The sequence below is a fragment of the Pandoraea bronchicola genome (assembly GCF_902459805.1).
GTDB classification, from domain to species: Bacteria; Pseudomonadota; Gammaproteobacteria; order Burkholderiales; family Burkholderiaceae; genus Pandoraea; species Pandoraea bronchicola.
The window spans coordinates 172,624-226,583 of sequence record NZ_CABPST010000008.1 but is presented as its reverse complement, the minus strand read 5'-3'; the positions used below and the strand labels follow the sequence as shown (position 1 = coordinate 226,583).

Below are 53,960 nucleotides of genomic sequence, written 5' to 3'. Positions count from 1 at the left end.
AATGTCGACACCACTCCCGTCGCTCTTCACGCGAACTTTTACGTTGTAATCCACTACCCGTTTGACCGGTACAAGGACCTTCATGCGGAACTCCCTTTCCCTAAACTCAGAAAATCCGGGGGGCAGGCCGTCTCGACGGCACTCGCCCCCTGGAAAAATACGAACTTACTCGATCTCGCGCCCCTTCGTCTCAGGCAACAAGAACGCGGTGATCAGTACGACAAGATAGGCACCACCGGCAAACATGCCGATGGCCGTTCCAAGACCGCTGGTCTTGGCCAGATAACCGACCAGACTCGGAAACAGCGCGCCGATGCCGCGCCCGAAGTTATACGCGAAGCCTTGCCCGTTGGCACGCACAGCCGAGGGAAACAGCTCGGTCAGATAAGCGCCCATCCCACTGAAAATGCCCGACGCCGCGAAACCCAGCGGGAAGCCGAGGATCAACATCTGATCATTGCTCAGTTGGAACTGCGTATAAGCGTAGATGCTCACCCCCGACAGCACGGCGAAGATCAGCAGGTTGGCGCGGCGCCCCAGACGGTCGGTCAGATACGCTCCCGTCAGATAGCCGATGAACGACCCCAGAATGATCACGAGCAAATATCCGCCCGTGCCAATGACCGAAAGATGACGCTCGGTCTTCAGGAACGTCGGCAGCCACGTCGTCACGGCGTAGTACCCGCCCTGAACGCCGGTGCACAGCAGCGCCGAGAGCGCCGTGGTCTTGATGAGCGACGGCGAGAAGATCGCCCACGCTGAAGTCCGCTTGGCCGCAGTCGCCTCCTGCTTGCGCGTGCGCTCGAACAGCTCTGGCTCGGGCACATTCTTACGAATGAAGAGCACGAACAGTGCCGGGATCACGCCAATCCAGAACAACGCGCGCCAGGCGTACTCCTCCGGCAACAGCGAAAACGACGCCGTGTAGCACAGCGCCGCCACCGCCCAGCCGATGGCCCAGCCGCTTTGCACCGTACCGACGGCGCGGCCGCGGTATTCGGTGCGCACGATCTCGCCCATGAGCACCGAGCCGACCGCCCATTCACCACCGAAGCCCAGCCCCTGCAACGCGCGCAGCACAAAGATCTGCTCGAAGTTCTGCGCAAAGCCGATCAGGACCGTGCAGACGGAGAACCAGAGAATCGTCGCTTGCAAGATGCGGACACGGCCGAAGCGGTCGGCCAGCACGCCGGCCACCCAGCCGCCGATGGCCGAGAACAATAGCGTAATGGTGGCCAGCATGCCGGCCTGCGCCTTGTCGATACTGAACACGGTGATCAGCGTCGTGATCACGAAGGTGAACACCATGAAGTCGAGCGCGTCGAGCGCCCAGCCGCCGAATGCCGCAATAAAGGTGCGCCGCTCGGTCTTGTTCATCTGGCGATACCAAATCATCTTGCCTCCTCCTCTTATAACTACTGAACTTCAAGAGCGCGATATGCGCCCGGAAAGGGTGAAAATCAGTGACGAAAACGCCAATGCCTCAGGGGGTTGCGCACCGGCCTGCAAAGCCGTGAACGCCAGTTCATCGTCAAACCGATGCAGGGAACCCATACAGACGCGCCGGGTTGTCCACCAGAATGCGGCGGCGCGTGTCGGCGTCGGGCGCCCACTGCGGCAGCAGGTTGCGCAGCGCGCCGGTATTCGGCATGCGCGTGAGCGACACATGCGGCCAATCGCTGCCCCAGACCATGCGATCGGGCGCGTCTTCGATCAGCGCTTGCGCAAAGGGCGTGACGTCGTCGAACGTCGGGAAACGCTCGCTGATGCGATAGGCTCCCGAGAGCTTGACCCAGTACCCGTGATCGCGAACGAGGGCGCGCAGCGCAGAGAAGCCCGGCGCTTCAAGCCCCTGCGCAACCGGCGTGTGTCCCATGTGATCGACGATGCCCGGCACCGGCAGCTTCGTCATGCGCGGCATGAGTTCGGGCAATGCATTCACGTCCATCAGAAACTGCATATGCCAGCCGAGATCCTTGATACGGTGCGCAAGCGATTCCATCGCCGCGAAACCGATACCGCCGCCGAACAGCACGTTGATGCGCAAGCCGCGAACGCCCGCCGCGTGCATCGCTTCGAGTTCGGCGTCGGTCACGTCAGGCGAGACCACCGCGATACCGCGCAGACGCTCGGGATGCCGGCGCAGTGTCTCGAGCATGTAGCGGTTGTCCGTGCCGTAGACGCTGATCTGCACGAGCACGCCATAGGTCATGCCCGTGGCGTCGAGCATCGCGAGATATTTGTCCTCTGGCGCGGGCGGCGGTGTGTAGCTTCGCTCGGGCACCATCGGGTAGGCATCGCTCGCGGCAACCACGTGCGCGTGCGTGTCGACGGCACCGAACGGCACGTCGAAGGCGGGTGGATCGATCTCCGGAAGCGGGCCCAAGCACAGCGGCGCTCCGGCGGCGGGGATTGCGGTCATGTCGACTCCTCAGGAGGCGCGAGGGCGACAGTCGCAACGTCGGGCTCACGCCAGGGTAAAACAGATCGGGCACCGCAACTGCCAGTGCCCGTCAGAAGGCAGGCGCTTACAGCAGCTTGCCCGGGTTCATGATGCCGGCCGGATCGAAGACGGCCTTGATCTCGCGCATCAGACGCAGCTCCAGCGGCGACTTGTACTTCGCAAAGTACGCGCGCTTGAGTTGCCCGATGCCATGCTCGGCGCTAATGCTGCCGCCAAAGCGCGCCACTTCATCGAGCACTTCGGCAGTGATCGCCTCGCCATGCGTCGTCATGAAGTCTGCCGCCTCACCGGCCGGGCGCGACAGGTTGTAATGCAGATTGCCGTCGCCGAAGTGCCCGAAGATGAACGGCCGCACCTCTGGGCATACGCGTCGCACGCGTGCCTCGGCGCTCGTCATGAATTCCGGAATGGCTTCGATGGGCAACGAGATGTCGTGTTTGAGATGCAAGCCGTCCGCCCGCTGCGCCTCGGAGATTTCCTCGCGCAACTTCCACATCGCTTCGACCTGACCGAGCGTGGACGACACCACGGCATCCGCACACAGATCGCGCTCAATGGCCGTTTCGATCACGCGTTCGAGCAACGCTGCCAGCGCCTGTTCGTCGGCGGTATCGGCCAGTTCGACCAGCACATAACCGGGGTGACGCTCGCCAAACGGCGCACGCACGCCGGGCACATGTGCCATCACGAGATCGACGCACTCGCCCGTGAAGAACTCGAACGCCTGCATGCGCGGGCCGCACTGCGCAAACAGCAGCTCATACAATTCCAGCGCCTGACGGGGCGACGTCACGGCGGCGATGACGACCTGACGCACGGGCGTCGGCGCATACAGACGCAGCGCCGCAGCGGTAATCACGCCCAGCGTGCCTTCCGAGCCGATCAACAACTGCTTGAGGTCATAGCCTGTGTTGTCTTTGCGCAGCGTGCGCAGGCCATGCAGGATTTCGCCGTTCGGCAGCACCGCTTCCACGCCGAGTACCAGTTCGCGCGTCATGCCGTAGCGAACGACGTTCACGCCACCGGCATTCGTCGCCAGATTGCCGCCGAGCTGACACGAACCTTCGGCGGCGAGACTGAGCGGCAACAGACGATTCGCGTCGCGTGCCGCGCGTTGCAGGTCTTCGAGAATGCAGCCGGCCTCGGCGACCAGCGTGTTGGCGATGGTATCCAGACTGCGCACGGCGTTCATGCGATCGAGACTGAGCACCACGTTCTGCGCGGCGCTATCGGGTGTCGCGCCGCCGCACAGGCCTGTATTGCCGCCGCGCGGCACGACCGGCGTCGCCGTGCTCTGGCACAGCGCGAGAATCTTGGCGACATCCTGCGTCGTACGCGGACGCACGACCGCCTGCGCGTTGCCGCGGTACATGCCGCGCCAGTCGGCCAGCCAGGGCGCCAGGTCGTCGGCAGACGTGAATACGCTGTCGGCACCAATGGCGTCGATGAGACGTTGAGCAAAAGCGGTAATAGTCATAAGGTCACGCGTCGGGGGTTACGGTGCGGAAGATGACATCTGACGATGCGTCAGGCGCGGGTCGGCGCAATGGCGCCTGTAATGACATCGCGCCCGGGCAGCGTCAGCCCGAGACGCGCCGAAGCACGCAACAGGTGCGAAAGCGACGCCGCGCGCGCGAGCAACGGGTCGCGCGCCTTGATGGCGTTGAACACCGCCACGTGCTCCTGATGCACCTGCGCGGCGAGTCCTTCATGACGCAGCGTGTTCGTGCGCGCCGCCTGCACGACCTGCCGGATTTGCAGGTTCAGATACTGCAGGAGGTCGGCGTAGTAGCGATTGTGCGTGGCACGGGCAATTGCGGCATGGAACGCGGTGTCGTACTCCACACCGTTTTCCGCGTGATACAGATTCGTTTCCAGTTTCTCCAGGATTTCGGCAAGCCGGCGAATGTCCTCGTCGGTATGTCGAACAGCAGCGAGCGCCGCAGCGGTGCTTTCCAGATCGAGGCGCAACTCATAGACGCTGGCCAGATCAGCCGCGTCCTGCCCGACCGGGACCTGAAAACCGCTCGATGGCGTGCGCGCCTTCACGGTCACGCCCGCGCCCTGCCGGCTGTCGATCAGCCCCTGCGAGCGCAGACGCTCCGTCACCTCGCGGATCACGGCCTGACTCACACCATACGTCTCGGATAGCTGCTTGCCGGTCGGCAACTTGGTGCCGACGGGGTAGATGCCCTGCCGGATCGCGTCTTGCAACTGTTGCGCGACCTGCTCGGTCAGGGTCTTGGGCTTGGTCGTCATCCTCTCGCGTCATCTCATGCTTTTCTGGTTTGCATGTTATATGAAAACTTTCGACGCGCATCACCGAGTTAACCCTTATCCTCCCATCCCATGAATGACAACGGCGGTGGGGAGACTGGCTCCGCCACCGCCGGCTTGGCTGCGTCGTTACGCGGTGCGCGTGGTGATCAGAAACCGATCAGCGCTTCCGTAACGTGGCTCACGTTCGGCGGTGCCGCGAAGCAATCGCTCACGAGCGCACGCCATTGCTGGAAGGCGTCGGAGTTGCGGAAGTGAACGGTGTGGTCTTCGAGCGTTTCCCACGTCACGACGAGGCTGTAGTGAGTCGGTTGCTCGATGGACTTGAGCAGACGCATGCCGTGGCAGCCCTTCGAGCCCTTGAACAGCGGTGCGGCCTTCGCCACCCCTTGTTCGAACGCGGCTTCAGTGCCGGGCTTCACTTCGATCTGGGCAATTTCAAAGATCATCGGATTTCCTCAGTGGTTTGTACGTGAAGGTGCTTATGTCGATCTTGTTGTCGTCGCACGATGACGCCGCCGGTTGAGCGGGATCGTCGACGCCGGACGTGTGAGTACGGTGCCGCGAGAACGCCCGATTCTATACCGCGCATTCGTGCGACGCATCGCCTGTGACGCCAGCCACCCTTTCAGCATTTTTCCAGCGACGGCCCTTCTCCCTATGCACGGGCTTTGATCATCCGGCAGCGTCACAGCACCATGAGCGTGCAATGCGGGGAGGCACTTCTCACTTCACCAGACAAAACATCGATAGAAATCAAATGCCTGAAAAAGTCTGGCATCGCTCTTGCTTATCTTCTTTCTTCTTCATGTTTGCACCAAAAGAGCACATTCATGCCCAATTCCAATACACCCGGCGACGTGCTGTTCCTTCTGCTCGGCGCAATCCTGGTGCTTGCCATGCACGCCGGCTTTGCGTTTCTCGAGCTCGGCACCGTTCGTAAAAAGAATCAGGTCAACGCCCTCGTCAAGATCTTGACCGACTTCGCCGTCTCGGGACTCGCTTACTTCTTCATCGGCTATCCACTCGCGTACGGCGTCGACTTCTGGTCGAGTGCCACGGTGTTATCCGAACATAACGGCTACGCGCTGATCCGCTTCTTCTTCCTTTTGACGTTCGCTGCCGCGATTCCTGCCATCGTCTCGGGCGGCATCGCCGAACGCGCGAAGTTTCACCCGCAGTCTGTGGCGACGTTCTTCCTCGTCGGCGTGATCTATCCGTTCTTCGAAGGCATTGCGTGGAACGGGCATCTTGGCATTCAGGACTGGCTCACGCGTGTATTCGGCGCCCCGTTCCACGATTTCGCGGGCTCGGTTGTCGTACACGCGGTCGGCGGGTGGATCGGACTGGCGGCGGTGCTGCATCTGGGCGCGCGCAGGGGACGGTACAACGGGCAGGGGCAAGTTGCTGCGCACCCGCCGTCGTCGATCCCCTTTCTTGCGCTTGGCGCCTGGATCCTGATCGTCGGCTGGTTCGGTTTCAACGTGATGAGCGCGCAGCGCGTGGGTGGCATCTCGGGACTGGTCGCCGTCAACTCGCTGATGGCGATGGTCGGGGGCACTCTCGTGGCGATGTGGGTCGGCAAGGACGATCCGGGCTTCATCCACAACGGCCCGCTCGCGGGACTGGTCGCCGTGTGTGCCGGTTCGGACGTCATGCATCCGCTCGGTGCGCTCGTCGTGGGTGCCGTCGCGGGCGGTCTTTTCGTGTGGCTCTTCACGGTGACGCAGAACCGCCTGCGCATCGACGACGTGCTCGGCGTCTGGCCGCTGCACGGGGTATGCGGCATTTGGGGGGGCCTGGCGGCAGGCATCTTCGGCCAGACAGCGCTCGGCGGATTGGGCGGCGTGAGCTTCGTCGCGCAAGTCGTCGGAACGGTGATGGGCGTGGCCATCGCCTTCGCCGGGGGCTACGTCGTGTATGGCGTTATCAAACGCAGCGTCGGTCTGCGGCTTGACGACGAACAGGAGTACTACGGCGCCGACCTCTCGATTCACAAGATCACGGCGACGCCGGAGCGCGAGACGAATTGGTGAGCGGTGAAAGCGAACCGTTGAAGTGTGCCGTGGTCAACCCATCCCGGACACTGCGTTAAGTTTTTCTTCCGCAACCGCGGGTGCCAGTCCGTCATTGAACTGATGCGGCCATATCCAGTTGTACCGTTGCATCGGGTAATGGCTGATATCGCAGTGAGCTTGTGGTGCCGTCATGTAACCCACGTTCGGCACCCATTCCGTTTTCAGGCTTCGGAACCGGCGCTCCATTGGCGAGTTGACGCTCAGCAGTTCCACGCCTGCTCATGCTTTGCTCTATCCGGTATCGCCACAGCCGCTGCCGGAATTTTCGACTGGCGTACTGGCCACCCTGGTCGGCGTGGAATTGCAGCCCTTATGAACGACCGCGCTGTTCATTGGCCATGTCCAGCGCCTGAACCAACAGATCAGCGTCGGGACGCGTCGAGAACGCCCAGCCGACGACGCGGCGCGTGAACAGGTCCAGGACTGCGGCCAGGTAATGCCATCGGCCCTGAGCCCGGACGTACGTGATGTCACCGCACCAGACTCGATCAGGCGCCCCCACAACGAACTGCCGATTCAGGCGATTCGAAATGTGCACGCGTTCGATGGTAGCTCGCTTGCAGGCATGGCTGCCTGGCTGCTTACAGATCAGCCCGAGCTCTGCCATTGAACGACTGACCTTAAACCGCCCGATAGCAATGCCTTGCTCACGCATCATTCCCATGATGCTGCGGCTACCCGCTGAACTACGGCTTTCGACGAACAATTCATGCACACGGCTATGTTGTGCCATCCGCATCGGATCGACACGCAGGCGCCGCTGCCGATAGGACACAAGCAAGATCGCGGATATCCAAAATGCGCGCCCTCCTATATAATTAGCCACCATACTATATGGCGGCTATTAAAATGAAACTGGAACAGAAGTATCTGGCGCTGATTCGAGAGGCTGAGCAGCGCAATGTGCCCGACGTGGAAGGCATCCGGCTGTGCTTTCAGACGCTTTCGCTGGCGGCAGGCATCGACCGCAACTGTGCCGCGCTGCTGGCACCTCACGGCCTGTCCGAAGGACGCTTCGTGTTGCTGTTTCTGCTTGATGCAGCCGCTGACGGACTGGCGCCGAACACGCTGGCCGAGAAGGCCGGCGTAACTCGCGCCACTGTGACCGGGCTGCTCGACGGTCTGGAGCGCGAAGCACTGATCGCCCGCCACGCCGACGCCAACGACCGCCGTGCCCTGCGCGTGAGGCTCACTCGCAAGGGCAAGCGGATTGCAAAAACCGTGGTCGAGCAGCATGGCCGCTGGATCGCGAGCCTGTTCGGCAATCTCGGCTCCACGGAACGCACGCAACTGGCAGCGCTGCTGAACAAGGTGGCGGGCAATCTTACAAGTCAAGCGTCATGAGTCATGCCGCTATCCGTAAAGGCGCGACCCGCGCCTCAGACATTCCCGCTGACGTGCTGCGTGCTTTGTCGCACGGCGAAATTCAGTGCGCCACGCTGGCCGAATGCATGGCACTCGATCAGGCCACGCTAGTGCGAGCGGTTTTCCCTGATCTGTCCGCCCCGACACGCCAAGCCGTCGACGCTGCCTGCAAGCTAGGCGTTCTCAAGCGCATGACCCATATCGGCGCGATACTGCTCGACGCGTTGGGTGAGACAGGCATCGCGCAATGTCAGGTGCATGACGCAGACATGGTGCGGGGCTGGGCCTGCTTCATGATCGGGGCGCTGCCCGCGCAGGATTTGTCGGCTCGTCTGGCCGCTATCCGTCCGCTTGCCGATGACTCGCACTTCGGTGTGCGCGAATGGGCATGGATGGCTGTGCGCCCGCATCTGACACAAACGCTCGATGCTGCCATCGCTCATTTGGCGCAATGGACGGCCGAGCCATCGGAGCGCCTGCGCCGTTTTGCCAGCGAGGCGCTGCGTCCGCGCGGCGTGTGGTGTGCCCACATCCCAGCCCTCAAGCGCCAGCCCGAGCAGGCGCTGCCCATCCTCTGCCCATTGCGCGCCGATCCATCCCCCTACGTGCAGGACTCCGTAGCCAACTGGCTCAACGATGCCGCCAAGGATCAGCCCGCCTGGGTGCGCAACCTCTGCGCGCAATGGTGCGCGGGCGACACCGCCGACGCCACCCGTCGCATCTGCCAACGAGCCCAGCGCAGTCTGATCTGACGGCATACCCCGGCTCTGGGTGAGTTTCAGCGGCAGCGCGTTGCGCCGCCGCACGTATTCAGACCGGTGTCGACTCCACATCGACATGCACCACGCCTGATCGGGTACGCGCCACACCCGCCGGATCGTTCTGCCGTGGCTCGGTGTTCTGTGCCGCGCCCATGCAGGACGACGACACCGCCCGCTCCAGCAATGCCGAACTCCAGTGCTGGTACAGCAGCAATAACCGGTACGACGCGCGCGCTGGCGTTGCGCTGCCCCACGTCCATGCGTCGCCCGTCCAGCGATGGCCCCACGGGCTCTCTGCCGGGTTCAGGCTCAGATAGCTTGTGCCCTCGACACATGACGCATGGCACGTCGTATCGAACTGCTCGCACGCGCGAGCAATCTCGCTTGCCGTCAACGACTCGCCCGATGCGAGTAAGTGCTCGCGTAACGCGTCATGCGATGCGATCTTCGCCAGTAGTGGCGTGTCGCAGTGCGTGGAGAGCTGCGTCATGCACGCGACGCGGCGCAGCACCGCTGCCTGATCATCGGCAGGCACGTCCGCGAGCCGCGTGCACAGTAACTGCCACCGATGCGTCAAGCCTTGCGCATCGATGGTGAACGCCGCGTTGCGCGCCCATGTGCCCAGCAGGCTCGTCACGGCACGGCAGGAATCGAGCATGAGACCCGCAACACGCAAGATGCCTCGATAGCCGTTGATCTCGCCCGGCGGATTCGCGAACCACGACGGTAACCAGAGCCCTAATCGCGCAGGTGGTATCGCCGTATTGGCAAATGTGAACAGCGTTGCCACGTCGCGAGCCCGCGTAAGCGAGCCCAACGCGCTACGCCACGACGTTGGCACCGCAGGCGCCGGCATCGTGACACACGCCTCCAACAGCCGGCATCCTGCATCCATGCGTTTGAGCACTTCGTCAACCGCGTGATGGCGAATCAGCGTCGGCGAACCAAGCGACTGCGTGATCACCCCCTTCGCCCCCTCGAACGCCAGCAACGTCCAGTCGGCCCACGGCACCCCGAAGGGGGTGTTCGCTACCGTGGCGCCGCGAATGGTGCCTTGTGGGCCATCGTCCTCAAGGGCTCGCTGCTGATGAAAGCAAGCGGCAATGATCGCCAGCAACGACAGATTGCCCACGAGCGACAGGGCGTCGCGCGCGCCGCGGAAGTACCAGCCGCGCGCCCCCGTTGCGGCGACCGTTTCGAGCCATTGCGCAATATCGTGGTGCACCTGCTCGACGGCGAAGCCGGTTGGCGAGTGAGCGTCCTCACCGGGAGTGGGCGCCAACATCGCTTCGACCTGCGCCAGATTGCTTGCCAGACGCGCATCTCGCTTGTGCGCCAGATCGAACTCCTTGCGGTAGAAGTGCTGGCACGGCCCGGTCGTCACCCACAATCCCGCCCACGCCCTGGCAAACGCGCGCGCAAGCTCAGGATCGACGCGATGCGATGCGTCGATCCCATTGCGTCTTGCATGGCGGGCTGCGTTGGCCGTGCGCTCGAGACCTTCGCCAAGCCCGTTTTGCCCGGCGCGATGCTGCGCCGGCGTCTCGTGCATCCTCGCCAACTCGATGTCCGGTGTCGTGCGCCTGTCGACGTTACCACCGCTTGCGCCTGCACATTGCTGGTACCACATCGCTTCCCCCCACATGGTCGTCGCCGGGCGCGCCGGCAAACCGTCGACTATAGGCAGACAACACCGAACGCGTGGCGCCCCGTCGAGCGGGCACGCACGCCAGCCCCGGCAATCCGGTCTCGACGATAACGGACGTGACGCGCAGCCGCTCCCCAGCGAGCGCCCACTTACGCAGTTTGCACAAGCCAAGGAATGCCCCCCCTCGCCAAGTGTCGATGCGGCGCGGTAGACTTTCGCCACACCGGACGTCTGCGGTCCTGCCCGCACGCTCTGGCGAGTACCCACTTCGCTGGCATTGCCGCGAAGCCGGTGTGCCGACGCCAACCGTGCCAGCCGGCCAATGGTCCACAACATTTCTACGCACAAACGCGAGCGCGCCTGCCGCGCGCACCAAGCCCCTATGTCCACTACCCCCTCTCAAGCGCCTGCGGCACCCGCCACCCCGCTTCCCCTCGTCCCGCTCACGCGGGACGAGATCCCGCTAGGTGAAGCCCTGCCCTGGGCCATCGTCGATCGAAACGGCGAACCGCTGCTTGCCGAAGGCGACATCGTCCCCTCGCAGGCCGGGCGCGACTGGCTCTTCACCTCCTTCGAGCCACACCGGGTCGCCAATCTCGGCGCAGACGAAGCCGCACCGCCCGACGTTGCCGCCACTTTGCCGTCGGACACGGACACAGCAGCATCCACCGCCAGCGCGACCCAACCGCAGTACGCACTCACCGACCTCAATTTGCGCCCCGGCGATTGGCTGCAGATTCAGTTGCCACCGGGAGCCGGATCGCAGCGGGTGCGCACGCGCGTGATCGGTCATGCGCCGAATCAGATGCTCTTCGTTACCGCGCCGACGGGCCGCGCCGCGCCCCCCACCCTGCAGGCGAGCGAGCGGCTCGAACTATGGACGTTCTCCGGCGAAGACATCTATCACTTCGTGTGCACGGTCGAGCGGGTCGAGCGAGTGCCGTTCGAATACGTCATTCTTTCGGCACCCGCACAGATTCGCCGCAAGGTGCTGCGCCGTTCGCAGCGCGTGCCCGCGAAGCTGGTCGTCTCGGTCAGCATGGGCGAGGCGCGTCACCTCGCCTTGCTTCAGGACGTGAGCGCCGAGGGGGTCTCGCTGCTGGCCGACACGCCGCTCGGGGTGCCCGGCGACAGCATGCAACTGGCGTTTCGCGTGCGCGTTGGCGATATCGACATGCCTATCGAAGCCACCGGCACGATTCGCGGCGTTCAACAGGGCGACGACGGCAGTCATCTTCACGGCATCGAATTGCCGGTGCTGGAACCCTCGCATTACGTCGCACTCAAGTGTTACGTCTACGAGCGCCTGCTCGCGCTCGGGGGGGCCTGATGGCGAAGCCGAAGTCCCCGGAGGCCGATCGCCCCCGCACACTTGCCAGTCAGACCCTCTTCCGCGGCCTCGATATCGTGGAAGCCGTCGCCGCCGGCATCGACACCGTGCCGGCCCTCTCGGCACACACCGGCATCACGCCGTCGACGACGCACCGCATTGCCTCGGCGCTCGTTCACGCGGGGTATCTGCGGTTTGAGCCGCGCCGCGGCTATCGGCTGGGCAACAAGCTCATCGAGCTGGGGTTTCTCGCGTATCGCCAGATCGACTTGCCGCGCATCGCCCGGCCAACGCTGGAACTGCTGGCGAGCGAGACGCAGGACACCGTGCATCTGGCCGTCGCCGATGGCTGGGAGGTGATGTACCTCGACAAGTTGCCTGGGCAGCGCGCCGTGGAAATCAGTTCGCGTATCGGCGGGCGCAAGCCGATCTGCGTGACCGGCGTGGGCAAAGCGCTGCTGCTCGATCAGGACGAAGACGCGTGGCAGGCGCAGCTCGAGCACTACCAGACGCAAGTGCCCTCGCATCCGGTTGACACGCAAGCATGGCTCGCACGCATGCATGACTATGCCCGCCTGGGTTGCGCCTTCGATCTGGAAGACGACACGCCGCAGATACGCTGCGTGGCGGCGCCGGTGTATGACGCAAGCCAGCATATCGTGGCCGCCATCAGCATCTCGAGCACGACCAAGTATATGAGCCGCGAGCGCATGCAGGAACTCGTGCCGCGAGTCAAAGACGCCGCCGCAAAGATCAGCCGTCAACTCGGCTGGTCCGGCAACGGACGCTGATCCATATCGTCGGCCGGCGCAAAAAGAAAAACGGCCCTTCCGTGGAAGGGCCGGCTTCGTTGCCGCGTCGGCGATGCCAATACGTCAGTACGTCATTACTTAAGTACGTTATGCCGCGCGACGCTTGAGCAGATCGAGCGCGACGTCGACGATCATGTCCTCCTGACCGCCCACCATACGACGCTGGCCCAGCTCAACGAGAATATCGACAGTCTTGAGGTCGTAGCGCGCTGCCGCCGCTTCTGCATGACGCAGGAAGCTCGAGTACACACCGGCATAGCCGAGTGCCAACGTCTCACGATCCACGCGCACGGCGCGGTCTTGCAGCGGACGCACGATGTCGTCAGCCGCATCCATCAACGTGTACAGATCGCAGCCGTGGTTCCAACCCAGACGCGATGCGGCCGCGATGAACACTTCCAGCGGCGCATTGCCCGCACCCGCGCCCATGCCCGCGAGACTCGCGTCGATGCGATCGCAGCCCTCTTCCACCGCAACGATGGAGTTCGCCACGCCGAGGCTCAGGTTGTGGTGCGCGTGCATGCCGGTGAGCGTCTCGGGCTTGAGCACATCCTTGAATGCACGGAAGCGCTCACGCACGTCGTTCATGCCCAGTGCGCCGCCGGAATCCACCACATAGATGCAGGTCGCGCCGTATGACTCCATCAGCTTGGCCTGCTCGGCAAGATGCTGCGGCGTGGTCATGTGGCTCATCATCAGGAAGCCGACCGTATCCATGCCCAGCTCGCGTGCGTAGGCAATGTGCTGACGGGAGACGTCGGCCTCCGTGCAATGCGTCGCGATACGGACCACGCGAGCGCCGGCATCGTAGGCTGCGCGCAGGTCGTGCACGGTGCCCACGCCCGGCAGCAGCAGCGTGGCAACCTTGGCGTGCTTGACGGTCTCGGCCACGGCGGCGATCCACTCGAGATCGGTATGTGCGCCGAAACCATAGTTGAAGCTCGAACCGGCGAGGCCGTCGCCGTGCGCCACTTCGATGGAATCGACGCGTGCGGCGTCAAGCGCAGCGGCAATCGCCTTCACGTTGGCGACGCTGTACTGGTGACGAATCGCGTGGCTGCCGTCGCGCAGCGTCACGTCGGAGATATAGAGCTTTTTCTGCGTCATGATGAGGTGTGTCTCCTGATAGCGCGTGCGACGTTCAAGCGGCAAGCGCCAGGCGGGTGGCGGCGATACGGTCGGCGCAGGCCAGCGCAGCGCTGGTCATGATGTCGAGATTGCCCGCATAGGCCGGCAGATAGTGCGCGGCACCTTCCACTTCGAGGAAGACCGAGGTCTTCAGGCCGGTAAGTTTGCCCAGGCCCGGCACGTTGAGCGGACGCGACGCGTCGAACAACTCGAACTGCACCTGCTGCTTGAGACGGTAGCCCGGCACATAGGCGTGCACCTTGTCGACCATCGCCTGAATGCTGGCTTCGATGGCGGCCTGATCGCCCGGCTCAGACAGCACGAACACGGTGTCGCGCATGATGAGCGGCGGCTCGGCCGGATTCAGCACGATGATCGCCTTGCCGCGCGATGCGCCCCCCAGCACTTCAATCGCCTTCGACGTCGTTTCGGTGAACTCGTCGATGTTCGCGCGCGTGCCGGGGCCCGCCGATTTGCTCGAGATCGACGCGACGATCTCCGCGTAATGCACCTTCGCCACTTGCGAGATGGCCGCGACCATCGGAATGGTCGCCTGACCGCCGCACGTCACCATGTTGATGTTGCGGGCATCCAGATGCGCGTCGAGGTTGATCGACGGAATCACGTACGGGCCGATGGCCGCAGGCGTCAGATCGATCACCTGCACGCCGCGCGCTTGCAACAGCTCGTTGTGATGCGCGTGCGCCTTGGCCGACGTGGCGTCGAACGCGATGCGAATGTCTTCGAAGCCCGGCATCGCGAGCAGACCGTCGATGCCGCCAGCCGTCACCGGCACACCCAGCCGCTGCGCGCGTGCCAATCCATCCGAAGCCGGATCGATGCCGACCATCGCGCCCATTTCCAGATGCTCACTGTTGCGCATCACCTTGATCATCAGGTCGGTGCCGATGTTGCCCGAGCCAATGATCGCCACTTTCTGTTTGCGTCGTTCCGTCACTGTCGTCTCCTGAACGTGTCCGTCCACCGGTATGAGGCGCATCGTAATTCCGCGGCAACTAAAATGTCAATATGTAAAATACAATCCCACATATTGGGATTTCCAAAAGTCGCTGCTTATCCACATTTTTTGTTCACAAGCCCGTTGATAACTTGCGGAAAAGCATGGCAAGCCGCTGATTCGACAGGGAAGAATCGCCGAGCGCGAAAGTTGTGCCATGTGCTGCAAAACAAGGCGAGGTGTGGGATCACAAGCGGGATGGTTATCCACAGAATCTGTTTGCAAGCCAGTGGACAACTCGCGGATAGACGACTCAAGTTATTGATCGGACGGCGAAAAAATGCAGCGCGCATTTGCTGCGCCCGCGCTGGGTCGTGTTGATTGCCGGTGGATGCGCGGTGCAAGGCATGTACGAGCGTCCCTGTATGTGGCCGTGTTATCCACAGAAAATGTTCACAACCCGGTGAATAACACGTCGATATCCCTGATATCTCGTTGATGCAAAAGGATATCTTTGCCGCGCAGCAGGTTCGGTCAACCCGTGCCCCGGCAATGGGCATTCGCGCAAATCGACGGCACTTCGAACTTTTGCGACAGACAGTGGGTCTAGAGACGTGAATGCCGGGCGCGCGATACCGTGGCGATAACGCCGATGTCCGTCTCGCCCGATTCGTCCGCACGATGTCGACGCTTGCCATCGACAGGTTTCTCGCAAAATGATCGCACTCAACCATGCCTACGAACCCCCAACTCACCGGGCGGCTCGCGCTACCGATTCGACTCGCACCGCTTGCCTCACCTTCCCGGATTTCGCAGCGCCCTTGCCGCCGCTCGCTCGCGGCACTCGGCACTGCACTGATATGCCTGTCACCACTCGCGGCACAGGCCGACGATGCCCCAGGCGGCATCTCAACCTGGACCGGCGCCATCGTCGATGAACTTCGCGACGTGGCGACGCAGGGGGCAAGCGATCTTTACGTGCCACTGCATACGCATCACTTGCGCTTCGCGTACACGAGCGAAAAGATCGCGCAGTACAACGAAAACCCTTGGGGGCTCGGCTACGGGCGCGTGTTGTCCGATGGCAAGAACGGCTCGCGCATGCTCTACGCAATGGCGTTCAAGGATTCGCACAACGACTGGTCGCCGATGGCGGGCTACGGACGAATCTGGAACGTCGCGAATGCGGGCCCTGTCCGATTCGGTCTCGGCTACACCGTCTTTCTGATGTCGCGTTCCGACACGCTTGGCGGCGTGCCCTTCCCCGGTGCGCTGCCCCTCGCGGAAATCGGCGTGGGGCGCGCATCCGTCTCGACCGCCTATGTGCCCGGCGGCAAAGGCAACGGCAACGTGCTGTTTATCTTCGGACGCTACACGTTCGGCAAACCGGGCTGATCGCGCGTTTTCGACGGGCCGCCCATGTTCGCGTGCGTGGCCGGTGTCTCATCGCGGGCGACGGGATCGGACGCAGCCTCAGGCATGGTGCGTGCGCACCATGCACCGAACCCCGCGATGTAGCTATAGGCCACCGCCGGCACGAGGAACGACAGCACGATTCCGATGCCGTCCGCCAGCGCCCCTTGCAAGTACGGCAACACCGCGCCGCCGACAATCGCCATGCAGATCAACCCGCCCCCCTCGCTCACGCGCGCACCAAGGCCTCCCACCGACAGCGAGAAAATCGTCGGAAACATGATCGCGTTGCCCAGACCGCACGCCAGTAATAACCACATGGCCAACGGTGCGGGCAGCACCAACGACGCAAGAGTCAGCGTCAGGTTGTACATCGCACACAGGCTCAACAACCGCCCCGGCGACACCTTGCGCAGCAGCCACGCCCCAGCGAATCTCCCCACCATCGCCCCGCCCCAATAAAACGCCAGATAACGGCTCGCCTGCGCGTGGTCGAGAATGCCCGTGCCCGTTTGTGTCAGGTAGACAATCAGGAAGCTGCCGAGACTGACTTCCGCCCCAACATAAAGAAATAGCGCCACGATGCCGTAACGCAAAGGACGGTGTGCCATCAAGCTACGTACGTTACCGAGCAAGCCCGGGCGCGAAGCGTCACTGGTACGTGGCTCAGGCAGTGTCAGCCGCCAGATCACCACGCCGCCCGCGGCGAGCACGGCTGCGAGTAACCCATAAGGGCCTCGTACGCTGTCAACGGCGTGGCCGGTCGCGTTCGTTGCCTGCGGCGCAAGGATCCAGAGCGCGGCGAGCGGTGGCCCAACGGTCGTTCCCAGCGAGTTGAACGCTTGCACGAGCGTGAGGCGGCTTGCCGCCGCGCCACGCGAGCCCAATGTCTCGACATAGGCGTTCACCGCGACTTGCAGCAAGGTGATGCCGCTCGCCAGCACGAAGAGCGCAGCAAGAAAACAGGCGTAGGACGTGAGCGCTGCCGCAGGGAAAAACAGCGCGCATCCTAGGCCAGCGAGCCACAGCGAACTGACCAGCGCCCGTCGATAACCGACGCGCGCGGTGTATTGCCCCGCCGGGTAGGACACCACGAAATATGCGGCGAAGAAGCTGGACTGGATGAGCGCCGCGTCGCGATACGTCAGCGCGAATGCCGCCTTGAAGTGAGGCACCAGAATATCGTTCAGCGACGTAATGAGCCCCATCGCGAAGAAGAGGGTCGCGAGCATCGCAAGCACGCGATTCGCGGCAGGCGTAGGGAACGTCGGAGGGTCGCTGGGAAGGGGAAAATCGGAACGGCCGGGGGCATTCGTGCGATCGACAAGCATGCATGTCTCCAGAAGCCAATGGGCAGTGGCTCGTTGAATGAGGGGCCAATATCCATGAGTGTAGAACGCGCTATCGATACCGGGATACGGGCGAAATCTCATAATTGCGTGACGCTGCGATGGCATGCGATACGCCATAGAGGCCCCGTTTCCCCCTGTTTTTCGCTGTTTTCGGCGCTTGTCAGCCGACGTCTTTTGATCGACTATCCGCGGCATAGGTTATGCCGCCACATTCGGGGAAACATCATGCGGGGTTTCAGTGCTTTGAGGGTTGCGACGGGATGGCTCGTCGCGGGCATGCTCGGCTTGGCCGGGCACGCGCAGGCGCAATCCGGTGGCGCGTCGCGCACGCCGGTCACCGCGTGTAACTGCGCGCAGATTATTGCCGACTGTTCGGCATCGGTGTCGGTGATCCCGATACGGGCCGTCAACGGCGCTTTTTCTGCTGACGTCATGCTGCAAACCGACGCGCCCTCGTGCGCAAAAGTCGACTATCAGCTCGACGACACGCCTTACGTCACGATTCTGCGCGACGGCGCTCAGGGGGGGCAGCGTCTCTATGCCACGCGTGCGCTGACGCGCAGCAGCCTCTCTCACATGTCGTGCCACGTGTGTGCAGCAGCCTCGGCACCGGTGCCGAACGATGGCCTGCCGTCCGACATGGCGCGTGTGGACGGTGCGCCAGGCACGTTCAGCGCTGCGCCTGCCGCCCCAGCGCAGCCACCGGCCAGCAACGCCTACGCGCTGCCCGCTGCCGCGTCGCAAAACGCAGCCATTGCGGCTTCGACACCGCAGCCTGGCGCACCATTGCCGAGCACCATTGGCGACAAGGCAGGGTTAAACGCGGTGAATACTACGAGTGCCGGCTCACCGGAAGTCGCGCGCGATGTGGCGGCAATCGATGCGCCGCCGCCCGCAGGCACGACCCTCGTTACGCCGCCAATGGCGCCCGGCGCTGCCGCACAGGCAAGCGCACCGGCCCCGTTGCGCGTGGTGAATCCGTCGGGACGCTGGCGCGGTCTGTGCACGAACGCCCCTCCGTGGTGGGGTTTTTGGGGCTCGCCGATGACACGACTGATGGCGCTCGCGCTCAACGGTGCACAAGTCACCGGCAGTGTCGACGACGTCGAACCGAACATTCACACCACCGTGCAGGGCACGCTTGCTGGCGATCGTTTGCAACTCGCGGGGAGCTACGGCGCGAAGCACAACATCACTTTTGGCGCCGACGGCACGACCCTCACCGACGCCTGGTGCAATGGCGATGGCCGCTGCGAAACGTGTGAAATGCAGCGTTTCTAAGGGTTTAGGCGCCATTGAGGTTCGCGATGATGCATCGCACGCGTACAAAAATTGCGTAAAAAAACGCGGCGAAAGACGCGAAAAAATCGCGCCGAAAATTCGCTGCGCCGAAGACGAATCATCACGTTGCGAACGAAACGAATCGAAATGCAGTGCGATCGCCGCTCAGCCTTGTGCGGCAAGCACGCAACATAATTCGCGCACTACTCTCACAAAGCGATTTCTTAGGTAGAATCGTCGGCGCAGCAAGACGTATCATTCGGGTGGCCGTTCTCCGACGGCACTTTCTTATTCTCATCGATTGGATCGATATGGCAACGGCAAAGAAAGCAGCAGCAAAGAAGGCCCCTGTGGCGAAAAAAGCTCCGGCAGCGAAGAAGGCTCCGGTAGCGAAAAAGGCAGCCCCGAAGGCCGCTCCCAAGGCAGCTCCGAAGGCCGCTCCGAAGGCAGCCGCCAGCGGCAAGGTTTCGCCGATCAAGGACGCGCTCAACAAGACCCAGCTCGCAGCGCACCTCGCCGAACAATCGGCTGTCGCCGTAAAGGAAGTGAAGGCAGTGCTGGCCGCGCTCGAGAACACCATCATCAGCTCGCTGCACAAGAAGGGTGCTGGCGAATTCACGCTGCATGGCCTGTTCAAGGTCACGTCGCAACAAATCGCCGCCAAGGCGAAGCGTTTCGGCAAGGACCCGTTCACGGGTCAAGAGCGCTGGTTCCCGGCAAAGCCGGCTTCGGTGCGCGTGAAGGTTCGCCCGCTGAAGAAGGTCAAGGACGCTGCCCAGTAAGTCTTGCACTCACGCCGTTGTGGCATCCACAGCAGCGTGAATTGCGAAGATCTGGCAGGCAAAGCCTGAACACGGTGCCGGTTTCCGGCACCGTTTTTTTTGCCTCGTTTTCCGTTCGTGCGCAGTGAGCGACTGATTTCGTCATCCTCAGCACCTCGCCGAACTTGCGCCGATCGTCCAGAATTCCGGGTTTTCGCTGGGGTTTGTGCGGAGTGGACGTGTCTTGTGCCGCCCGCTAACATCGCTCGGGGACAGCCGTCGGCCAGCGGCGAGCGCATGCCTTGCACCACCAGCTGGCGACTTTCGGCAGTGTCTTCGCCGCGTGAGGAGACCCAGCATGACTCGCAAGTTGTCGCGTCACCCTGTGCAAGCTCGACAAATGCCGTCGCATCCGGCCAGCCGGCGAACCGCCCCGAATAGCGTGGGCATCGGTTCCCGTCGCGGCTTTCTCGCCACGCTCGGCGTTGCCGCCATGCCGGCCGCGTTCGTCGGATCGCTCGGCGGCACCCTCGGCGGTCTGCTGACCAGCACCCTGTCGCTGTTTTCTACACCTGTCCACGCGCAAACCGTTGCCGGTATCAAGAAGAAGGGCACGCTCAATGTCGGCATGCTCATCGACTTTCCGCCGTACGGCACGACGAATGCTCAAGCGCAGCCGGATGGCTACGACGCCGACGTCGCAAAACTGCTGGCCAAAGATCTGGGAGTGAAGCTCAACATCATGCCGGTGACAGGACCGAACCGGATCCCCTATCTGCTCAGCGGGAAAGTCGATGTTCTCGTCGCGTCGCTTGCGATCACGCCAGAGCGCGCCAAACAGGTCCAGTTCTCCAAGCCGTACGCCGCCGCGACCATCTTGCTGCTCGGCAAAACAGGGGCCGCCATCAAGTCCGCCGCCGATCTGAAAGGCGTGCGTGTCAGCGTTGCGCGCGCGAGCACGCAAGACATGGCCATTACGAAGTCGGCGCCCGAAGGCACCGAGATCCGGCGTTTCGACGACGATGCGTCCGCCATGCAGGCGCTGCTCACCGGGCAGGTCGACGCTATCGGCTGCTCGGTGACAGTCGCGAATGCGATTCGTCAACGCGCGCCGGGCCAGTTCGAACCGAAGTTCAATTTGTTGCAACAGGCAATGGGCATTGCGATGCGTCCCAATCAGCCGGAGTTGCTGGCGGCGGTCAACGACTTCGTCACACGCAATACGGCAAATGGCGAATTGAACAAGCTATATCGCAAGTGGCTCGATACCGATCTGCCAAAACTGGAGTGAGCGCCGCCAGCATTTCTTGCACGTTATGCGGATCGCCACGGCAGGCTCCGCCGCCCCGCCGGATATCGCATCGGCATATCGAAATGCGCATTTCGATATAGCTTCGGCACGACCGCCTCACTTTAGCAACGCGCAGCAACCCCCTTCCCCGCAGTCATTCCCCCACACCTCGCAAGGTCTTCGCATAAATAATTTTGCTTTCGATGCAATTTAGATATATCGTAAACATGTCTTAACAACATCGATAGGGAGTCGCATCATGCGTGGATCACGTGGCGATTTCATGGGCCGAGGTCCGTTGGACCTGGACAAAATGGATTTTGGCGACGAGCGGCGCGGTGCGCGCCATGGACGGCGCGGCGGTGGCGAAGGCTATGGTGACAGCCGTTTCGGACGCGGCGAAGACACTCGGGGTGAGCGTGGCGGCCGAGGCGGGCGCGGTGGCGGCCGCCTCTTCAGTCACGGCGGCTTGCGGCTCGTACTGCTGCATCTGATTGCACAACAACCGCGTCACGGTTACGAACTCATCAAAGCGATCGAAGAGAGCGTGAACGGAACGTACAGCCCCAGCGCGGGCGTGGTCTATCCGACGCTCACGCTGCTGGAAGAAATGGGCTACATCCGTGTGCAGGAAAGCACGGGCGAGAGCCAGCGCAAGTCTTACGAGATCACTGACACCGGCCGCGAGTATCTGGCCGAGAACGAAGACTCGGTCACGGAATTGCTCGCACGGCTGGCAACACGCCGCGAGCGTTCGGAAGACATGCCGCCGCAGGTCATGCGCGCGTTACACAACTTCAAATATGCCGTGCATCTGCGTCTGGGCGGCGAACCGCTCACGACCGAACAAGCCAACGCGTTTGCCGCGATTCTCGACGCGGCCGCGCAACAACTGGAGCGACTCTGATGCAAGACAACGCCACACCGAACGCCGTCCCCGAGCGCACACCGCAACGGGTGCGCCACGAACTTCGCATGCGCCTGCTCGAAGTACGCAGCGTCGAGTCGCTCACGCCGCACATGCTGCGCGTGACGCTGGGTGGCGACGACCTCGAGGGCTTCACCAGCCCCGGCTTCGACGATCACGTCAAACTGTTCTTCCCCAACCCGGAGACCGGCGAGCTGGCGCTGCCGCAGATCGGTGCCGAGGGCGTGGCCAAGCCGGCGCCGGGCGACGCACCGCGGCTGATGCGCGACTACACGCCGCGTCAATACGATGCGGCATCGAATACGCTCGTGATCGATTTCGCGTTGCATGAATCCGGCCCGGCCACGCAGTGGGCACGCTCGGCCAAGCCGGGTGAGCGCATCGGCGTGGGCGGTCCGCGCGGCTCGTTCATCATTCCCATGAATTTCGATGGCTACGTGCTCATCGGCGACGATACGGCGCTGCCGGCAATTTCGCGGCGTCTGGCCGAACTTCCCGCGGGCGCACTGGTGTTCGTCTTCGCGGAAGTCGACAGTCCGGCCGATCGCCTGCGCTTCGTGAGCGACGCCGACGTCGTGGTGGAATGGATCTACCGCGACGGCACGCCTGCCGGCGAAAGCACCGCCTTGATCGACGCCCTTCAGGTCGCCACGCTACCCAGCGGTGACGTGCACGTGTGGGTTGCGGCCGAAGCGGGCGTGGCAAAAACCGTACGCCGCCATCTCGTCGACACTCGCGGACTCAATCCGAAATGGGTGAAGGCAGCAGCCTATTGGCGACGCGGTGACGCCGCCGTGCACGAAAATCTGGATGATTGAGTGCGAAAGCCGTGCGGGTATGCTTTCTATCCCCGCCGAAAAGAGACCGCTTATTACGTATGGATACGCCTCCGCTGCCCGTCACCAACTTGTTTGCCGGCCTGCCCTCGCAGCCCGACCCGAAGGCCGCCGAGCAGTTCGACACGCTATTTGCCCGACCGGGAATGCGAGTCGAGCGCATTGTCTCGACCGGACAGGCGTCGCCCGCGGGCTTCTGGTACGACCAGCCACAGCATGAGTGGGTTGTGTTGCTCACGGGTGGCGCGGGCCTGGCGTTCGCCGACACCCCCGGCCAGACGCTCGTGCTGAGCCCGGGTGACGCGGTCACGATTGCCGCCCACAGGCGTCATCGTGTGGAATGGACGGCACAAGGCGAAACCACCGTCTGGCTGGCGATTCACTACGATTGACGACGTGCGTCCTGCCCCCTTTGGAGAAATTCCCTGCCGTATTTCGGAATTGCCTGATAGAAATGCCAGGAACAAATTCCGACTATGAAAACGCGCCCGGGGATGTCGAATCTCGGCACCCGGAGGGCGGTTCACCCAAGGGGGTACGACGACATGGAGCAACGCAAACGACACGATGGATTCGAGCGTTGGGCAGCGGGCGCGACGGCGCGTCAGGTGGGGCGGGACGACGCCCGCTGGCGCGTCTTTCGCGCACCGGAGCAGGCGGACTTTCACGGGTTCGTCGTCTGGTGTTACACGCAGGGCGTGTTTCTCGGCCAGGAGTTTGACCGGCGTACCGACACCATCACGCATTGCTATGTCCGCAACGGTGCCTGGGCCGTGCAGTTCGATTCGTACGGGGAAGCTTGTGAACGCGCCTTCGACATTCACACGCCAACGCTGATTCTGTACGCACCGGAACGCAACGGCAGCGTTTTCATCACCAGCACCGAGCAGTAAGCGGCACGTCGCACCGACGTCCGCCGTAACAGGACCGCACCGGCCGCCAGCACGCGGGCCGGTGCATTTTTTTCGGCATTCGCGCGCCGCGCGATGACGGCGAACGTTTGCCGTCTGCGACCCGAATCAGGCGTAGTGACGGATGTCGTCGATTTCGGTCTGACCAAAATCGTCACGCGCTGTGAGCGCCAGAATGCGGCGCGCCACATCTTCCGGCGACGAGAGCTTGCCGCTTGCCTTGAGTTCCTGAAACCGCGCCAGCGCCGGGAAGCTCTGCGCGTCGCTGCTGCGAATCGTTTCCTGCATGCCCGTATCGACCACGCCAGGCGCCAGCGACACCGCTTGCACACCGTGTTCGCGATGTTCGGCGTTCACCACTCGCGTATACATGTCCAGTGCCGCCTTGGTCGAGCAGTAAACCGCCCAGCCGGCGTTCGGATTGCGGCCCGCACCCGACGAGATGTTCACAATCTGCCGCTTGGCGGCCAGCCCCTGCGTGGCGCAGAGAAAACGCGCCGTGAGCAGCATGACGGAGGTCACATTCAGCGCGAATGCCGCGCCGATGGCAGCCGGGTCCGTCAGGGCCGCGCTATTGGCGACCGGATTGACCGTGCCAGCGTTGTTGATCAGCAAGTAGCGGCCGGCATTTCGCGGCAGCGCGGCGAAGATGCGCTCAGCGACCTGCGCGGTTGCCTGGGTATCGGCCAGATCGACCGCGACTTGTTCGAGCGTGACGCCCTGCGCGCTCGCGAGCGCCGCGAGGTCGTCGTCCGTGCGACGTGCCAGCGTCACGAGATGGGTGCCGGGAGCGAGCAGGCCGCGGGCCAGCGCCGCGCCGAGACCACGGGATGCGCCGGTAAGAATGGCAATCGTTTGGGACATGGGGAAATGTGCGGTCGGATAACACCGCAAAAAAGACAAACGGGATCGCCATTATCCGTGCATCGCACCGACACGGCTATCCCGAATGTTCGTCGCTTTTCCTGCCAGACCGGACATTCGAGCCGTGCGCCAGCCCCTGTCGGTGCGTCAAAACGACGCCGGATGCCTGCAAAGCGAAATAGCGTATTGCGGAATATAATCCCGAACTCTGTACGCTTATCACCTAAGGTAGTAAAACCGTCTTTGGCGAGCCCTCGGAACGGGCAGCACGCAAGCGCAGGGATGGGACCGTCGCCAGGCGACGCCCCGAATCACCAAGGCTGCCGCGGTAGGTACGGGGCTATTTAGGTGCGCTGCACATTACCGCCTTATGGGTATATATTCCCCCCTCATGGAAACGATACCGAAAATCATTTCGGCGCCTTCTGCTGCGCCAATGACGAGCAAAACCGCACGTCCTGTACCGCCGCGTCCGCGCCAATACGATGCGCGCCTTGCGCGCTGGCTGGTCACACCGCTCGTCAATACCCGAGTGAGCCCCAACCACCTCACGACGCTTCGCCTGATCGTCGGGCTGGCGTGTACCTGGGCGTTTGCACAGGGTGGCTATGCCATGGCCAATCTGGGCGCCGTGCTGCTCGTGCTGTCGAACTTCATCGACCACACGGATGGCGAATTGGCGCGCATCAGCGGCAAGACCAGCCGCATCGGCCACCTGTACGATCTCGCCTCGGACGCCTTCGTGACCGTGCTGCTGTTTGGCGGCATCGGGATGGGGGTCGCGGCCGTCGCCCCGACCCCCTACCCGTTGCCCGTCCCGCTATCGGCCACCGCACTCGGCTGGATTGCCGGCATTGCGGTAGCCCTCATCTTCTTCTTGCGCATGCGCATTGAAGAGCGCGTGGGCAAGGCCGGCACGAAACAGGCGTCGGTTGGCGGTTTCGAGACGGAAGATGTGCTCTATCTGATGCCGCTTGTCACGCTGTTCGACGGCACGCGCGGTTTCCTGATCGCCGCCGCCATCGGCGCGCCGCTCTTCGCGCTGCTGGTGGTCGCCGACTATGTGCGCGTGATGCGCCGCCCGCTGCCGGTCAAGGCCGACGAGCGTGCCACCCCTGCCGACGCACCGGCGGCCTCGGTCGCGCCGATGGCGCCTGCGGCTTTCGCGGCAGACGCCGAAATCGAGCGCGCGCTGGACGCCATCGACTTCGACGCCGTTACCCGCGAGTTCAAAGCGCAGGACGCGTTCCTCTATCTCGAGAAATTCCTGCCGAAGCCGGTCACGGAACAATTGATCGTGGCGGCACGCTCTGTCACGCCGAACGTGAACCGTAACTACCTCCCCGGTCACAAGCAGGGTGGCAGCGTGAGCCGCCACACGCTTGACGAGCTTGCCCCGTTCGTGGCGGAGTTGTACCGCTCGCCTGCCCTGATGCGCTTTCTGGAGCGACTGGCCGGCGAGAAGCTGCTGCCTTCGCCGCAAGACGACCCGCACGCGTACGCGCTGTATTACTACACGCGTCCGGGCGACCACATCGGCTGGCACTACGACACTTCCTATTACAAGGGCCGCCGCTACACGCTGCTGCTTGGCGTGGTGGACCAATCGAGCTGCAAGCTCGAATACCGGCTTCACACACGCAATCCCGGTGTGCCGCAAGTCGATGGCGCCGTGGCGTATCCGCCTGGCGCGCTGGTGTTCTTCGACGGGGACAAACTGCATCACCGGATCACGCCGCTCGGCGACAACGAGGAGCGAATCTCGCTCACGTTCGAGTACGTGACCGACCCGCGCATGGGCACGTGGCAGCGCTTTATCTCGAACATGAAAGACGCCATCGCCTACTTCGGTTTCCGGCAAGTGTTTCGTCAGGTATTGGGACGGACGAAGCGCTAAATGAACCGGACTGCCATCGTCTCTCTCACCCTCGGTGTCGCCCTTTTCGTCGCCCTGCTGATCTGGCAGGGTGCGGGATCGGTGATGTCCACGCTGGCGGTCGCCGGCTGGGGACTGCTGCCCATCGCCGCTTTCCACCTCGTGCCGCTGGTGCTCGACGCCGCCGCCATTCAGGTGCTGGTGGCGAAGTCCTGCTCGCTGCGTCGCGCCACCCTCACGCGCTGGGTCGGAGAATCGGTCAACAGCCTGCTGCCGGCCGGTCAGATCGGCGGGCCGATCGCGATGGTGCGCCAAATGAAGCAGCGCGGGCTGGCCGGTCGCGAAGCCGCAGCGGCCATTACCGTGAGCACGACACTGCAAGCCGTGGCGCAAATCGTGTTCGCGTTGCTCGGACTGGCCGTCTTCGGCATCAGCGCAACGCACCGCACCGAAGACAGCCTTTGGCTGCCGATGCTGCTCGCCACCGCGCTCATCTCCGCGCTGCTCTATGCGTTCTACGTGGCGCAACGGCGTGGCATCTTCGGCTGGGCGTTCCGCATGCTCTCGAAGATGTCGTCCAAGCGCGACTGGTCGTCGCTGCTCGACCGGGCCGACGCCGTCGACGAGATCGTCCAGCGCATGTACGGCCAGCGCCGTCAGGTGCTCGCGAGCTTTTTGCTCAGTCTCGTCGGCTGGATCGTCGGCACGGTGGAAGTCTGGCTGATACTGCAATTCATCGGCCACCCGGTGAGCTGGGTCGACGCCCTGCTGCTCGAAAGCCTCGGGCAAGCGATTCGCGGCGCCGCATTCTTCGTGCCGGGCTCGCTCGGCGTGCAGGAAGGCGGTTACCTGCTGCTCGCTCCGCTCGTGGGGCTGCCGGCCGACGCCGCGCTGGCCCTTTCGCTGGCCAAGCGTACGCGCGAGCTGCTGCTCGGCGTGCCGGGCCTCGTCTACCTGCATTTCTCCGAACGTGGCTGGCGCCGCCAGCGTGCCTCGCAACAAAGCGTGCCGCTGTCTTCCGCCACGGATACTGCACCGCTTTAAAGAAGGATATTCATCATGCGGGCCATCATTCTCGCAGCAGGCATGGGCCTGCGTTTGCTCCAGCCCGAAGACAAGCAGTCGCCCAAGTGCCTGCTGCCGTTCGACGGCATGTCGCTGCTCGAGCGTCATCTGCGCATGCTCGCAGCGGCGGGCATTACCGACGTCGTGCTGGCGCTCGGCTTCCATCACGAGCAAGTGAGCGAAGCCCTCGATCGTCTGGACTGGACGCCGCGTCCGCAGATCCGTCTCAATCCGGAATTCCATCTCGGCAGCGTGCTGACGCTGCACACGGCCGCCGACGCGATGACCGCAGGCGGTGACGTGCTCGTCATGGACGCGGACGTGCTCTACGACCAACGCATCTTCAACGCCCTGGTGGCGGGCAAGACGGCGAACCGCCTGCTCATCGACCGCGACTTCGAAGTGGGCGACGAGCCGGTCAAGCTGTGCCTGCGCAACGGCGTGCCCGTCGAACTGCGCAAGCAGGTCATGGTCGGCCTGGAATACGACACCGTGGGCGAATCGGTCGGTTTCTTCCGCTTCAATGAGGCAACGGCCACGCGTCTTGCGGAAATCGTGCGTGATTACGTCGAATCGGGCCGCGCCAAGATGCCGCACGAAGAAGCCGTGCGCGATCTGTTGCTCGAGCGCGGTGCGCAATTCGAAACGGCCGACGTCACAGGCTTCCCGTGGATCGAAATCGACTACCCTGAAGACGTGAAGCGCGCCGCCGAACAGGTGCTGCCGCAACTCGAACCGCTCACGATGGTGTCAGAATGAACGCTCCCGACGCATTCACCCTCCCGCCGACCGCTACGCGCGCGTCGCAGCTGCGCGCCATGTTGCGCAGCGATCAACTCGAATTTCTGATGGAAGCCCACAACGGCCTGTCCGCACGTATCGTGCGCGAAGCGGGCTTCAAGGGCATCTGGGCATCGGGACTGGCCATTTCGGCGCAGTTCGGCGTGCGCGACAACAACGAAGCGAGTTGGACGCAGGTTGTCGACAACCTCGAGTTCATGGCCGACGCCGGCAATCTGCCGATCCTGCTCGATGGCGACACTGGCTACGGCAACTTCAACAACATGCGACGTCTCGTGCGCAAGCTCGAGCAACGTGGTGTGGCCGGCGTGTGTATCGAAGACAAGGTCTTCCCGAAGACCAACAGCTTCATTGGCGGCGAACGCCAGCCGCTCGCGGACATCGACGAGTTCTGCGGCAAGATCAAGGCCGGCAAGGACTCGCAGGCCGACGACGATTTCTCGATCGTGGCGCGTGTCGAAGCGCTGATCGCCGGTTGGGGGATGGAAGAAGCGCTGCGCCGCGCAGAGGCCTATCGCCAGGCCGGCGCCGACGCCATCCTGATTCACAGCAAGCTCAAGCGCGCCGACGAGATCGTGCAATTCGCCCGTGAGTGGGATAACCGCTGCCCGCTGGTGATCGTGCCGACGAAGTACTACAGCACGCCGACCGATGTGTTCCGCGACGCGGGCATCAGTGTCGTGATCTGGGCGAACCATCTGATTCGCTCCGCCACGTCGGCCATGCAAGCCGTAGCCGCCGAGATTCACCGCAGCGAGACACTCATCAACGTCGAGGACCGCATCGCGACCGTCGATGAGATCTTCCGTCTGCAAGATGCGGACGAATACACCGAAGCCGAAGACCGCTACCTGTCCGCGGCAAACGCGCCGCGCTCGGCCATCGTGCTGGCCGCCAGCCGTGGCAAGAACCTGGAGAGCGTGACGACCGACCGCCCGAAGGTGATGTTGCCCGTTGCCGGCAAGCCGCTGCTGCGCTGGCTGGTCGACGGCTTCAAGAAGCAGAACGTGAACGACATCACGGTCGTGGGCGGCTATCGTGCCGACGCGATCGACACGGCAGGCATCACACTGGCCGTCAACGAGCGTCACGCCGAAACCGGCGAACTCGCCTCGCTCGCCCGCGTGGCCAACGCCTTCACGCACGACACGGTCATCTCCTACGGCGACCTGCTGTTTCGCAGCTACATCGTGCGCGATCTGGTCGAGAGCCACGCCGGCTTCACGGTTGTTGTCGACTCCACCGCTGCGGCCACGGCCAATGCCGCCAACGCCAGCGTGCGCGACTTCGCGTACTGCTCGGCCGGCGACGACCGCGGCCTGTTTGGCCAACAAGTGCTGCTCGAGAAGATCAGCGGCAACGCCACGGACGCCGGGCGCACGCCCAACGGCCGCTGGATCGGCCTGCTGGGGGTGCGCGGCGACGAAGGCCGCGCGCAACTGCAGCGCGTCTTCGCGGCATTGCAGACGCGTGCGGATTTCGACCAGCTCGGCATGCCCGACCTGATCAACGCCCTCGCGGCAGACGGTGCCAAGATCGAAGTGCAATACGTACACGGCCACTGGCGCGGTGTGAACGACATGGAAGAATTCCGCCGCGCAGCGGATTTCGCCCACGCTCAGACGCCGTTAGGCGGTGCAGCTCAGGAGACTCAGGGTGATTGAGGCCGGACAGTTCGTCGAAGCCGCGCGCAAGCACGGCTTCATGTGGTACACCGGCGTGCCGTGTTCGTTCCTCACGCCGTTCATCAACTACGTGCTGCAAGACCCGACACTGCACTATCTGTCGGCGGCCAACGAGGGCGACGCGGTCGCCATCGCCGCCGGTGCGACGCTCGGCGAAGGCCGTGGCGCGCGCTCGGTCACGATGATGCAGAACTCGGGCCTCGGCAACGCCGTGAGCCCGCTGACCTCGCTCACGTGGACCTTCCGTCTGCCGCAATTGCTGATCGTGACGTGGCGTGGCCAGCCGGGCATCACCGACGAGCCGCAACACGCGCTCATGGGTCCGATCACGCCGGCCATGCTCGACCTGATGGAAGTGCCCTGGGAACTGTTCCCGACGGAGCCCGAAGCGATTGCCCCGGCACTGGAGCGCGCGGTTCGTCACATGGACGAGACCGGCCGCCCCTACGCCCTCGTGATGCAAAAAGGCAGCGTCGCCCCCCACCCGCTGCAACCGGTCGAGCGCCCCGCGCGTCCGGCCCAGCCCGCGCCGGTGTCGCTGGTGCAGGGCGTGGCGCCGTCCGAGTTGCCTGCTCGTCGCGACGCGCTGGCGCGTGTCATCGCTCACACACCGCTCCAGGGCACCGTCGTTCTGGCATCGACCGGCTTCTGTGGCCGCGAACTGTATGCACTCGACGACCGCGCCAACCAGTTGTACATGGTCGGCTCGATGGGATGCGTGACGACCCTGGCGCTGGGCCTCGCACTGGCGCGCCCCGACCTGCGCGTCGTCGCGCTCGATGGCGACGGCGCCGCACTCATGCGCATGGGCGCCTTTGCCACGCTGGGCGCTTACGGTCCGTCGAATCTCGTGCACCTGCTGCTCGACAACGCTTCGCACGACTCGACCGGCGCGCAAGCTACGGTCTCACCGACGGTCTCGTTCGCGGGCGTTGCCGCCGCCAGCGGTTATGCGCTCGCTCTTGAAGGCGACACACTCGACGTCATCGAACAATTGTTCGACGGCCGCACCGCGAGCCTGAACGATGGTCCGCGTTTCGCGTGCCTGACCACGCGTCCGGGAACACCCGACGGGCTGCCGCGCCCGAAGATCACGCCGGAAGCTGTGAAGTCGCGCCTGATGGACCACATTGCACAACGCGCACAGGCTTCGGCCTGAGTGCCTCTCCCTTTCACGAAATCTGCCGAGGAAGCTTCGCCATGCTGTTACTGAATCCGGGCCCCGTCACCCTGACCGAGCGAGTCCGCAAGAGCCTGCTGCAACCCGATCTGTGCCACCGCGAGCCCGAATTCTTCGACCTGCAGGATGAAGCCCGCGCCCGCCTGAGCGCCGTGTATGGTCTCGACCCCGCCGTGTGGACGCCGGTACTGATGACCGGCTCGGGCACAGCGGCCGTCGAGAGCATGACCGCCGGCCTGGTGCCGGAGGGCGGGCGCCTGCTGATCGTCGAGAACGGCGTGTATGGCGAGCGCATCTCGCAGATCGCGAAGCAATACCGCATCGATCACGACGTCATCCATTTCGAATGGATGCAAGCCCCGGATCTCGCACAAATCGTCGACAAGCTCGACACGGCGGGGGATCGTCCGTACACGAACGTGGCGATCATCCACCACGAGACGACGACGGGACGTCTGAACGATCTGGCCGGCATCGCTGCCGCATGCCGCGAACGCGGCATCGGTCTGCTGGTCGACGGCGTGAGCAGCTTCGCCGCCGAAGCCATCGACTTCCATGATTCGGGCATCGTGGCCGTTGCCGCCACCGCGAACAAGTGCGTGCACGGTGTGCCGGGCGTATCGTTCGTCATGGTGCGCAAAGACGCGCTCGCCAAGGCCGCGAGCCGCACGTATTACCTCGACATCGCGCGCCTGGCCAAGCTGCAGGCCGAGCGCAACACGCCGTTCACACCGTCGGTACACGCGTACTATGCACTCGTCGAAGCCCTGCGCGAACTCGACGACGCCGGTGGCTGGCAAAAGCGCCATGCGCATTACGGCGCACTCGCCGAGCAAGCGCGTGCCGGTCTGGCTGCACTGGGTATCGACAGCGCGTTGCCGCCGGGGGAATCCTCGGTGGTACTGCGCGCCTACAAGTTGCCCGCCGGTGTCGACTATCCGCGTTTGCACGACTGGCTCAAGGCCGACGGCTTCGTGATCTACGCGGGGCAAGGCGGCTTGTCCAAGGAGCTGTTCCGTATCTCGACGATGGGCAACCTCACGGCCGCCGACATCGATCGCCTGCTGGCGTCCTTCACCAGACTGGTGAAGTGAGCGCGGGGACGGACGTTCAGCCATGACCGATCTGCTAGCCAGCATCCAATCCCCGACTCAACTGCGTGCGCTCTCGCGCGCCGACTTGCGGCGTCTGGCCGACGAATTGCGCGCCTGCGTCCTCGACAGCGTCTCGCGCACCGGCGGCCACCTCTCGTCGAATCTGGGCACCGTCGAACTGACGATCGCGCTGCACTACGTCTTCGACACCCCTAACGACCGCATCGTGTGGGACGTGGGTCATCAGACCTATCCCCACAAGATCCTGACGGGCCGCCGCGAGGCCATGCCGACGCTTCGCCAATGGCAAGGCCTCTCGGGCTTTCCGAAACGCGACGAGTCGCCTTACGACACGTTCGGCACGGCGCATTCGAGCACGTCGATTTCGGCAGCGCTGGGCATGGCGCTGGCCAGCAAGGTCAAGGGCGAGAAGCGGCATGCGATCGCCGTGATCGGCGACGGCGCCATGACCGCCGGTGAAGCGTTCGAAGCGCTGAACAATGCGGGGGTCTACGAAGACCTGCCGTTCCTCGTGGTGCTCAACGACAACGACATGTCGATCTCGCCACCGGTCGGGGCGCTCAATCAATACCTCACACGGCTGATGTCGGGGCAGTTTTACTCGGCCGGCAAGGAAAGCGTGCGCCATCTGCTGCGCAACGCCCCCGCGCCGATGCGCGAGCTGGCGCACAAGCTCGAAGAGCACGCCAAGGCCATCGTCTCGCCAACGGGCACGATGTTCGAGGAATTCGGATTCAACTATCTCGGCCCCATCGACGGCCACGATCTGGACGCCCTTATCCCCGCGCTCGAGAACATCAAGGCGCTCAAGGGGCCGCAGTTCCTGCATGTCGTGACGCGTAAGGGCCGTGGCTACAAGCTCGCCGAGGCTGATCCGGTGCTGTATCACGGCCCGGGCAAGTTCAACCCGAGCGAAGGGATTCGTCCGGCGGCACCGGGCGCCGTCTCGGCCAAAACCTACACGCAGGTCTTCGGCGAATGGCTGTGCGACGCCGCGGCAGCAGACAAGCGCGTCGTCGGCATCACACCGGCAATGCGTGAAGGCTCCGGGCTCGTGGAGTTCGAAAAGCGTTTCCCTGAGCGCTACTACGACGTTGGCATCGCCGAGCAGCACGCCGTGACATTCGCGGGCGGATTGGCGACCGAGGGACTCAGGCCAGTGGTGGCGATCTACTCGACGTTCCTGCAGCGCGCCTACGATCAGGTGATTCACGACGTGGCCCTGCAGAACCTGCCTGTCGTTTTCGCGATCGATCGTGGTGGTCTCGTCGGTGCCGACGGCGCGACGCACGCGGGCGCCTACGACATCGCCTACCTGCGCTGCATCCCGAACATGGTGGTGATGGCCCCGGCCGACGAGAACGAATGCCGTCAGATGTTGCAGACGGCGCTCGGCATCGACGGCCCGAGCGCGGTGCGTTACCCGCGCGGCACAGGTCCCGGCGTGAAGATCGAGGCCGGCTTGTCGACGCTGCCCGTGGGCCGTGCCCAGGTGCGTCGTCAGAGCGCCGCCCCGGCGGGCCGTCGCGTGGCGATTCTGGCATTCGGCGCGATGGTGGCCCTGAGCGAACAAGTGGCTGGAGAGTTCGATGCGAGCGTGGTTAACATGCGCTTCGTCAAACCGCTCGACGAAGCCACGCTGCTCGAGGTGGCTCGCACGCACGATCTCGTCGTCACGCTCGAGGAAGGTTCCGTGATGGGCGGTGCTGGCACGGCCTGTGTCGAAGCGCTCAACGCCAATGGCGTGCTGGTTCCGGTGTTGCAACTGGGATTGCCCGACACGTACATCGATCAGGGCACGCCCGCGCAGCAACTCGCGTCGGTGGGGCTCGATGTACAGGGCGTCGCGGCGTCGATTCGCCGGGCCCTGGCCGAGCGTCTCGGCGGCAGGGTCGAGGCGGTGCCCTCGGCCTCCTGAGCGACGCATTTCACCACGCCCATAAAAAAAACGGCACCTTCGGGTGCCGTTTTTTCATGTCATGACTTTCATGACTTGCGTGCCATCAGGCTGATGGCGGCGCCCCCTTCTCACGCGGCTTGCCCATGAGCACGGGCTGGAAAAATACCGCGCCGATCAGCGTACATACAAGCGAGAGCGCCAGCAGCTTGCCCATGCTCGACGTCCCCGGGTGATGCGACAGCCACAGACTGCCGAAGGCGATGCCCGTGGTGGCGGCCGATAGCACGATCGCCTGCGTCAGACTCGAGGCGAGCAAGCGGGTCTTCCCCTCACGCCATGCGATCACGTAGTAGATCTTGAACGCCACGCCAACGCCGAGCAGCAACGGCAGCGCGATGATGTTCGCGAAGTTCAGCGGCAAACCGATCAGCACGGTGATTTCGAGGGTGACGGCCGCCGACACCAGCAGCGGCACCAGCGTACGCAGCACGTCGCCGAAGTTGCGCAGCGCCAGCCACAGCAGCACGGTGATCGAGAGCAAAGCCCAGATGCCTGCCTCGATGAACGCGCGGATGATCGTGTCGGCCGAGCGCAAGATCGAGATCGGGCCGCCAACCGCATCCGGCGTAGTCGCCAGGACGGCGGCACTGAACTTGCGCAGCATCGCGTCGTCGCTCGGATCCGCCCCCTTCGCCACATGCGGAGAGATGTTCACGAGCGCGCGGCCATCGGCCGCGACCCATTGCGAAATGATGTCCTTGGGCAGCGACTCGCGCGTCACCGCGCGCGGTTGCAGCGCATCGCGCAGTTGGCCAAGCGCGAGCTTCAACGGATCGGCAATTGCGCGATCGGCCCGGTCACGCGTGGCCGCATCGGCCGCCGCGAGCTTGCGCAAGGCCGCAGCCAAACGCTGCGCCTCCTTCGCGCCGTCGCCCGGATGATCGAGCGCAGCGTCTTCCAACTGGCCAGCCGCCGTCTTGAGCGACGACACGCGAGCCGCATCGGCCACCGGGGCCAGCGGCGTTTGCGAGAGCACCGGCAGCAGCGATGCGGCAGCCGCGCCGATCTGCGCGAGCTTGGCCGGCTGGTCCGCCGGAATGAATGTCGTGAGCGTGACTACGCGACCGACCTCAGGCACGGCGCGCAGCTTCGCGGCCTCGGCATCGGCAGCGCCAAGATTCGGGGCGAGCAGTTGCACGTCGTTGACCCCGGCTTCCGGCGAGTTGGCCAGATCCAGCAACGTCGCCATCGACTCCGTTTTCGGATCCTTCAGATGCAACGGGTTGAAGTCGAAGTGCAGATGCGCAAGCAGCGGCAGGCCCGCGACCACGAGGGCGAGCGTGCCGTACAGCAACGGCTTGCGGTGCTTGTCGGTGAAATCGTCGACCGGACCGAGACTGCGAAAGCCCGGCGGGCTCGCCTCGCCCTTCGGTTTGAACACACTGATGAGCGCGGGCAGCAACGTAATGGCCGACGGAAATGCCACGCACAAGATGCCCACGCCTGCGATCAGCCCCAACTCGGACACACCGCGATAGTCCGTCGGCAAGAACGAGAAGAAGCTCGCCGCCGTGGCCGCAGCGGCCAGGGACAACGGCATCGCAATCGCCTTGCCTGCCCCCGAGAGCGCACCGCGAAGCACCTCGTCGCTGGACGACTTGCCGTCATTGTCCAGACGATGACGCTCTTCGCGATAGCGCACACCGAACTGAATACCGAAGTCCACGCCGATGCCGACGAACAGCACGGCGAACGCCACCGAAATCATGTTGAGCGCGCCGACCATCATCAGACCAAGCGCAAACGTGATGATCAGCCCCGCCAGCAACGTGATGAACACCGCGAGAATCATCTTGCCCGAGCGCACCGCCAGCCACAGCACCACGAGCACGGCCAGCAGCGTGATGACGGCGTTCGGCCCGGCGTCCTGACTCACCGACGCGAACTCTTCGTCGGACAGCGGGCGCGGCCCCGTCAGCCGCACCGTCGCGCCATAGCGCTCCATGAGCTTCAGATCGGCCGCGGCTTCGCGAATGCGGGCAGCGGCGTTGGCGCCGGCTTCGAGCGCCGCATAGTCCAGCACGGGCTGCACCTGCACGTAGCTGCGGGCCACGGTATCCGGCGCGACGAGCGCGCGCCACGACATGCCGGCAGGGCGGCCTGCCAGCACCGCCTCGGTCGTATCGGCCGCATTGCCGAGCAGGCGCGCCATGTCCGGCAGCTTCACCTGCCCCGTGAGCAACGGCGTCTGCAACGTGACCGACAGCAGATTCGACAAGCCCGTCAGACTGGGGTCCCCGGCAAGGCGGTTAAGCAGCGGCTTGGCGTCTTCGAGCTTGCCGGTGAGCGACTTCACGTCATCGACAGACGCGAAGAGCAGCGCATTGCGGGCAAAGAACTCGCCCGATCCGGGGCGGCTCACCGACCGGAACACGTCCGTCTCGGTCGACAGCTTCTCGGCCAGTTCGGCAGCGGCCCGGTCGGCGAACTCTACGGCCGGGGCCTGCACCACGGCGAGCGTGATGTCGACCTTCTGCGGGAAAGCGCGGTCGATTTCACGGCCGCGCTCGGCGGCGGGCGTGTTCAGATCGATCAGGCCCGAAATGTCGGTGTTGATCGCAAAGTGCTTGGCGACGTACACGCCACTCGCGATGACGAGGAGCAGCGAAGCGAAGATGACTGGGTACGCGTGCTTCGCCGAAAAACGGACGATGCGCACGACGAGCGAAGTCAGCATGTAGCGGTTCCGGAAGAAAGTGGGGGCCGTCCTCGCCTTCGGCCGCCTCGATCCATAAGGTAACGAATCGTTATGGATCGGGTGCGCCGGGGAACCAATCGCGGAACAAATCCGTCGATCGGCTAGTGAAATACGAGGAAACGGTGAATTTGCAAAATCGAAGCAGTATACAAGGCCGCGTGGACTACACTACGGGCCTACCCGATATAAACCGACGAAGACGAGCTGGGTTTCAACGTATGAACAAATTTCTGGTGACGGCAATCGCTACCGTCGCAGTCAGCGGCATCGCTGGTGTCTCGAGCGCCTGGGCACAGGCAAACAGCGCCAATCCGAACGATATGGTGAAGACCGCAGTCGAGACGGTCGTCAAGGCCGCCAAGGCCGACGCGGCCGCCCGTGACGGTGATGTGAGCGCTACCGCACGTGTCGTGGCCCGCGAGTTCCTGCCCTATACCGACTTCCATCGCACCACGCGCTACGCCGTGGGCCCGAAGGCGTTCGATACCGCCACGCCGGCCCAGCAGCAGCAGGTCTTCGAACAGTTCCAGCAGTTGCTCGTGAACACGTTCGCGCTGCAACTCTCGCAAGTGCGTGGCACGCAGATCTCGTTCAAGTTCTCCCCGGCCAAACTCACGGCGAACAGCACCGACGTCGTGGTGGGCGCCTCGGTGAGCGGCACCGGCGACAATCTTTCGGTGGCCTACCGTCTGGCCAAGACCGACAAGGGCTGGAAGATCTACGACATCAACATGATGGGCGAGAACGTGGCCGACGCGTGGCTCATCCAGTTGTATCAGCCGCAGTTCAAAGCCCGTATCGCCCAGGGCGGCATCGACAGCCTGATCGCCTATCTGCGCGAGAAGAACGAGCGTTTCGGCAAATAAAATCAATGACTTGTTGACGCACAGCGTGACCGGCGCGGCCAACCCAGGGGGCCGGCGCCAGCGTATGCGCGGCGGATTTTTCAACTTAACGGCAGATTCGGCGCAAATCCAATCCAGATACGCGCTGATTCGTCAACATTTATGCAACACTCGCAGGCGGCTTCCCATAGGGGGTCGTCAGCAATATTTGGCCGCGGCGGTTACAATCGCTGCTTGTCAAACGACCGGACGGCGGTCCCCCGCGGGGGCGCGCGAAATGCCATCGAAGCTGGCGCCGCGCGCTGCATGAGGCCATAGTTTTCACGACATGGACACCCGATAGCACCGCCATCCCGGCCGACCTGAGCCGGAGAGCTGAATGCAAGTCTTCCTTGCCCAACCCCGCGGTTTTTGTGCGGGTGTCATACGTGCCATCGAGATCGTGGAGCGCGCCCTGGAAAAATACGGCGCCCCGGTCTACGTCCGCCATGAGATCGTCCACAACAAACATGTGGTCGATTCGCTCAAGGCCAAGGGCGCGCGCTTTATCGACGAGTTGTCCGAAGCTCCTGCGGGCGCTGTGACCATTTTCAGCGCCCATGGCGTCGCACGCGTCGTCGAACAGGAGGCGCAGACGCGCGGTCTGAAGGTGCTCAATGCCACCTGCCCGCTCGTCACCAAAGTGCACATTCAGGGCAAGAACTACGTGTCTGCCGGCCGTGAAGTCATTCTGATCGGTCATGCCGGCCACCCCGAAGTCGAAGGGACGATGGGCCAGATCGACGGTCCCGTGCATCTCGTGCAGACCGAAGACGATGTCGACGCCCTGCCGCTCGCCGACAATACGCCGCTGTCGTACGTCACTCAGACCACGCTATCGGTCGACGAGACTCGCGGTATCATTGCTGCGCTGCAACGTCGCTTTACCAATATCGTCGGCCCGAACACCAAAGACATCTGCTATGCCACGCAGAATCGCCAGACCGCCGTGCGCGAGCTGTGCGAGCGCGTGGATGTACTGCTGGTGGTCGGGGCGACGAACAGCTCGAACTCGAACCGCCTGCGCGAAATCGGCTCCGAAATGGGACTGCCGAGCTACCTGGTGGCCGATGGCTCAGAGCTGAATCCGGAATGGGTGCGCGGCCAGGCCCGCATCGGCATTACCGCCGGGGCATCTGCGCCCGAGCGCATGGTCGAAGACGTGATCGACGCACTGCGTCGCATCGACACCGTCGAAGTGACTCTCATGGACGGCATCGAGGAAACCATCCAGTTTCGCCTGCCGTCGGAATTGATTAAACACGAGCCGGTCGCCGCGCAACACGCGGTCGCTGGCTAACGCAACACGAACAGGAGCCGAACTTGGCCATCCCCTTCCTGCAACAGGCGTATGTTGGCGCCTATCTGATGAAGCAACGCTTCAAGGGCAACAAGCGCTACCCGCTGGTGCTCATGCTCGAACCGCTGTTCCGCTGCAACCTCGCCTGCTCGGGCTGCGGCAAGATCGACTATCCGGACCCCATCCTGAATCAGCGCGTCTCGCTCAAGGACTCGCTCGACGCCGTGGACGAATGCGGCGCACCGGTGGTCTCGATCGCCGGTGGCGAGCCGCTGCTGCACAAGGAAATGCCGGAGATCGTCAAGGGCATCATCGCACGCAAGAAGTTCGTCTATCTGTGCACGAACGCCCTGTTGCTCGAAAAGAAGATCGACGACTACGAGCCGAGCCCGTTCTTCGTCTGGTCGATTCACCTCGACGGCGACCGTGAAATGCACGACGCCGCCGTGTCGCAGGAAGGTGTGTACGACCGCGCCGTGTCCGCCATCAAGCTGGCCAAGTCGCGCGGCTTCCGCGTGAACATCAACTGCACGCTGTTCAACAACGCCGATCCGGAGAAGGTCGCCAAGTTCTTCGATTCGACGAAGGACCTTGGCCTTGACGGCATTACCGTCTCGCCGGGCTATGCCTACGAGCGCGCGCCGGATCAGCAGCACTTCCTGAACCGTTCGAAGACCAAGCAACTGTTCCGCGACATTCTCAAGCGCGGCAACGGCGGCAAGAACTGGACGTTTAGCCAATCGAGCCTGTTCCTGGACTTCCTTGCCGGCAACCGTTCGTACCACTGCACGCCGTGGGGTAACCCGACGCGTACCGTGTTCGGCTGGCAGCGTCCGTGCTACCTGCTTGGCGAAGGCTATGCCAAGACGTACACGGAACTGATGGAAACCACCGACTGGGACAAGTACGGTGTGGGCAACTACGAGAAGTGCGCCGACTGCATGGTGCACAGCGGCTTCGAAGCCACGGCCGTGAACGAGACGCTGACGCGTCCGCTGCGCGCGCTGGGTGTCGCGCTCAAGGGCGTGCGTACCGATGGCCCGATGGCCGAGGACGTCTCGTTCGCCAAGCAGCGTCCGGCCGAGTTCGTGTTCTCGAAGCACGTCGAGATCAAGCTCGACGAACTGCGCCGGGCCAAGGCGTAAATGCCGTCGCGTGTGCTGGTCACCGGCGCCTCCGGGTTCGTCGGTTCTGCGGTGGCACGCACGGCGCTCGCGCGCGGTCACGAGGTTCGCCTGCTGGTGCGTGGCACCAGTCCGCGCGCGAACCTCGCCGACCTGCCCGTTGAAGTCGTGGAAGGCGACATGCGCGATGCGGCATCGATGCAACGCGCGCTCACCGGGGTCGATGCCCTGCTCCACGTCGCCGCCGACTATCGTCTCTGGGCGAAAGATCCGAACGACATCATGCGGGCCAACATCGACGGCACGCGCACGGTGATGGAAGCCGCGCTGCGTGCAGGCGTCGAGCGCGTGGTGTACACCAGCAGTGTCGCCACACTGCGTGTTCACGACGCCGTCGGTCCCGTCGACGAAACCTCCCCGAACGACGAAGCCACCACCATCGGCGTGTACAAGCGCAGCAAGGTGGCGGCCGAACGTCTGGTCGAGCGAATGATTGCGAACGACGGCCTGCCCGCCGTGATCGTCAATCCGTCCACGCCCATCGGTCCGCGCGACATCAAGCCCACGCCGACCGGGCGCATCATCGTCGAAGCCGCGCAAGGCAAGATTCCCGCGTTTGTCGATACGGGCCTGAATCTCGTTCACGTCGACGATTGCGCCGAAGGCCATCTGCTTGCTCTCGAGCGCGGACGCATCGGTGAGCGCTACATTCTTGGCGGCGACGACGTTCTGCTGCGTGACATGCTCGCGGGCATTGCGGGTATGGTCGATCGCAAGGCCCCAAAGATTGCACTGCCGCGTTGGCCGCTCTATCCGCTCGCGATGGCAGCGCAAGGCGTTGCTCGCTTCACGGGCAAAGAGCCGTTCGTCACCGTCGATGGCCTGAAGATGTCGCGCTACCACATGTTCTTCTCGTCCGAGAAGGCGAAGCGCGATCTTGGCTACACTGCCCGCCCCTACTCCGAAGGCCTGCGCGACGCGCTCGCCTGGTTTGGTTCTGCCGGATATCTGTCATGACTGTTTTGGCCTGGATTGCCGCGTTGTCGCTGGCCATCTGGATCTATCTGCTGAGTTCGCAGGGTGATTTCTGGCGCGCGCGTGAGCGTGACGATCTGGACGAAGCGCGCCTGCCGGCGCCCGGCGTCTGGCCCGTCGTGGCCGTTGTCATTCCCGCGCGCAACGAGGCGGAATCGATCGGACAAGTGGTTGAATCGCTGTGCCGTCAGGACTATGCGGGACGGCTGCGCATCGTGGTTGTCGACGATCAGAGCCACGACGGCACGGCCGATCTCGCCCGCGAAGCCGCCGCACGTGCAGCCGCCGACGGCTTCATCCGCCGCGTGGATGTGCTCAGCGGCCAGCCGCTGCCCGGTGGCTGGACCGGCAAGATGTGGGCGGTGCGTCAGGGGGTGGCGTTCGCGAGCGATCCCGCCACAAACGACGATGGCATCGCGCCCGACTATCTGTTGCACACGGACGCCGACATCGCGCATTCGCCGGAGAATGTGCGTCGTCTGGTCACGCGTGCCACGGGCGACAATCGCGTGCTCGTCTCGCTCATGGCAAAGCTGCGCTGCACGGCATGGTTCGAACGCACGCTGATTCCCGCGTTCGTGCTGTTCTTCCAGATGCTGTACCCGTTCGCCTGGGTCAACGATCCGAAGAAGCGCATGGCGGCGGCCGCAGGCGGTTGCATGCTGATTCATCGCGCCTCGCTCGAAGCCGGTGGCGGTATCGAAGCCATTCGCGACGAGATCATCGACGACTGCGCCATGGGACGTCTGCTCAAGAAGCAAGGCGCGATCTGGCTGGGTCTCACGGAGCGGGCCGTCAGCGTGCGTCCGTACGACAACCTCGGCGAGATTCGCAAGATGGTGTCGCGCACGGCCTATGCACAGTTGCAGTACTCGCCGGTGTTGCTCGCGGGCACCATCGTATCGCTGCTGCTCACGTTCATCGTGCCGCCTGCCATGACGATCTTCGCCTCGGGCATTGCCCAGTGGCTGGGTCTCTTTGCCTGGATTGCGATGACGCTGTCGTACCTGCCGATGCTGCGCTTCTATCGTCAGCCGTCGAGCTTCGGACCGATGCTGCCGCTCGTCGCTGCGTTGTACACCGTCTTCACGTTCGACTCGGCACTGCAACACTGGCGCGGTCGTGGTGGCATGTGGAAGGGACGCGCTCAGGCGCGCGGACAGCAATCGTCGGACGTGTGAACCAGCCACCTGCCGGTCTCGGCCCAAAACGAAAATGCCAGCCCGTCTGCAAAGACGCGCTGGCATTTTTCCTGGGTGACGCTTGCCGTTGAAAGGCCGTGCGGGGACCGACGCGATCAGATGCCGGCGGCCACGGCACCGAAGCCATCGCCCAGCTTGAGGGCCACGATCTGGCGTCCGTGACGCATGGACTGCCTGGCGAGGCTGGCGTCTTTCCCGACGCGCAGCAACGCAGGCAATTGCAATGGATTGACGGCCAGCGAGCGCAGCACGCCGAGAATGTCGGTGGAACCGTCGCTGCGAAGCCCCGCGAGCGCCGCCGGAGGGAGAGACCGTTCGGCCGGATCAATCACCACCCGTGCGGCGACGAACGGCAGCCCGTGCGCCTGCGCCACTCGCGCCACGATATGCGATTCCATATCCGCCGCTGCCGCCCCGCTCTCGCGAAGCAACGCGGCTTTGTCGTCCGCGTTCACCACAGGCGCAGTCACGCCTGCCAGATCGGCGCGCAAGGCACCGGGCATGGCACGACGTAATGCGTCGGCCCAGCCAATGGCCGCCACATACTCGCGCGCCTGCTGTGGCATATCCAGCACCTTGTGCGCGATCACCCACTGACCGGGCTTCATGCCGGGAATCAACCCGCCCGCCGTACCGAAGCTCACCAGCCCGCGCGCGCCATCACGTGCCATCGCAACCTCCAGGTCTGCGGCGAGCGTGTCGTTCTGCGCGCAGACCACGAGCACCCCGTTGCCGCGCGCGATGCGCGCTTCGAAGGGCATACCGGTCACAACGATGATGGGCGGGGTCATGGCGTTCGCGTTTTACATGCCGCAGGGCACGGGGCAATCGTTGCGCACCGTCAGATTACGATAGCGCGCGAGTGCCCACAGCGGGAAGAACTTGCGATAGCCGTGATAACGCAGATAGAACACTCGAGGGAAGCCCGTCGCCGTGTAAAGTTCCTCGTCCCAAAGCCCTTCGTCGTTCTGCGTGTTGAGCAGATAGTCGATGCCGCGCTTGACCGCCGGATCGTTGGCCTTGCCCGCGGCCATCAGACCGAGTAACGCCCAGGCCGTCTGCGACGACGTGCTCGGCGCCGACTCATAGCCCTTGTACTCGAGCTTGTAGCTGTCGCCGTCTTCGCCCCAGCCGCCGTCGGCGTTCTGGATCGAGATGAGCCATTGTGCCGACCGTGCCAGCGCCGGATGCTCCGGCGGCAAACCCGCTGCCTGCAAGCTGCACATGGCCGACCACGTGCCGTACACGAAATTCATGCCCCAGCGGCCGTACCAGCTGCCGTCGGCCTCCTGATCGTCGAGAATGTACTTCAACGCCAGATCCGCTGACGCCTTGCGCTCCGGCGATTGCGGCAGTTGCGCCAGCATCGAGAGGCAACGTGCGGAGACGTCCACCGTCGGCGGATCGAGCAACGCGCCGTGATCCGAGAACGGAATGTTGTTCAGATACAGATGCGTATTCTCCGGCTCGAAGGCCCCCCAGCCCCCGTTGCCGCTCTGCATGCCGATCACCCACTCCGTGCCGCGATCGATCGCATGACGCATCGGACGCGTGCTGGCATCGACCTTGTCGTTCTCGAACGTGCCGGCGAGCTTCTCATAGCGATCCATCGCCATGGCGACCACGGCGGTGTCGTCCACGTCCGGGTAGTGGGGGTTGGCAAACTGGAAGGCCCAGCCGCCGGGACGCACGTTCGGACGACGCGAAATCCAGTCGCCACGCACGTCCAGAATCTGGAGCGGAATGAGCCACTCGAGGCCCTTGCCCGCCATTTCGATCGCGCGCTTATCACCGGTTTCGAGCAACGCGTGCGCCGACAGGGCAGTGTCCCATACCGGCGACAGGCATGGTTGCACGTAGGTCTCGTGATCGGCGGGCGTCACCAGCTTTTCGACTGACTTGCGGGCAATCGCGCGGCTCGGATGATCTTCCGGATAGCCAAGCACGTCGTACATCATGACCGCGTTGGCCATCGCCGGATAAATCGCGCCGAGCCCGTCTTCGCCGTTCAGACGTTCCTCGACGAAATCGACGGCGCGCTTGATCGACTTCTCGCGCAGCCTCTTCGGGAAGAACGGATCGAGCGCACGTAGCACGTGATCGACCCCTGAGAAGAACGTGAACCAGAAACGGCTCTGATGCGGCGCACGTTTGGGCGGGCCGACATCTTTGGGGTTGCCGATGAACAGCTCGTCGATACCGACACCCTTCGGGTTACGTGCAAGCGGGCGCTTGGCCTGCAACACGAGCAGCGGCACGATCACGGTACGGGCCCAGTACGACACCTTCGACAGATGGAAGGGGAACCACTGCGGCAACAGCATGATCTCGACAGGCATCATCGGCACGGCACGCCAGGAGAGCACGCCGTAGAGTGCCAGCAGAATGCGCGTGAAGACGTTCGAATTCTGCGCGCCGCCCCGCGAGAGGATGGCCTCGCGGGCACGCACCATGTGCGGCGCATCGATCGGATCGCCGATCATCTTGAGCGCGAAGTACGCCTTCACGCTGGCGCTCATGTCGAACTTGCCCTTGTGGAACAACGGCCAGCCGCCATGTTCGCCCTGAATACGACGCAGATACGCGGCGATCTTCGCTTCGAGTTCGGCGTCGACCTTCTCACCCAGATGGTGACGGAGCAGCACGTACTCGGCCGGAATGGTCGAGTCGGCTTCCAGTTCGAACAGCCAGTGACCGTCGTCCTGTTGCAGGTCGAGCAGTGCCGTGATCGAGCGGTCGATCCCTGTTTCCAGGGTCTGCGTGGCCATTGCCGTGCTCACTTTCTGGGCAAGTTCGGTATGCAGCTTGAGGTCCACGGCCGTGGCAGTGGCCGTGCGTCGCGCTTCCTTTTCGGAAGCATCGCGTATCGTATCCATGGCGTTCTTGCCTACTCAAAGGCGTATGAGCGGCGCGTCGTGCGCGCCGGTTAAACATTCACTCTTGCGATTGCGCCGGGTTCTGCTGCCCGGCTAGCGCGTAAGACGATCCGACGAGGCTCAGGCCGGTCGCAGCAGGTCGGCTGCCCGGTTGCCGCTGCGCAGCGCGCCCTCGATGGTCGCGGGCAGCCCGGTGGCCGTCCAGTCGCCGGCCAGCGCGAGATTACGCCAGCGCGTCTGCGCGCCAGGGCGACGCTTGTCCTGCGCCGGTGTTGCCGCAAACGTGGCGCGCTTCTCACGCACCAGTTGCCACACCGGCATCGGCGTGGACGGCACCTGACAGGCGTGTGCGACCTCTTCCCAAATGCGAAGCGCGAGCGATTCCCGCGATTCGTCGAGCAGATGATCTGCACCGCTGATCGTGACCGACAGACGGCCATCGAAGGCGAAAATCCAGTCGCTTACACCGTTCACCACGCCAATCATCGGCGGGCAGCCCGGCGGCGGCGGCACCTGAAAATGCGCGTTGACGATGGCGCGGTATTCATCCGGCGTAGTCAGCTCCGGCACCAGCGCCGCGGCCACGTTCGGTGGCACGGCGAGCACCACCGCATCGTCCGCCGCAAGCGCCTCGGGGCCATCGCCAAAATCGATCGCTTCGACGCGGCTGCCGTCCGGCGCAAAGTGCAACGCACGCACACGGTGCTGCATCATCACGCGCGCGCCCTTCGCTTCCAGGAACGCCAGTGCGGGCGTGACGAACGACACGTCCAGACCGTCGCTGGCAATCAGCGGATGGCAAGCCTTGCCGCCCGCGGCGAGCGTCTCGCGAATGACGGCAGCGGCCATCTGCGCCGAGCCTTCGGCCGGATCGGCGTTGAGCACGGCGAGAAACAGCGGGTGAATCAGCCGCTTGTACAGCGTGGGCGGGCAACGCATGGCGTCGGTCATCGTCGCGTCGGGCCCTGCGCGCAGCAGCGGCGCGAGCGAGAGATAGTCCGACCATTTCGTGTCCGGCACGCGAGCGTGCTTGTCGAAGATCCACCACGGCAGACGCCCTTCCGACAGACGCACCGTCCAGCGTTCGTCGCTATCGAGGTCGATGAACGCAAACTCGGCGCGACCGGGGCCGGTCAGCGTGTGCTCGGCGCCGATGGTGCGCGTGAATTCGCGCATCGTGGTATTGCCCGAGAGCACCAGATGATTGCCGTTATCGATCACGGCATTCAACTGCCGGTCGAAATAGGATCGGCAACGCCCGCCCGCCTGCGGCGCGGCCTCGTGCAGCACAACGGGCACACCGCGCGTGGCAAGCCTTACCGCGGCGGCCAGCCCTGCAAGGCCGGCGCCGATGACGTGAACCGTGCCCGCCATCAGAAGACCATCTGCCGCAGCAGCATCAGAATGAGACGCCAGCGCGGCACTCGCACGCGCTCGCGGGGCACGGCAAAGCCGCGCGCAATGAGTTTGTCGAGAATCGCACCGTAGGCTTTGGCCATCACGGCGGGCGCCACGACCACACGTCGCGGATGCCGCGCCATGATCGCCCGCGCCTTCGCGTAATGTTCGCGAGCCTGGGCGATAAGCGGCGCACAGGCTCGATCGAGCTTGGCGGCGACGACCCTCTCCGGCGTGGCCCCCACGATACCGGCGTCCGCCAGCGTTTCGCGCGGCAGATAGACGCGGCCGATACCGGCGTCTTCGTCGATATCGCGCAGAATATTCGTCAGTTGGAGCGCACGGCCCAGGTGATAGGACAAGTCGATGCCGTCCTGCTCGGGCATGCCGAACACTTTGACCGACAGACGGCCGACGGCGCTTGCCACGCGATCGCAATACAGATCGAGCGTGGGCAGATCGGGCGCGACGATGGGGCCGCAGGCATCCATTTCCATGCCCTCGATGACGGCAATGAAATCTTCGTGCTTCAGACCGAACTGCTTGACCACACGGGCAAGGTTCGCGAGCGACGGCGACGGGCGTCCGTCGTACAGATCGGCCAGATCGCGCCGCCATGCGGCCAGACGCGACATCCGGCTCGCCGACGTATCGTCGCCGTCGTCGGCAATATCGTCCACGGCGCGGCAAAAGGCGTAGATCTCGAACATGCCTTCGCGCTGCGCGGGCGGCAGAATGCGCATCGCAGCGTAAAAACTGCTGCCCGACGCCACGCGTGCGCTGCTTTGCTCAGGCGAAATTTCGATCGGTTCGGCGACGCTCACGAGGCTCCTCGTCGTGCAGGGGAACAGGGTGACACCACGGACAAAACTCAGGGGATTCTTGCAAGGAGGGAAGTATACCGGGGATTGGCGCGACTTTCCCGCCAGGATTGGGAACGATAGCATAGAATCTCGGGGCACTCAGCGCAGCCGCGTTGCCCCAATTGCCTTACCAGCCCGATGACTTCCGACGCCAAGATCGAGCATTACGAGAACTTCCCGGTCGCCAGCATCCTGCTGCCGCGTGAAATGCGCGCGCCGGTCGGTGTGATCTACAACTTCGCACGCACCGCCGACGACATTGCCGACGAGGGCGACGCGACCAACGCCGAGCGCCACGCGGGCCTCGCGGCCTATCAGGCCGAACTCGACAAGATCGCCGCCGGGCAGCCGACATCGCCCGACAAGCCGCTGTTCGCCGCTCTGGCGCGCGTCATTGCCGAGCATCGACTCCCGGTCCAGCCCTTCTCAGACCTGCTCTCGGCGTTCGATCAGGATATCGAGGTCAAGCGTTACGCGACGTTTGCCGAGTTGCGCGACTACACGCGCCGGTCGGCCGATCCGGTCGGCCGCATCATGCTCGGCCTGTTCAAGCTCGACACGCCCGAGAACATTGCGTGCTCGGACGACATCTGCTCTGCCCTGCAACTCATCAACTTCTGGCAGGACGTGGCAGTCGACTGGCGCAAGGCGCGCGTGTACCTGCCTCAGGACGACATGGCCCGCTTCGGCGTTACCGACGCCGACATCGGTGCACAGACGTTCGACGAGCGCTGGCGTGCGCTCATGCGCTACGAGGTCGACTTCGCCCGGCAGATGATGCTGCGCGGCGCGCCGCTCGCCAACCGCGTACCGGGACGCTTCGGGCTGGAACTGTGCTGCGTGGTGCATGGCGGCCTGCGCATTCTCGACATGATCGAAGCCGCCAACTACGACGTCTTCCGCCACCGCCCTCAACTGGGCAAGAGCGATGGACTGCGCGTGTTCCTGCGTGGCCTTTGCATGAAGTTGAGCGGCACGCCGCCCAAGGCGCGCGCCCGTTGACCTGTCCGGTATGTTTCGTGCCAGGCAAAGCTGAAGATAAGGGCGACTCGGCTCAGACGAGGCGTTGGTATGAAGAAGAACCTTCAGGCAACGCGGATTGACTGCGGAAAGGCAAGCGCCGCCGTGCGGTTGTTCGAGTCAGCCCGCGCGACTGGCCGCCGCCTGGGTGGGAAACGGCCTTTCGCGCCCACTGAGAATGGCCCGCGAGCGTCTCGAGGCGGAGTCTCATGAGCGGTCGACCGCCCCGCCCCACAGCGCGCGAATCGCGGCAATGCCCTGCGCACCGGCATCACGAGCCTCCGTTATGGTGCCAAGCGACATTCCCCCCAATGCATAGGCGGGAACTGACGTCAGCGCCGCAAGTTCGCGAAATCGAGCCCAGCCGAGGGGCACTGCGGTGGTGTGGGTCGCTGTGGGAAGGACGGGTGAAATGGTCAGCAGGTCAGCACCAATCTCGCTGGCATGCTTGACCTGGTGCGCGTCATGGCAGGCGGCGGAGACGAGTTGCCCGCGCGGCAAAGGCCGACGCTTGCACGCCATCAAACGTGTGCTCGTGAGGTGGATACCATCAGCCTGGAGTGCCTCGGCCATGGCTATCGGCGCATTGAGCAGCAGCCGCGCATTGTAGCGTCGACAGCTGGTCAGGGACTTCTCGGCCAACCAGGCGTACTGGGCAGACGTCACGGTCTTCGCGCGTAGCTGCACCAAACGGACGCCCGCCCTCAATGCACAGTCCAATTGCGCAATAAAAACGTCCAGCGGTTCGTTTCGTGGCGGTTCGGGCGTGATCAGATAAGTGAGGGGGTATCGAGTGACCTGTTCCATTGACGTCAGCGCCCGGCTCGAGAAGCAAACGCGCTAGCGGCGTTATCGCTCGGAAGATGGGGTATTGGGTCACGATCCGCACGGCAGACACGGTAGGCCACAGGCGCTGCCAATAAGCCGCTTGCCGCAATGTAGATGGCCGGTGCGCTCAGAAGGTCCGTCACGTTGATGAGATAGGCGCACACAACCGGCGCAGTTCCGCCCAAAAGTGCGGTGGCGAATGAGTAAGTGACGGCCATGCCGAAGTCTCCCCAGTTGTGCTTGAACAGGTCGGGAAGAATGACGAAAATCACGCCTCCCATGCAGCCGGTCGTGACGGCAAATGCGGCCTGAACAGCCACCAGTGTGGCGAAATCTCCTTGCTGCAGGACATAGAACAACGGATAGACGCTCCACGCCAACGAAACGATTCCAATGACGGCGAGCCTGGACGCGTCGATGAAGCGTGAGATATAACCTGACGCCACCATTGAGACGAACAGGATCAGCAGCGCCGCGACGTTTGACAAGCGAGCGTCAGCGCTGGATATCCCCAGGTAGGTATGCAAATAGCTTGGCATCCACACGAACAACGAATAGATGGCGATTTCCAGGTACGCAACCAGGATGAAGGCTTGCACCAGCGGCGTTGCCGTGCGCGAGCGAGAAGCGACGGGCATCGGTGGTTTTCGATCCGCTGCGATCGACGAGCGTAAAAAATAGACCAGGACCGACAACGGGATGCAAAGAAGAAACGGCCATCTCCATGTGTCAGGCACATAGCCTGAGATGGGTAAATCCGCCAAGCGCAGCCAATTGGCCACGTACGGCAATGCGAAGATGGTTCCAGACGCCAGCAACATGCCACTAAAACCACTACCGGCAACCAGCGCACAGTACGCGCCTCGATTCCTGTTGCTTACACTCAACGAGACGTAGTAGCCACTTAATGGCGTCTCCCCGCCTGCGCAAAAACCCTGCATGACCTTGAGCAGCAGCAACGCAGCAGTCGCTACATAGCCCGCAGTCTGATACGTGGGCAAAAATGCGATCAGCGATGCCGGAATCGCCATCCCGAGCAAACTCAGTTTCAGCGCCGCTCCCGTACCGCGCCGATTCCCCAGAATGCCAAAGAATATGCTGCCTAAGGGGCGTGCCAGGTAACTGCTCGAGAACACCAGAAAACTGAGCATCAGTGCGTTCTTGTCGCTGGCAGCCGGAAAGAAGAGGCGACCGATTTCCAATGCCATGAACGCGGTGAGCGAGAACTCAAACCATTCGACCGTATTTGCCGTAAATGCAATTTTCAATATTGGATCGAATCTTCGTCGCATAACATGTTTCTCTTGAGAATATGTAAGGCTTGCGTCAGCGCTCCGCCAACGATCTTGTTCCGCAGGGCGGCGCAATGACACTCGACGGTTCTGTCCGATATCCCCATGAATCTGCCGATCTCCTTGTTGGAGTAGCGCTCCGATCCGAGTAGGAATGCGCAAATTTGGGCTTCAGCCGGCAGGGACAGGAAATGGGTTTCGACGCCGAAGAAAACCAGCGATCGCTTGATGGCTTCAAGCGCAGGATAAAAATGCCGGTAAAGCTGGTAAATGCGGATTGGCGGAAGTGTTCGTGTCACGTCGTGACGATAGCTAACGATGCCCAGAACATTCCCGTTGAATCCAAATATCGGGAATTTCGTTGCCTCCTCCATTTGAACGCCCCCATCGCTGTCCATGAAGCGATGCCGTGCGCTTACGGCGGATTTCGTTTCTCGGGCGGCAATATCAAGCATCTCTACCGATCTCGCGTACTGCCTTCCCCACGCCGTTGTGGGAAATGCGAGGTCTTGAATTCTCAGTCCCGTGACGTCCCTCCAATCTTGGAGCCCAAACTGCCTGAGATTGTGAATGTTGTTAATCACGTATCTCCCGGTATCGGATTCTTTCAGGCTTGCTGACACCGGGAAATTCTCTATCAGGCAAATTAGTTTGCTGTCGGATTTCATCATGAGCGCGGCGTGTTTGATCGATCTCGAAATAAGTCACATTCCTATACGCACCTAACCTCGGTGGTTGGCACGGATGCTCACATGAAACGACCGAGAAATAATTGCGCTTGCGTCGCGGCGCAGTCGATATGGCTGCGCGATTACGGTGCGACTTGCAACGTGTGCTGAGGGCACAACGAGCCGCAACGAGTTTCGACCTTCGTGACCTGCACCGCGATGCCCAGCGCCTCCCCGCCCCCGGGAATCGTTCACCGTCAACACCGGAAATGGAGTTCTCATGTCGAGACAAGAGCGCTACGGAAACGTCGTGAATTGGGCGAAAAAAATCAGAAACGGCCCAGGCAAAGGCAACGCTGGCCACCGGATTGAAGTGATACGCCCACCTGGTCAATTGGCATTCTCGGGATTTGCCGTATGGCAATGTGCGAAGGGCGCCTTTGTCATAAATGCGCCGGAAACCAACGGCAGGCTGATATTTGGAAATCCCAAGCGACACTCCCGCATTGCTCGCTATTCCGATTTTGCGTCGGCATGGGAGTGTGCATTGAGAGTCGGCCCGCATGGCCTGGTAATTTATGCGGAACCTCATGGAACCGTGTTCGTCGTTGGTTAGGGATGGGGTTCAAAACGCCCGCGAAGCCAGCCAGTCAGGGTCCGGCTCCCGAATGACGATATGCGCATGAATGCGCTCGCACTCGGCCACAGCGCCCGAGAAGACGGAAAGCAGGTCTTCCATGCCGAAGCCGGCGTTGCATGCGAGCCAGACTCCGCATCGTTCGTGCCGCATCGACTCTGCCTTAGTCACTCGGCGCGACAAAACGAGTCCTGAACGCCCCCTGGCTGTGCCAAGTCGTGCTGCGGTGCATCGCCGCCTGGACCTCGGCACGCCGTGGCACCACCGATTCCCTCGTTTCTGGCGCTTCTCTACCCTCCACGGCTGCCCTAACGTGACGGGATCGTGCGTTCCGCGTGTCGCGAAACGCTCATCCGCGACCACCGGGAGCCTGTGAGCGTGAACCTGCCAGCCAGTCTGCTACGCCTTGCCTCGAATCGTGCCGCTGTGCGATCCCACGCCGGTGTGCTCTTCGCCATCGTCGTCGTGGCGTGGGGCGTGAACTGGCCGGTGAGCAAGGCGTTGCTTGCGCATGTCTCGCCATGGTGGAGCGCGGCGCTGCGCTCGCTCGTCGGCATGATGACGCTTTTCGTCATCTGTGCCCTCACCCGGCGTCTGGTGCTCCCGCGCAGGGGTGACCTGCCCGTCATCCTGAGCGTCGGGCTGCTCCACATGACGGCGTTCTCCCTGCTCGTCGCCCTGAGTCTCCAATACGTCAGCGCCGGACGCTCCGCCGTACTCGCCTACACCACGCCCCTATGGGTGATGCCCGCCGCGCGCGTGTGGCTGGGCGAAGCACTCACGCCGCGACGTCTGCTCGGACTGGCGTGCGGCTTGCTCGGTCTGGCGGCAATGTTCAACCCGCTCGCGTTCGACTGGCACAACCACGACGCCGTATTGGGCAATGCGCTGGTGCTGGCGGCTGCCTTTGTCTGGGCAGTGGCTATCGTCCACATGCGGGCACACCGCTGGGTCAACGGTCCTTTCGAACTCAGCCCCTGGCAATTACTGCTCGCCAGCGGGGTGATGTGCACGCTCGCGCTCGTAGTCGATGGCACGCCGCGCATCACCGGCTGGGGCGGGTTTTCAGGATTGCTGGCCTATGGCGGGATCATGGGCGGGGGCATCGCCTACTGGCTCGCCGGAATGGTCACGCGCCAGTTGCCGGCGGGCGTCACGTCCCTCGGGCTGCTCGGCGTGCCGGTGGTCGGCACGCTCGCCTCGGCGCTCGTCCTGCGCGAGTCGCTAGGATGGGACGTCTGGGTTGCGCTCGCCCTGATCGTGGGCGGCATCGCCCTTGGCACGGTGCCGGGCACTGCGACGTCATGCCGCACGGATAACACCGCCTGAGCGCCTGCGCGCTTGACCCATCGCAAGAACCGTTCACCTGGCAGATGCCAGACTGCCATCTCGCGTGCGCGGAGCCGTCCTGACGCATTCGCGCGAGCGAGCCAACTTCGACGAACGGAACTGACATGAACGAGCAATGGTTGACGCTGGCCGGCCGCCGGCTGGTGCCGGTGGTGCAAGGCGGCATGGGAATCGGCATCTCCGCGCACCGGCTGGCGGGCACGGTGGCGCGGCACAACGGCGTGGGCACGATCGCGAGCATCGATCTGCGTCATCATCACCCCGACCTGCTCGCCCAAGTCGAAGGCACGCGCGACAAAGCGGCCATCGAAGCCGTCAATCTGATCGCGCTCGATCGCGAAGTCCGCGCCGCCAAGGCCATTGCCGACGGTAACGGGCTCGTGGCGGTCAACGTCATGAAAGCCGTGAGCGCGCATGCGTCGCTGGTGCGGCAGGCTTGCGAGAGCGGCGCCGACGCCATTGTCATGGGTGCGGGACTTCCGCTCGATTTGCCCGAACTCACGGCCGCGCATCCGCACGTCGCGCTCATTCCGATTCTGTCGGACTCACGCGGCGTGAACCTCGTGCTGCGCAAGTGGATGAAAAAGGGGCGCCTGCCCGACGCTATCGTGATCGAACATCCGGCCCATGCGGGCGGGCATCTTG

The 53,960-nt window shown here is 63.5% G+C and carries 48 protein-coding genes and 3 pseudogenes (1 of these 51 running past the window's edge); 30 read left to right on the top strand and 21 right to left on the bottom strand.

The features are described from left to right. From PBR20603_RS16140 to PBR20603_RS16115, 6 genes and pseudogenes are all read right to left on the bottom strand, one after another. Positions 1-84, bottom strand: a pseudogene (locus tag PBR20603_RS16140) (electron transfer flavoprotein subunit beta/FixA family protein); the annotation flags it as partial. Positions 85-165: 81 nt separating this feature from the next. Continuing rightward, positions 166-1,395 carry an MFS transporter gene (locus tag PBR20603_RS16135; RefSeq protein ID WP_150560521.1) on the bottom strand — a complete coding sequence of 410 codons (1,230 nt, stop codon included), beginning with the start codon at positions 1,393-1,395 and terminating at the stop codon, positions 166-168. A 136-nt stretch (positions 1,396-1,531) separates the two neighbouring features. Further along, positions 1,532-2,422: an amidohydrolase family protein gene (locus PBR20603_RS16130; protein ID WP_150560520.1), complete on the bottom strand. Its 891-nt coding sequence runs from the start codon at positions 2,420-2,422 to the stop codon at positions 1,532-1,534. 106 nt (positions 2,423-2,528) lie between these two features. Beyond that, positions 2,529-3,941 (bottom strand): FAD-binding oxidoreductase, encoded by a 1,413-nt coding sequence (locus tag PBR20603_RS16125; RefSeq protein WP_150560519.1) that lies wholly within the window; start codon positions 3,939-3,941, stop codon positions 2,529-2,531. A 50-nt stretch (positions 3,942-3,991) separates the two neighbouring features. Further along, on the bottom strand, positions 3,992-4,723 hold the full coding sequence (locus PBR20603_RS16120) for a FadR/GntR family transcriptional regulator (RefSeq protein WP_150560518.1): 732 nt from the start codon (positions 4,721-4,723) through the stop codon (positions 3,992-3,994). A gap of 167 nt (positions 4,724-4,890) precedes the next feature. Further along, complete coding sequence (locus PBR20603_RS16115) at positions 4,891-5,190, bottom strand: antibiotic biosynthesis monooxygenase family protein (RefSeq protein ID WP_150560517.1); 300 nt, start codon at positions 5,188-5,190, stop codon at positions 4,891-4,893. 384 nt (positions 5,191-5,574) lie between these two features. Here PBR20603_RS16115 and PBR20603_RS16110 point away from each other — a divergent pair, with 384 nt between their 5' ends. Next, the gene (locus tag PBR20603_RS16110) at positions 5,575-6,777 is read left to right on the top strand and encodes an ammonium transporter (RefSeq protein WP_150560516.1); all 1,203 of its coding nucleotides are present in this window, start codon (positions 5,575-5,577) and stop codon (positions 6,775-6,777) included. A gap of 33 nt (positions 6,778-6,810) precedes the next feature. On the opposite strand, the pseudogene PBR20603_RS24355 reads toward PBR20603_RS16110, so the two are convergent. Beyond that, a pseudogene (locus PBR20603_RS24355) lies at positions 6,811-7,617 on the bottom strand (IS3 family transposase); the annotation flags it as partial. Between the two features lie 51 nt (positions 7,618-7,668). Between PBR20603_RS24355 and PBR20603_RS16095 the strand changes: the two are divergent. Then, a complete protein-coding gene (locus PBR20603_RS16095; RefSeq protein ID WP_150560513.1) occupies positions 7,669-8,163 on the top strand; it encodes a MarR family winged helix-turn-helix transcriptional regulator in 495 nt (164 codons plus the stop codon). Beyond that, on the top strand, positions 8,160-8,936 hold the full coding sequence (locus PBR20603_RS16090; protein WP_150560512.1) for a DNA alkylation repair protein: 777 nt from the start codon (positions 8,160-8,162) through the stop codon (positions 8,934-8,936). The genes PBR20603_RS16095 and PBR20603_RS16090 overlap by 4 nt, the downstream gene beginning before the upstream one ends. Before the next feature lie 58 nt (positions 8,937-8,994). On the opposite strand, the gene PBR20603_RS16085 is transcribed toward PBR20603_RS16090, so the two are convergent. Next, positions 8,995-10,575, bottom strand: coding sequence for a hypothetical protein (locus PBR20603_RS16085; RefSeq protein ID WP_150560511.1), 1,581 nt, complete (start codon positions 10,573-10,575; stop codon positions 8,995-8,997). A 400-nt stretch (positions 10,576-10,975) separates the two neighbouring features. Between PBR20603_RS16085 and PBR20603_RS16080 the strand changes: the two genes are divergently transcribed. Together PBR20603_RS16080 and PBR20603_RS16075 are read left to right on the top strand one after the other, a co-directional pair. Further along, positions 10,976-11,923 (top strand): flagellar brake protein, encoded by a 948-nt coding sequence (locus PBR20603_RS16080; protein WP_174977946.1) that lies wholly within the window; start codon positions 10,976-10,978, stop codon positions 11,921-11,923. Beyond that, complete coding sequence (locus PBR20603_RS16075; RefSeq protein ID WP_150560509.1) at positions 11,923-12,714, top strand: IclR family transcriptional regulator; 792 nt, start codon at positions 11,923-11,925, stop codon at positions 12,712-12,714. Before PBR20603_RS16080 ends, PBR20603_RS16075 begins: the two co-directional genes overlap by 1 nt. 108 nt (positions 12,715-12,822) lie before the next feature. Here PBR20603_RS16075 and dmpG read toward each other — a convergent pair whose 3' ends face one another. Both dmpG and PBR20603_RS16065 read right to left on the bottom strand, forming a co-directional pair. Further along, positions 12,823-13,842 (bottom strand): 4-hydroxy-2-oxovalerate aldolase, encoded by a 1,020-nt coding sequence (gene dmpG / locus PBR20603_RS16070; protein WP_150560508.1) that lies wholly within the window; start codon positions 13,840-13,842, stop codon positions 12,823-12,825. 34 nt (positions 13,843-13,876) lie between these two features. Further along, positions 13,877-14,863, bottom strand: a complete 987-nt coding sequence (locus PBR20603_RS16065) for an acetaldehyde dehydrogenase (acetylating) (protein ID WP_174977945.1) — start codon at positions 14,861-14,863, stop codon at positions 13,877-13,879. A gap of 690 nt (positions 14,864-15,553) precedes the next feature. Between PBR20603_RS16065 and pagP the strand changes: the two genes are divergently transcribed. Continuing rightward, positions 15,554-16,216, top strand: a complete 663-nt coding sequence (gene pagP / locus PBR20603_RS16060) for a lipid IV(A) palmitoyltransferase PagP (RefSeq protein ID WP_150560506.1) — start codon at positions 15,554-15,556, stop codon at positions 16,214-16,216. Here pagP and PBR20603_RS16055 read toward each other — a convergent pair. Then, positions 16,192-17,565 (bottom strand): sugar MFS transporter, encoded by a 1,374-nt coding sequence (locus PBR20603_RS16055; protein WP_150560505.1) that lies wholly within the window; start codon positions 17,563-17,565, stop codon positions 16,192-16,194. The genes pagP and PBR20603_RS16055 overlap by 25 nt on opposite strands. Before the next feature lie 246 nt (positions 17,566-17,811). On the opposite strand from PBR20603_RS16055, the gene PBR20603_RS16050 reads away from it, so the two are divergent. The 7 genes from PBR20603_RS16050 to PBR20603_RS16020 all read left to right on the top strand — a co-directional run bounded on the left by PBR20603_RS16050 (position 17,812) and on the right by PBR20603_RS16020 (position 23,576). Next, entirely contained in the window at positions 17,812-18,867 is a 1,056-nt protein-coding gene (locus PBR20603_RS16050) for a hypothetical protein (RefSeq protein ID WP_150560504.1), read from the top strand. 311 nt (positions 18,868-19,178) lie between these two features. Further along, on the top strand, positions 19,179-19,649 hold the full coding sequence (locus tag PBR20603_RS16045; RefSeq protein ID WP_150560540.1) for an HU family DNA-binding protein: 471 nt from the start codon (positions 19,179-19,181) through the stop codon (positions 19,647-19,649). Between the two features lie 472 nt (positions 19,650-20,121). Next, a complete protein-coding gene (locus PBR20603_RS16040) occupies positions 20,122-20,919 on the top strand; it encodes a transporter substrate-binding domain-containing protein (protein ID WP_150560539.1) in 798 nt (265 codons plus the stop codon). A gap of 259 nt (positions 20,920-21,178) precedes the next feature. Further along, on the top strand, positions 21,179-21,826 hold the full coding sequence (locus PBR20603_RS16035; protein WP_150560503.1) for a PadR family transcriptional regulator: 648 nt from the start codon (positions 21,179-21,181) through the stop codon (positions 21,824-21,826). After that, positions 21,826-22,665, top strand: coding sequence for a siderophore-interacting protein (locus tag PBR20603_RS16030; RefSeq protein WP_150560502.1), 840 nt, complete (start codon positions 21,826-21,828; stop codon positions 22,663-22,665). Before PBR20603_RS16035 ends, PBR20603_RS16030 begins: the two co-directional genes overlap by 1 nt. Before the next feature lie 59 nt (positions 22,666-22,724). Next, entirely contained in the window at positions 22,725-23,075 is a 351-nt protein-coding gene (locus PBR20603_RS16025; protein ID WP_150560501.1) for a cupin domain-containing protein, read from the top strand. A gap of 153 nt (positions 23,076-23,228) precedes the next feature. Further along, positions 23,229-23,576 carry a hypothetical protein gene (locus PBR20603_RS16020; RefSeq protein ID WP_150560500.1) on the top strand — a complete coding sequence of 116 codons (348 nt, stop codon included), beginning with the start codon at positions 23,229-23,231 and terminating at the stop codon, positions 23,574-23,576. A 126-nt stretch (positions 23,577-23,702) separates the two neighbouring features. On the opposite strand, the gene PBR20603_RS16015 is transcribed toward PBR20603_RS16020, so the two are convergent. Next, positions 23,703-24,458: an SDR family oxidoreductase gene (locus PBR20603_RS16015; RefSeq protein WP_150560499.1), complete on the bottom strand. Its 756-nt coding sequence runs from the start codon at positions 24,456-24,458 to the stop codon at positions 23,703-23,705. Between the two features lie 436 nt (positions 24,459-24,894). Here PBR20603_RS16015 and PBR20603_RS24510 point away from each other — a divergent pair. The 8 genes and pseudogenes from PBR20603_RS24510 to dxs form a co-directional block, all read left to right on the top strand. Next, positions 24,895-25,551: pseudogene (locus PBR20603_RS24510) on the top strand (CDP-alcohol phosphatidyltransferase family protein); the annotation flags it as partial. After that, the gene (locus PBR20603_RS16010) at positions 25,531-26,355 is read left to right on the top strand and encodes a HalD/BesD family halogenase (RefSeq protein WP_150560538.1); all 825 of its coding nucleotides are present in this window, start codon (positions 25,531-25,533) and stop codon (positions 26,353-26,355) included. The pseudogene PBR20603_RS24510 and the gene PBR20603_RS16010, both read left to right, overlap by 21 nt. Then, complete coding sequence (locus PBR20603_RS16005; protein WP_150560498.1) at positions 26,356-27,378, top strand: flippase-like domain-containing protein; 1,023 nt, start codon at positions 26,356-26,358, stop codon at positions 27,376-27,378. 15 nt (positions 27,379-27,393) lie between these two features. Next, on the top strand, positions 27,394-28,158 hold the full coding sequence (locus PBR20603_RS16000; RefSeq protein ID WP_150560497.1) for a phosphocholine cytidylyltransferase family protein: 765 nt from the start codon (positions 27,394-27,396) through the stop codon (positions 28,156-28,158). Continuing rightward, positions 28,155-29,864: a phosphoenolpyruvate mutase gene (gene aepX, locus PBR20603_RS15995; protein ID WP_150560496.1), complete on the top strand. Its 1,710-nt coding sequence runs from the start codon at positions 28,155-28,157 to the stop codon at positions 29,862-29,864. The genes PBR20603_RS16000 and aepX overlap by 4 nt, the downstream gene beginning before the upstream one ends. Further along, positions 29,857-31,044 carry a phosphonopyruvate decarboxylase gene (gene aepY, locus PBR20603_RS15990; RefSeq protein ID WP_150560495.1) on the top strand — a complete coding sequence of 396 codons (1,188 nt, stop codon included), beginning with the start codon at positions 29,857-29,859 and terminating at the stop codon, positions 31,042-31,044. Before aepX ends, aepY begins: the two co-directional genes overlap by 8 nt. 41 nt (positions 31,045-31,085) lie before the next feature. Next, the gene (locus tag PBR20603_RS15985) at positions 31,086-32,159 is read left to right on the top strand and encodes a 2-aminoethylphosphonate aminotransferase (RefSeq protein WP_150560494.1); all 1,074 of its coding nucleotides are present in this window, start codon (positions 31,086-31,088) and stop codon (positions 32,157-32,159) included. Between the two features lie 22 nt (positions 32,160-32,181). Beyond that, positions 32,182-34,098 carry a 1-deoxy-D-xylulose-5-phosphate synthase gene (gene dxs / locus PBR20603_RS15980; protein ID WP_150560493.1) on the top strand — a complete coding sequence of 639 codons (1,917 nt, stop codon included), beginning with the start codon at positions 32,182-32,184 and terminating at the stop codon, positions 34,096-34,098. A gap of 85 nt (positions 34,099-34,183) precedes the next feature. Here the strand turns inward: dxs and hpnN are convergent, their stop codons facing one another. Beyond that, complete coding sequence (gene hpnN / locus PBR20603_RS15975) at positions 34,184-36,817, bottom strand: hopanoid transporter HpnN (RefSeq protein WP_150560492.1); 2,634 nt, start codon at positions 36,815-36,817, stop codon at positions 34,184-34,186. Between the two features lie 239 nt (positions 36,818-37,056). On the opposite strand from hpnN, the gene PBR20603_RS15970 reads away from it, so the two are divergent. The 5 genes from PBR20603_RS15970 to PBR20603_RS15950 all read left to right on the top strand — a co-directional run bounded on the left by PBR20603_RS15970 (position 37,057) and on the right by PBR20603_RS15950 (position 42,362). Continuing rightward, on the top strand, positions 37,057-37,704 hold the full coding sequence (locus tag PBR20603_RS15970) for an MlaC/ttg2D family ABC transporter substrate-binding protein (RefSeq protein WP_150560491.1): 648 nt from the start codon (positions 37,057-37,059) through the stop codon (positions 37,702-37,704). 358 nt (positions 37,705-38,062) lie between these two features. Then, positions 38,063-39,022 (top strand): 4-hydroxy-3-methylbut-2-enyl diphosphate reductase, encoded by a 960-nt coding sequence (gene ispH, locus PBR20603_RS15965; RefSeq protein ID WP_150560490.1) that lies wholly within the window; start codon positions 38,063-38,065, stop codon positions 39,020-39,022. Between the two features lie 23 nt (positions 39,023-39,045). Further along, positions 39,046-40,167, top strand: a complete 1,122-nt coding sequence (gene hpnH, locus PBR20603_RS15960) for an adenosyl-hopene transferase HpnH (RefSeq protein WP_150560489.1) — start codon at positions 39,046-39,048, stop codon at positions 40,165-40,167. Further along, positions 40,168-41,163, top strand: a complete 996-nt coding sequence (hpnA, locus tag PBR20603_RS15955; protein WP_150560488.1) for a hopanoid-associated sugar epimerase — start codon at positions 40,168-40,170, stop codon at positions 41,161-41,163. It begins immediately after the preceding gene. After that, positions 41,160-42,362, top strand: coding sequence for a glycosyltransferase (locus PBR20603_RS15950; RefSeq protein WP_150560487.1), 1,203 nt, complete (start codon positions 41,160-41,162; stop codon positions 42,360-42,362). The genes hpnA and PBR20603_RS15950 overlap by 4 nt, the downstream gene beginning before the upstream one ends. 116 nt (positions 42,363-42,478) lie before the next feature. On the opposite strand, the gene PBR20603_RS15945 is transcribed toward PBR20603_RS15950, so the two are convergent. The 4 genes from PBR20603_RS15945 to hpnD all read right to left on the bottom strand — a co-directional run bounded on the left by PBR20603_RS15945 (position 42,479) and on the right by hpnD (position 47,481). Then, a complete protein-coding gene (locus PBR20603_RS15945; RefSeq protein WP_150560486.1) occupies positions 42,479-43,174 on the bottom strand; it encodes a phosphorylase in 696 nt (231 codons plus the stop codon). A 12-nt stretch (positions 43,175-43,186) separates the two neighbouring features. After that, positions 43,187-45,151: a squalene--hopene cyclase gene (shc, locus tag PBR20603_RS15940; protein ID WP_150560537.1), complete on the bottom strand. Its 1,965-nt coding sequence runs from the start codon at positions 45,149-45,151 to the stop codon at positions 43,187-43,189. Positions 45,152-45,379: 228 nt separating this feature from the next. Then, on the bottom strand, positions 45,380-46,633 hold the full coding sequence (gene hpnE, locus PBR20603_RS15935; protein WP_150560485.1) for a hydroxysqualene dehydroxylase HpnE: 1,254 nt from the start codon (positions 46,631-46,633) through the stop codon (positions 45,380-45,382). Further along, positions 46,633-47,481: a presqualene diphosphate synthase HpnD gene (gene hpnD / locus PBR20603_RS15930; RefSeq protein WP_150560484.1), complete on the bottom strand. Its 849-nt coding sequence runs from the start codon at positions 47,479-47,481 to the stop codon at positions 46,633-46,635. The genes hpnE and hpnD overlap by 1 nt, the downstream gene beginning before the upstream one ends. A 177-nt stretch (positions 47,482-47,658) precedes the next feature. Here hpnD and hpnC point away from each other — a divergent pair, with 177 nt between their 5' ends. Beyond that, positions 47,659-48,522, top strand: a complete 864-nt coding sequence (gene hpnC / locus PBR20603_RS15925; RefSeq protein WP_150560483.1) for a squalene synthase HpnC — start codon at positions 47,659-47,661, stop codon at positions 48,520-48,522. 225 nt (positions 48,523-48,747) lie between these two features. Here hpnC and PBR20603_RS15920 read toward each other — a convergent pair whose 3' ends face one another. The 3 genes from PBR20603_RS15920 to PBR20603_RS15910 are packed head-to-tail and all read right to left on the bottom strand — an operon-like array spanning position 48,748 to position 51,115. Then, positions 48,748-49,347 (bottom strand): thiamine phosphate synthase, encoded by a 600-nt coding sequence (locus tag PBR20603_RS15920; protein ID WP_150560482.1) that lies wholly within the window; start codon positions 49,345-49,347, stop codon positions 48,748-48,750. A 5-nt stretch (positions 49,348-49,352) separates the two neighbouring features. Further along, the gene (locus PBR20603_RS15915; RefSeq protein WP_246174748.1) at positions 49,353-50,636 is read right to left on the bottom strand and encodes an MFS transporter; all 1,284 of its coding nucleotides are present in this window, start codon (positions 50,634-50,636) and stop codon (positions 49,353-49,355) included. Further along, the gene (locus PBR20603_RS15910; protein WP_246174747.1) at positions 50,633-51,115 is read right to left on the bottom strand and encodes a helix-turn-helix transcriptional regulator; all 483 of its coding nucleotides are present in this window, start codon (positions 51,113-51,115) and stop codon (positions 50,633-50,635) included. The genes PBR20603_RS15915 and PBR20603_RS15910 overlap by 4 nt, the downstream gene beginning before the upstream one ends. Positions 51,116-51,608: 493 nt before the next feature. Between PBR20603_RS15910 and PBR20603_RS15905 the strand changes: the two genes are divergently transcribed. Beyond that, positions 51,609-51,944: a hypothetical protein gene (locus PBR20603_RS15905; protein WP_150560481.1), complete on the top strand. Its 336-nt coding sequence runs from the start codon at positions 51,609-51,611 to the stop codon at positions 51,942-51,944. A 9-nt stretch (positions 51,945-51,953) separates the two neighbouring features. Here PBR20603_RS15905 and PBR20603_RS24180 read toward each other — a convergent pair whose 3' ends face one another. Then, positions 51,954-52,118: a hypothetical protein gene (locus tag PBR20603_RS24180; RefSeq protein WP_174977944.1), complete on the bottom strand. Its 165-nt coding sequence runs from the start codon at positions 52,116-52,118 to the stop codon at positions 51,954-51,956. Positions 52,119-52,343: 225 nt separating this feature from the next. Here PBR20603_RS24180 and PBR20603_RS15900 point away from each other — a divergent pair, with 225 nt between their 5' ends. Further along, the gene (locus PBR20603_RS15900; protein WP_246174746.1) at positions 52,344-53,294 is read left to right on the top strand and encodes a DMT family transporter; all 951 of its coding nucleotides are present in this window, start codon (positions 52,344-52,346) and stop codon (positions 53,292-53,294) included. Between the two features lie 125 nt (positions 53,295-53,419). Next, positions 53,420-53,960: the beginning of an NAD(P)H-dependent flavin oxidoreductase gene (locus PBR20603_RS15895; protein WP_150560480.1), read on the top strand. Its footprint extends 626 nt past the window's final position; the window shows 541 of its 1,167 coding nt (coding positions 1-541); its start codon is at positions 53,420-53,422; its stop codon lies off the right edge, out of view.

Coding starts and splice junctions, on each gene's coding strand:
- PBR20603_RS16045 (WP_150560540.1), top strand. CDS start 19,179: ATGGCAACGGCAAAGAAAGCAGCAGCAAAGAAGGCCCCTGTGGCGAAA.
- PBR20603_RS16010 (WP_150560538.1), top strand. CDS start 25,531: ATGCGCCGCCCGCTGCCGGTCAAGGCCGACGAGCGTGCCACCCCTGCC.
- PBR20603_RS15945 (WP_150560486.1), bottom strand. CDS start 43,174: ATGACCCCGCCCATCATCGTTGTGACCGGTATGCCCTTCGAAGCGCGC.
- PBR20603_RS24180 (WP_174977944.1), bottom strand. CDS start 52,118: ATGCGGCACGAACGATGCGGAGTCTGGCTCGCATGCAACGCCGGCTTC.
- PBR20603_RS16095 (WP_150560513.1), top strand. CDS start 7,669: ATGAAACTGGAACAGAAGTATCTGGCGCTGATTCGAGAGGCTGAGCAG.
- shc (WP_150560537.1), bottom strand. CDS start 45,151: ATGGCCACGCAGACCCTGGAAACAGGGATCGACCGCTCGATCACGGCA.
- dmpG (WP_150560508.1), bottom strand. CDS start 13,842: ATGACGCAGAAAAAGCTCTATATCTCCGACGTGACGCTGCGCGACGGC.
- aepX (WP_150560496.1), top strand. CDS start 28,155: ATGAACGCTCCCGACGCATTCACCCTCCCGCCGACCGCTACGCGCGCG.
- hpnA (WP_150560488.1), top strand. CDS start 40,168: ATGCCGTCGCGTGTGCTGGTCACCGGCGCCTCCGGGTTCGTCGGTTCT.
- PBR20603_RS16125 (WP_150560519.1), bottom strand. CDS start 3,941: ATGACTATTACCGCTTTTGCTCAACGTCTCATCGACGCCATTGGTGCC.
- hpnC (WP_150560483.1), top strand. CDS start 47,659: ATGACTTCCGACGCCAAGATCGAGCATTACGAGAACTTCCCGGTCGCC.
- PBR20603_RS16000 (WP_150560497.1), top strand. CDS start 27,394: ATGCGGGCCATCATTCTCGCAGCAGGCATGGGCCTGCGTTTGCTCCAG.
- PBR20603_RS16135 (WP_150560521.1), bottom strand. CDS start 1,395: ATGATTTGGTATCGCCAGATGAACAAGACCGAGCGGCGCACCTTTATT.
- PBR20603_RS16020 (WP_150560500.1), top strand. CDS start 23,229: ATGGAGCAACGCAAACGACACGATGGATTCGAGCGTTGGGCAGCGGGC.
- PBR20603_RS16080 (WP_174977946.1), top strand. CDS start 10,976: ATGTCCACTACCCCCTCTCAAGCGCCTGCGGCACCCGCCACCCCGCTT.
- PBR20603_RS16015 (WP_150560499.1), bottom strand. CDS start 24,458: ATGTCCCAAACGATTGCCATTCTTACCGGCGCATCCCGTGGTCTCGGC.
- PBR20603_RS16130 (WP_150560520.1), bottom strand. CDS start 2,422: ATGACCGCAATCCCCGCCGCCGGAGCGCCGCTGTGCTTGGGCCCGCTT.
- PBR20603_RS16065 (WP_174977945.1), bottom strand. CDS start 14,863: ATGCGCCTCATACCGGTGGACGGACACGTTCAGGAGACGACAGTGACG.
- PBR20603_RS16120 (WP_150560518.1), bottom strand. CDS start 4,723: ATGACGACCAAGCCCAAGACCCTGACCGAGCAGGTCGCGCAACAGTTG.
- PBR20603_RS16050 (WP_150560504.1), top strand. CDS start 17,812: ATGCGGGGTTTCAGTGCTTTGAGGGTTGCGACGGGATGGCTCGTCGCG.
- PBR20603_RS15950 (WP_150560487.1), top strand. CDS start 41,160: ATGACTGTTTTGGCCTGGATTGCCGCGTTGTCGCTGGCCATCTGGATC.
- PBR20603_RS16085 (WP_150560511.1), bottom strand. CDS start 10,575: ATGTGGTACCAGCAATGTGCAGGCGCAAGCGGTGGTAACGTCGACAGG.
- PBR20603_RS16110 (WP_150560516.1), top strand. CDS start 5,575: ATGCCCAATTCCAATACACCCGGCGACGTGCTGTTCCTTCTGCTCGGC.
- PBR20603_RS16075 (WP_150560509.1), top strand. CDS start 11,923: ATGGCGAAGCCGAAGTCCCCGGAGGCCGATCGCCCCCGCACACTTGCC.
- PBR20603_RS15905 (WP_150560481.1), top strand. CDS start 51,609: ATGTCGAGACAAGAGCGCTACGGAAACGTCGTGAATTGGGCGAAAAAA.
- PBR20603_RS16035 (WP_150560503.1), top strand. CDS start 21,179: ATGCGTGGATCACGTGGCGATTTCATGGGCCGAGGTCCGTTGGACCTG.
- PBR20603_RS15910 (WP_246174747.1), bottom strand. CDS start 51,115: ATGCTTGATATTGCCGCCCGAGAAACGAAATCCGCCGTAAGCGCACGG.
- PBR20603_RS16040 (WP_150560539.1), top strand. CDS start 20,122: ATGCCGGCCGCGTTCGTCGGATCGCTCGGCGGCACCCTCGGCGGTCTG.
- pagP (WP_150560506.1), top strand. CDS start 15,554: ATGCCTACGAACCCCCAACTCACCGGGCGGCTCGCGCTACCGATTCGA.
- ispH (WP_150560490.1), top strand. CDS start 38,063: ATGCAAGTCTTCCTTGCCCAACCCCGCGGTTTTTGTGCGGGTGTCATA.
- PBR20603_RS16055 (WP_150560505.1), bottom strand. CDS start 17,565: ATGCTTGTCGATCGCACGAATGCCCCCGGCCGTTCCGATTTTCCCCTT.
- PBR20603_RS15920 (WP_150560482.1), bottom strand. CDS start 49,347: ATGGAACAGGTCACTCGATACCCCCTCACTTATCTGATCACGCCCGAA.
- PBR20603_RS16025 (WP_150560501.1), top strand. CDS start 22,725: ATGGATACGCCTCCGCTGCCCGTCACCAACTTGTTTGCCGGCCTGCCC.
- PBR20603_RS16090 (WP_150560512.1), top strand. CDS start 8,160: ATGAGTCATGCCGCTATCCGTAAAGGCGCGACCCGCGCCTCAGACATT.
- PBR20603_RS16005 (WP_150560498.1), top strand. CDS start 26,356: ATGAACCGGACTGCCATCGTCTCTCTCACCCTCGGTGTCGCCCTTTTC.
- PBR20603_RS16030 (WP_150560502.1), top strand. CDS start 21,826: ATGCAAGACAACGCCACACCGAACGCCGTCCCCGAGCGCACACCGCAA.
- PBR20603_RS15985 (WP_150560494.1), top strand. CDS start 31,086: ATGCTGTTACTGAATCCGGGCCCCGTCACCCTGACCGAGCGAGTCCGC.
- PBR20603_RS15970 (WP_150560491.1), top strand. CDS start 37,057: ATGAACAAATTTCTGGTGACGGCAATCGCTACCGTCGCAGTCAGCGGC.
- dxs (WP_150560493.1), top strand. CDS start 32,182: ATGACCGATCTGCTAGCCAGCATCCAATCCCCGACTCAACTGCGTGCG.
- hpnE (WP_150560485.1), bottom strand. CDS start 46,633: ATGGCGGGCACGGTTCACGTCATCGGCGCCGGCCTTGCAGGGCTGGCC.
- PBR20603_RS16115 (WP_150560517.1), bottom strand. CDS start 5,190: ATGATCTTTGAAATTGCCCAGATCGAAGTGAAGCCCGGCACTGAAGCC.
- hpnN (WP_150560492.1), bottom strand. CDS start 36,817: ATGCTGACTTCGCTCGTCGTGCGCATCGTCCGTTTTTCGGCGAAGCAC.